This is a genomic window from Frateuria sp. (assembly GCF_035944355.1).
Lineage (GTDB): Bacteria > Pseudomonadota > Gammaproteobacteria > Xanthomonadales > Rhodanobacteraceae > Frateuria_A.
In genome coordinates this window covers 1-57,671 of sequence record NZ_DASZBH010000014.1, presented here as the reverse complement: position 1 = coordinate 57,671, position 57,671 = coordinate 1, and the positions used below count along the sequence as shown (strand labels likewise).

Below are 57,671 nucleotides of genomic sequence, written 5' to 3'. Positions count from 1 at the left end.
TCCTACTTCCTGAACGGCGCGCGCTGCCGCCGCCGCGACATCACCGACATCTTCCTCGGCACCGGCCTGGGTCCGCGCAGCTACTCGATCATCGAGCAGGGCATGATCAGCCAGATCATCGAGGCGCACCCGGAAGAACTGCGCACGCACCTGGAGGAGGCCGCCGGCATCTCCAAGTACAAGGAGCGCCGCAAGGAGACCGAGAGCCGCATCAAGTCCACGCGCGAGAACCTCGACCGCGTCAAGGACGTGCGCGACGAGGTGGACAAGCAGCTCGAGCACTTGAACCGCCAGGCCCGCGCCGCCGAACGCTGGAAGGCGCTGAAGGAAGAACAGACCCGCAAGGAGGCCGAACTGCGCGCGCTGGAATACCGCGCGTTGAAGGGCCAGCACGAGGGCGAGGGCGAGGGCCTGTCCGCCGCCGAGATCGAGATCGAGAAGCAGCTTGCCGGCCAGCGTCAGATCGAGGCGCAGCTCGAATCCGTGCGCGAGCGCCACACCGGCGCCGCCGAGCACCTCAACGAAGTGCAGGCCGAGGTCTACAAGGTCGGCGCCGAGATCGCGCGCGTCGAGCAGCAGGTGCGCTTCAACAAGGAAACCGCCGAGCGCCTGCAGCGCGCCCAGGGCGAGGCCGAGCGCGAGTACGGCGAGCTGTCCGCGCACATCGCCAACGACCGCGAGCAGGTCGAAACGCTGCGCCTGGCGCTGGCCGAGGGCGAGCCCAAACTCGAAGCCCTGCAGCAGATGCAGGACGACACCGCCGAAGCCGCGCGCAGCACCGAATCCAAACTGGCCGACTGGCAGCAGCGCTGGGACGCCTATACGCGCACCGCCGGCGAGTCCAGCCGCGCCGCGGAAGTCGAACGCACCAAACTCAATTACCTGGACCGCCAGGCGATCGACCTGTCCCGCCGCCGCGAGGCGCTGGAAGCCGAGCAGAAGGCCACCGACGTGGCCGCGCTCGACGCCGCCGCCGAACAGTTGCACGTCGAGCACGACACCCAGCGCGAGCGCGTCGAGTCGCTCGGCGGCCTGCTCGACCAGCACAAGCTCGCCCACGAGAAGGTGCTGGACGAAGAGCGGCAGCTGCAGTCCTCGCTCAACGAGGCGCGCCAGCAGTTGCAGAGCGCGCGCGGCCGCCTGTCTTCGCTGGAAGCCTTGCAGCATGCCGCGCTGGGCCAGGAAGAAAGCGCCGCCAGCGGCTGGCTGGCCGGCCTGGGCCTGGACAAGGCTCGCCGCCTCGGCGAATCGCTGCAGGTCGACGCCGGCTGGGAGTCGGCGGTGGAAACCGTGCTGGCCGGCCTGCTCGACGGCGTGCTGGTCGACGACCCGCTCGCCCTCGCCGGCGACTTCGGCGCGCTTGGCGACGCCGACCTCGCGCTTCTGGCCGTGGCCGAAGGCGGGCAGGGCGCCGAGGGTACGCTGGCCGCCAAGGTGCGCGGCCCGGTCGCGGCGCAGCGCCTGCTCACGCAGGTGCGCACCGCCGAAACGCTGGAGGAGGCGCGCAACCGCGTCGGCTCGCTGGCCGACGGCCAGTCCATCATCACCCGCGACGGCGAATGGCTGGCGCCGCAATGGGCGCGCATCCGCCGCGCCCAGGGCAACCAGGTCGGCGTGCTGGCGCGCGAGCGCGAGATCCGCCTGCTGGCCGGGCAGATCGAGACGCTGGAAGCGCAACTGGAGGAATCCACCGTCCGCCTGGACGAACTGCGCACCGCCAAGTTCGAGACCGAGCGCGCCCGCGACGATGCCCAGCGCGAGCTCTACAACGCCCATCGCCGCCAGTCGGAACTGGCCGGCCAGTTGCAGAGCCATCGCGGCAAGGTGGAAACCGCCCGCGCCCGTGCCGAGAAGGTGGCCGGCGAGCTGTCCACGCTGGTCGAGCAGCTGGACGAGCTGCAGACGCAGACCCGCGAGGCGCGCGCGCGCCTGGACGAGTCGGTCAACCACATGGGCGACCTGGAAGACCAGCGCCGCGAGCTGGAAAACGAGCGCCGCGCGCTGCTCGAGGCGCGCGAGGAAGCCCGCATGAACGCCCGCGAGGCCGCCGACCAGGCGCACGCGCTGGCGCTGTCGATGGAGTCCAAGCGCTCCTCGCTGGCCTCACTGGAACAGGCGCTGGCGCGTCTGGATACGCAGCTGCGCCAGGTCGACGCCCGCCGCAGCGAGATCGCCGAGCAGCTCGCCGCCGGCTCCGATCCGATCGCCGAACTGGAAGCCGAACGCCAGACCTATCTCGACCAGCGCCTGCTGGTGGACCGGCAACTGGTCGAGGCGCGCCGCGCGCTGGAAGACTGCGACATCGAATTCCGCAAGCTCGAGCAGCAGCGCCACCTTGCCGAACAGGGCCTGGCCAAGCTGCGCGATAGCGTCTCGGAGAAGCGTCTCGCCGCGCAGGCCCTGCAGATGCGCGCCGACCAGCTCGCCGAAGCGATCGCCGCCTCCGGCCTGGAGCTCGAGCCGCTGCTCGCCGAACTGCCCGCGGAAGCCGACGCCAGCCAGTGGCGCACGCAGCTCTCCGACCTGGCGCAGAAGATCGTGCGGCTGGAGCCGGTCAACCTGGCCGCGATCCAGGAACACGCCGAACAGAGCGAGCGCAAGACCTACCTGGACAACCAGCTCGCGGACCTCAACAGCGCGATGGAAACACTGGAGGGCGCGATCAAGAAGATCGACCGCGAGACGCGCCAGCGCTTCAAGGAGACCTTCGACAAGGTCAACGCCGGCGTGCAGGAGCTGTTCCCGCGCCTGTTCGGTGGCGGCCACGCCTACCTGGAGCTGACCGGCGACGACCTGCTCAACACCGGCGTGTCGATCATGGCGCGCCCGCCGGGCAAGCGGCCGTCCAACATCTCGCTGCTCTCCGGCGGCGAGAAGGCGCTCACCGCGGTGTCGCTGGTGTTCGCCATCTTCAATCTGAATCCGGCGCCGTTCTGCCTGCTCGACGAGGTGGACGCGCCGCTGGACGAGGCCAACGTCGGCCGCTTCTCCAACATGGTCAGGGAGATGAGCGAGAAAGTGCAGTTCATCTTCGTCAGCCACAACAAGGCGACCATGGAAGCGGCCAGCCAGCTCTGCGGCGTGACCATGCGCGAGCCCGGCGTGTCGCGCCTGGTGCAGGTGGACCTGGCCGAAGCGGCTAAACTGGCCGGAGCTGCGTGAGGATCCATCGATGAACGTGCTCGCCTTTGCCTGGAACCCTGCCGTCGGCGTGCCGCTGGCGATCGTCGGGGCCATCGTGCTCGCCCTGATCTGGCTGTTCGGCCAGCCGAAGAAGGAGCAGGGCAAGCGACGCATGCCGGCCGGCCAGGGCACTGGCGAACGCCGCGAGCCCACGCTGGGCGGGGACGACGCGGACGAGCTGCTGCTGGACGACCATCCTTCGCCGCGCATGCATGGCGAGGATCCGCTGCCGCAGCAGGGCGAACTCGAAATCGGCCTGCGCGAGGAGCTGGAGAAGCTCGGCGCCACCCTTGCCGGCGATCGCACGGCGCCGGCGCCGCGGTCCAAGCCGATGGGGCAGACCGCCGCGATCATCGACGCGTTGCGCGCCCCGGCCGACGCGGTCCCTGCGCCCGCACCCGTCGCGCCGGCACCCGCCGCGCCACCCGCGGCTGCGGCGCCGAAGGCGCCACCGCGCTCCGACCTCGGCCGACGCCCGGCGCAGATGCCGGTCGAACGCATCGTCACCCTGTTCGTGATGGCCCGCGACGGTGGGCAGTTCAACGGTGCCGACCTGATCGTCGCCGCCGAAAAGGCCGGGCTCGAGTACGGCGATATGGGCATCTACCACCGCCTGCTCGACGGCAAGCGCGAACACGGCCCGATCTTCAGCGTGGCCAACATGCTCAAGCCCGGCAACTTCGACCTCACGCGCCTCGATGCCCTGCGCACGCCGGGGCTGAGCTTCTTCATGACCCTGCCGGGCCCGCTGCCCGCGCTGGATGCCTGGGACGCCATGCTGCCCACCGCCCAGCGCCTGGCCGAGCTGCTCGATGGCCAGGTGCTGGACGAGGAGCGCAACGCGCTCGGCCGCCAGCGCATCGCCCACATCCGCGACGAACTGCGAGGCTGGGACCGCGACCACGAGGGCAAGGAAATCGTCTTCGGCCGCTGACCTGCGCGGACGCTGACGAGGTTCCATCCCACCGTCCCCTGCCGGAAGCGCGCCATGTACACCCCCGCAGCGTTCCAGGAAACCCGTCTCCCGGTCCTGCACGCGGCCATCGATGCGATCGCCTTCGCCAGCCTGGTCAGCAGCGCCGCCAGCGGCCTGCAGGTCAGCCACGTCCCCTTGCTGCTGGCGCCGCAAGAGGGCCCGTACGGCACGCTCTATGGCCACATCGCCCGCGCCAACGCCCATGCCGCCTGCAGCGGTACGGCATCGCTGGCGATCTTCCTGGGCCCGCACGCCTACATTTCCGCCGGCTGGTATCCCGGCAGGAAGACGCACGGCAGGGAAGTCCCCACCTGGAACTACATAGCCGTCCACGCCCACGGCATCCTGGAAACCTTCGACGACCCCGCCGCGCTGCGCCAGCACCTGCGTGAGCTGAGCGGCCGTCACGAGCGGGCCATGCCTGAACCCTGGCGCCTGGACGAAGCCCCGGCCGACTACATCGACCAGAACCTCAAGGCCATCATCGGCCTGCGCCTGCCAATCGAACGCCTGGAAGGCAAGTGGAAACTGAGCCAGAACCGCAGCGAGGCCGACCGCGAGGGCGTGCTGGCCGCTTTACAGAGCCTGGGAGACGACGCCAGCCTCGACATGGCGAACGCCATCCGCGAGGCCAACGTCCGGCACGAGAAAGGAGTGGGTTAACCGCGCCCACGGCTCGTTGCCATGCGGGAATCCAGCCCTTGGCTTGCGCGTTGCCGGCGGGCAACGGCTAGTTCGCCCGGAGTGAAGCCTGCAATGCCGTGGCCAGGGCGGCGTCTCCGCTGACCAGATCCTTCCATCGAAGCTCGACGCCGCGCCTGCGGCCTTTTTCCGTCAGCTTCAGGCCGTCCGGGTCGAGCACCAGCGTGTAGGCGACCTCCCCAATGGTCAATTCGCGCTTCAGTGGCTTGTCGAGCGGTGTCATGGCCCGTTCCTCGCGGTTGGGAAAGCGGCGGATGCAGGATAGGGATCGAACCAAAGTGCCGCCAGTGCGCGGCCACGCTCGATCCGCCCGGTTCCGGTGCTGGCCGGTGCTCGTGCGCATCGAAGCATCAGCCAGATGCTCGCCGCTATTTGGTCGGCGTCACGATCCAGGTGGCGTAGGCAGGCAAGGTCGCGCCATCCAGCGTCGGCGAGTGCGGGATCGCGGCCAGCGTTCGTGCCGCCCGCCGCGCGATGCTTCACCTTCTGCGGCTTGCCGCTGAAGGTGACCAGCACGGTGACCGGGTCGGCGCCGCCGCTCAGTCCGTACGTTGACCGTGACGTGGTTGGGGTTGACCGGCAGCCAGCTCCACGGGTGGCGGGCATGACCGATCAACTGCAAACTTGCGCAGCCGATGGGTTTGCACGCGTGCCGTCACACGAGGACCAGCCAATGACCAAGACGAGAACACTTTGCCGGGCAGCCTGGATGGGCAGTGCCCTGGTCCTGGGCCTTGTATCGACGGCGATGGCGGCGCCCGACCAGGCGACTGTCTGGAACGGCAAGCAGGCGCCGTTGGCGACCCCGTGGACGGCCGAGGTATCGCCGGCCAATGCATGGCCGGAGTATCCGCGCCCGCAATTGGCCCGTCCGTCGCTGGAGCATCCGCGCTGGATGAACCTCAACGGCCTGTGGCAGTACGCGGCGACGGACGGGCAGGGCGCGCCGCCGTTCGGGCGCACGCTGGAGGGCCGGGTGCTGGTGCCCTATCCGGTCGAGTCGGGGTTGTCCGGCGTGCAGCGGCATTCGGACTTCATGGTCTACCGCCGGCTGGTGGATGTCCCGGCCGCGTTCACCGCGCATGGCCAGCACGTGCGACTGAACTTCGGCGCGGTGAGCTACCAGGCGACGGTCTACGTCAACGGCACGGAGGTGGTGAGCCACGCCGGCGGCTATACCGCCTTCGGCGCCGACATCACGCGTGCGCTCCGTCCACACGGCGAGCAGGAGATCGTCGTCGTCGTGCATGCCCCGGTGGATGGCGCCAATGTGATGGTCGGCAAGCAGCGCCTCAAACCCGAGGGCATCTTCTATACCGCGGCCTCCGGGATCTGGCAGTCGGTTTGGCTGGAGCCGGTGCCGGCCACGAGCCTGGCGCAACTGACCTTTACCCCGGAGCGCAGCCTGGACGCCTTCACGGTCACCGCCGCGCTGCACGGCAACGGCGATGGCGCGACGGTGCGGGTCACCGCCTACGCCGACGGCAAGCCGGTAGGCGAGGCGAGCGGTCCGGCGAGCCGACCGATGCGCCTGGCCGTCGCCGATCCGCACCGGTGGAGCCCGCAGGATCCCTTCCTCTACCGTTTCAAGGCCGTGCTCACCCGCGGCGACCAGCATGACGAGGTGACCAGTTATGCCGGCCTGCGCAGCGTCTCGGTCGAGAAGGTGGGCGGGCGCAACCGCATCGTGCTCAACGGCAAGCCGGTCTTCCTGCTCGCCACGCTGGACCAGGGCTACTGGCCCGACGGCATCTACACCGCACCCACCGACGCGGCGCTCAAGTTCGACATACAGAAAACCAAGGACCTCGGCTTCAACACCATCCGCAAGCACATCAAGGTGGAACCCGCGCGCTGGTACTACTGGGCCGACCGCCTCGGCCTGATGGTGTGGCAGGACATGCCGGCGCTGCCCACCGGAAGCAACGGCAAGCTGAGCGCCTCCGACAAGGCCAACTTCCGCGCCGACGTCTCGGCCATCGTCGAGCAGCTCAAGGGCGAGACTTCGATCATCGGCTGGATTCCCTTCAACGAAGGCTGGGGACAGTGGAGCATTCCCGCCGCCGCCGAACTGGCGGCGCAGATCAAGCGGCTGGATCCGTCACGGCTGGTCGATGCCCGCAGCGGCGCCAATTGCTGCGACATGAAGGGCGACCCGCACGCCGGCGACGTCTATGACGTGCACGACTACCAGGGCCCGGGCCTGCCCAGCCCGGACGCCAGGCGCGCCGCCATCGACGGCGAACACGGTGGGCTGACCTTGGGTATCCCGGGCCACGTCTGGCCCAACACGCCGATCAACCCCTACGGCTCCGTCAAGGACCGCGCGGCGCTGACCGCCGGCTACGTCGCCAACACGGGCGTGCTGCGGGACAAGGGCGTGCCCAAGGGCATGTCGGGCAGCGTGTATACCCAGATCACCGATGTCGAAGGCGAGCACAATGGCTTGCTCACCTACGATCGAAAGATCGTGAAGGTCGACGAGGCCAAGGTGTGCGCCATCAACGAAGCGACGATAAGCGCAGGCGGGCGTCCTTGATTGCGGCACCCTCCATCACCATCGCCAGAAGACGCAGCGCCCGGGACGACGACGGCCCGCGTTCGGCCAGCATGAGCGCGCAGGCTGACATGAGAAGGAATTTGCTCCGAAGGCTGTATGGATGCATGGGGCTAACCGCCATAGCCTTTCACTCCACGACGGCCTACGCGCAGCCGTCTGCCCCTGAAACCGCGATGCAAGCTTGCGGCAGGGCATGCAGACAACAGAAGCTGGATTCGCTTTTCAGGGCCTTGGATGAAGCGGAAGCGTCGCACCCAAAACCAAGCGATACAGCAGACTGCGCTGCATACGACGGACACGACTATCGTGATGTTTTTTTGGACGTCTGTGCGAAGGTCAAATACGTTCGATCGCTTCCTCCCGAGGGAACCTCGCGCTTCATCTGCCCTCGGAGCGATCAAGCGCTTGTTGGGTATTCGGCAAGCCGAATTGCCTCAGCTTGGGGTACGCCAGACCTCGTACGAAGCAAATCAACGACAGGTGGTCCATCCAACGACGGGCAGTGGATCTACTTTATGGGAAGAAGCAAACCGGGCTGGGTAGGCGGCGGGTTTGCCGAGATGACTCTCTACGTGGTTGATGGCACCGTACGAAAGGTCGACTGCGGCTTGGCGAAGTAGGTATCGGTTTTCATCCCCAAGGGGACAGCCTGGCTGAGGCCACCACAAGCTTTCCGGAAGATTGTCGATTCCCACTGGCCTGCTTCGTCGTCAGTGCATTCCCCACCAAAGGACGCTTATGAAATACCTCGGCCTGGCCTACTTCACCCCCGAAAAATTCGCCGCGATGGCGCCGGACGACGTCAAGAAACTGGTAAGCCAATGCCCGGCGTTGGACGAGAAGATGCGCGCTACCGGCAAGGTTCTGGTGTCCGCGTCGCTTGGCGACCTGGAGAACTGGAGGACGCTGCGCCCGCGCAACGGCAAGACGCACGTCAGCGATGGGCCCTACACCGAATCGAAGGAAGTCGTCGGCGGCCTGTTCATCATCGAGGCGGACAGCCAGGAAGAGGCCCTGCGCATCGCTTCCATGCACCCGGCCGCCACGCTGGGCGAGGAAGGCGAATGGGCGGTCGAGCTCATCCCTTTGGACTTCTATCTGGCTCGATGAAGGCATGGGCGGCTCCGCGGGCATGCCCAGGCCGACCGGCGCCGCCATCCGCCATCTGCAGTCGCGGCTTCCGAGCAATGCTTGTTCGTAGACAGCCTCGCGGACTGCTCGGCAGAAACGTTCACTGCACCCGAATCTCGTCGGTGAACAGGTAAGCAGGCTTTCCGGCCCCTTCGTGGCCCGCGGGCAGCGCACCGTAATTCTGTGCGGTGACGCGCAGGTAGCGGGTGGTCACCGGCGCGGCGGTATCGAAGCGCACGGTACGCACGATCGCACGCAGGTCCTGCGGATCCACCGCAATCGGCGTGGATTGCAGCGTACGCCAGGCTTTGCCATCGTCCGAGGCCATGAACGTGACGTGGCGCGGAAGCAGCGCCCACGAGCCGCTCTGCTGCAGGAAGCGCACCTGGATGGTGTGCAAGGACATCGGTCGCTGCAGGTCGATGGTGGCGGTCATGTCGTTCCCTCGCCAACCGACCCACAGGCCGTCGTTGTAGTCGTCGTCGCCGATGATGCCATCGACCAGTTGCGTGGCCGTGCCGGCATAGTGCGGGTCGGGCGCGGTGGCGTAGCTCACTGGCTTGCCCAGCGCCTTGTTGTCGACGCTCTGGAACACCTGGCTCGGCAAGTAGGGCACGCCCCCGCGGTAAGGTGCGATCCTGATCGTTGCCGGCGTGTAGAGGTCCAGCACGTCGCCGGTGGCGGGCGATTGCGCCGCGGGATCTTTGCCGTCGAGCGTGTAGTGCAGCTCGATGTCGTCGAATCCACGCGCGGCGCGTACGCGCCAGCGGTGTTGCTGCGGGTTGAACTGGAGCTTGTAGTCGACCAGGTTGCGGTCTTCCGGGCCGTAGGCGATACCGTGCTCGCCCAGCCAGGGGTATTGCGCGCGCACGCGCCGCTGGAAATCGGCGTAGTCACGGGCGTCCGGATTCCACAGGCGTTCGGCCAACGCGAGCGTGCGCGGATAGAGCATCGCTTCGAGGTTGCGCGGCGTGACGCGTTCGCTCCACAGCGGGGCCTCCGCGCCGAGCACCTGATCCTGGTGTCCCGCGAAGGCCGGCGCCGCGAACGGATCGATGCGGTAGACGTCCTGGAGCGTGAGGTCCTCGATCGGCGTGTCCAGGTAGAACGGCCCAGCCACGATCAGCCGGTTCCCGTTGGCTATGGCCTTCGCCGCCTCGGCCTGCCCGCGCCACATTTCCACCACCGCGTTGCGGTCGGCTCCCCCTTCCAGGATCTCGTCCCAGCCGACGAGGGTCTTGCCGCGCGCGGCCAGGTCACGCTGGATGCGCTGCACGAACCAGCTCTGCAGTCCTTCGGCGTCGGCCAGGTGCTCCTCGCGCATGCGCCGTTGCGAGGAAGCGCTGCCGTTCCATTGCTGCCTGGGAACCTCGTCGCCGCCGACGTGGATGTACGGCGCGGGGAACAGCTGGGCCACTTCGTCGAGCACGTCGTGCAGGAAGGCGAACGTGGCCTCGTCGCCCGCGCAGTAGATGTCGCTGAAGACGCCCCAGGTCGCCGGTACCGCGATCGGCTGCTTCGGGCAGGACAACCAGGGGTAGGCCGCGATCGCCGCCGAGGCGTGGCCCGGCATTTCGATCTCCGGCACGATCATCACATTGCGCCGGCGCGCGTACTCGACGACGTCGCGAACGTCCTGCTGGGTGTAGAAGCCACCGCTGCGGCTGCCGTCCAACTCGGTGCGCCAGGCGCCTACGCTGGTGAGCCTGGGGTATTTGCGGATCTCGATGCGCCAGCCCTGGTCGTCGGTCAGGTGCCAGTGGAGCACGTTGAGCTTGTAGCGCGAGAGCAGGTCGATCTGCTGCTTGACCAGCGGCACCGGTATGAAGTGCCGCGCGGCGTCCAGCATGACGCCGCGCCATGCGTAGCGGGGAGCGTCGTCGATGCGCATGGCGGGAATCGAGACCTTGGCGCGATGGCCGCTCGGCAGCAGCTGCACCAGTGTCTGCGCGCCCCAGAAGAGACCGCGGTCGCCGGAGGCGGCGATCACGACTCGCCGTGGAGTGACGGTCAGCCGGTAAGCTTCCTCGCCCTGTATGGAAGGGTCGGTACGCAGTTCGATGTGCGGCCGGTTTGCCGCAGCGCCCGGCCGCAGCGCGATCCCGCTCTGCTCGCGCACGCCATCGCGCAGGAAGGCGGCGATCTCCTGCGCGCGTCCATCGGCGGGCGCCACGATGCGCACGTTCCGGCTGAGCGCAAAGCTGCCGTGGCCCGCCTCGATCCGTGCCGGCCGTGGGATGAGCGCCTCCTGTGCAAGCGCGCCGGCAGCCGACAATGCGAGCGCGACGACCGTCAGGGCGAGGAGGTATCTGGGCATGGCCGGTGTTCCTGGCAGTCGTGGCGTGCTCGCAAGTGCAAGCGATGCTGATGTCCAGCCCGGAGTAATTCAAGGCGGCGGTCGCTGGCGCATAAAGCGAGGTGTTGGGACACGCCATCTCCTTGCAGCGCTCGAACCAAGGGCAAGGTGCAGCAGCGGCGATGAACCCGTCGGCTCGAGAGCAATGCGCGCCCGATCGAGTAAGGAACAATCGCGTGGCACCCGTAGCTGATTCGCTGCAATCGGTGATGGGCCTTGCATGCATTGAAAGCTTGCGATCGCTTTCGCGCTGTCCTGCCGGACTGCTCCGGTTACCCGCTGGCGGGCCGCTCATCGCCGGACGGAGGACGGCGCGCCGCGCCCTGATCCGGCGCCCAAAGTCCCGGCATGACGCGTCGCACAACAAGCGGGCGCGAAAGGCCGCCGCTATAACCATTAAAAATTAAGCTATTCAAATAGATGAGGCAAAGAAAGCCGCGCTTTCCGGCTTGTCGCTTTGCAAGTTGACACCGGTGACAATGGCCCGCAATCTGATCCCCGTTCCGGTGCGGGGAGGCACAGTGAACGGAGCGACCCAACGTCTGGACCGACCCGCGAGCGCGCCGGCGACGCCCTTTCTGGCGGCGGACGTGGGCGGGACGTATGCCCGTGTCGGATTGATGCGGACCTCGTCCGGCGCAGGGCGCCAAGTCGATGTGCTCGCCTATCGCAAGCTTGCGTGCGCGCAGTACCCCGGGCTGCCCGAGTTGCTGCAGTCGTTCCTCGACGATCACCCGCAGACCGACGTGCGCCATTGCGTGCTCGCCTGCGCCGGGCACGTGGACCACGGTCAGGTGTTGAACGACAACTCCGTCTGGCCCATCCACCTCGACCGGCTGCGTCAGGCGATGGCGCTGGAGGACGTGGCTGTCCTCAATGACCTCGAGGCGCTGGGATACGCCTTCGACCACCGGCCCGACAACGACGACCGTCTCCTGTGCGGGCCGGACGCCGGGGCCGATGGTCCCATTCTGGTGATCGGGCCGGGCACCGGCCTCGGCGCGGCCGTGCGCTTGCCCGCTTTTGCCGGTGGCCACGTGCTGGCGACCGAAGCGGGCCAGATGGATTACGCGCCCAACTCGCTGCGCGAACGCCAGGTCCTTGCCCAATTGGCGCCGCAGGGCGGCTACGTGGCCTATGAGCGCCTGGTCTCAGGTCCCGGCCTGCTGGCCCTGTATGCGGCCGTGTGCGCATTGCAGGGCGAACCACTCAGGCTTGCGGCGCCCGATGCGGTCACCGCGGCTGCCGCGGCGTGCAGTGACGCGCAGGCCGTCGAGGCCGTGGAGATCTTTTGCGCCTCGCTGGGAAGTTTCGCGGGCAGCCTGGCGATGACCTTCATGGCCACGGGCGGGGTGTACCTGGCCGGCGGCTTCCTGCATTCGATGTTCGCGTTGCTCGAGCGCAGCGCCTTCGCAGAGCGGTTCCTGCATGGACGCAGCGTGCGGGCTTTGCTGTCGCGGGTTCCCGTGTGGGTCACCGAGCACGGCAGCAAGGGCGTGCTGGGAGCCGCCAAGTGGTACGTCCAGCGTCGCGGGCCGCCGGCGAGCCAAGCCGGACCCGTCCTGGAAGGGCGGTCCACCCGATGAATGTGTAGCGGCTTTCTTACGGCAGCACGCCCGACAGCAGCGCGGCGCCTCGCAACAAGCGTCGACCGGTCGGCAGGCATCAATCGAGAGGTAAGGCTCATGTCCACCCTACATCGCAGACACCCGTTGTCGCTGGCCGTATCCATGTCGCTGCTTGCGGTCGTCGCGACATCGGCCGTGGCATCGCCACGCTCAGGTGCCCAGGCAGGCGGCACGACGCCGCAAGCCAATGCCGCCCAGGACGCGCCGGCGCCTGATGCGCAGGCCGCCACCTCCACGACCAAACCCGGGACTCGCAAGGACGACAAGAAGGCGGCGACCACGCTCTCGACCGTCAACGTGGTCGGCGTGCGCGCGTCGCAGATGCGCGCGATCGAGCTCAAGCGCGACGCCCCGAACATTCAGGACAGCATCACCGCCGAAAGTATCGGCCAATTGCCGGACGTGACCATTACCGACGCGCTGCAACGCGTCACCGGCGTGCAGGTCAACCGCGACGCCGGCGTGGGCACCACGGTCGACGTGCGCGGCCTGCCCGAAGTGGGCACCATGTTGAACGGCGAAGCGTTCATCACCGCGGATCAGATCGACTCGCAACAGCCCGACTTCACCATGCTGCCCGCCACGCTGTTCCATGGCGTGGACGTCATCAAGTCGCCCACCGCCAGCACCACCGACGGCGGCATCAGCGGTGCGCTGGACCTTCACACCTATCGCCCCTGGGACCTGCCGAGCGGCTTCACCTACAGCTACTCGGCCAACGGCGAGCGCGGACGTACCAGCAGCAAATGGGGGCCGGAGGCGAACGGCCTGATCTCGTACAACGGCAACGGACACTGGGGCCTGCTGGTTTCGGCCGACTACTCCGACACCACCCGCTTCAATTCCACCGAAGGACTGGATCAGTACGGCGTCGTCCTCAACGGCGAAAACGCGGCCAGCGCGGGCGGCTACAACGGCTTTCTCACGCCGTGGAACGGTGCGCCGATCCCTCCGCAGATCGTGCAGAACCCCGACGGCAGCGTCGACGTCAACGGCGACGGCAAGTCCAATGGCGTGTTCATGGGAAGCCAGAACATCGGCCTGTACGACGTGACCACCCAGCGCAAGCGCAAATCGGGCAATGCCTCGTTCCAGATGGACCTGGGTAGCGGCCTGACCTTCACCAGCGACTACTTCTACGCGCACCAGAGCCAGTTCGATCGCAACGTCGGCATCCAGTTCAACTCCACCAACTGGCAGGGCGCCACTTACGTGCCGTTGCAGTCGCGCGACACCGGCAGCCCCGTCGCCGGTTCCTACGGCACGCCCGAGCCGGGCTGGGACGGCATGCACCTGTACACCACCCAGGTCTACGAAAAGTGGCCGGGCGACGTGGAGTCCTACTCGCAGATCATCCGCAAGGAGTCGACCGCGAAGAACTTCAACGCCCAGCTGGATTTCGACAACGGCGGCCCGTTCACCGCAAGCGTGCGCGGCATCCACGACACGGCGCGGCAGTCCAACGTCGAGACCGACGTCAACATCTCCAATTCCGACGGCGGCCTGTGGGGCAACGTGCTGAAGGACGGCGTCCCCGCCGATGCCGTGCCGCCCGGCACCTTCATCTTTCCCGACCAGTTGGGGGGAAACCGCGTCTTCAATGCCAACGGCATGCCGCAGAACACCGTCCCGGTGATCGCCAATTTCGGTGGGCGCTACCTGACGGTCAGCCTGCCTTCGTCGCTGTCCACCCAGTTCGCCGACCCCAACGGCTGGACGATGAAGACGCTCGAATCCTCCGGCGACTACGACCGCAAGGTCGAGCTCAACGCGCTGCGCCTGGACGGGCACTACGACTTCGGCGACGGCATCCGGCTGGACTTCGGCGCGCGCAACAGCGTCCGCCACGCCGACAACGTCGGCTACACGCTGGTCACCCCGGTCTATGCCGGCATGGGCGCCAGCGATCCAAACGGTTGCCTGGTGCGTTACGTCGGCGCCGACGTGGTCCTCAACAGCGGTTCGTGCACTGCGGGCAACGCACTGGGCTATTTCCGCGCCGGGCCGATCTCGGCGCTGCAGATTCCGAACACGCCCGGGCCGTTGGCCAACCACTGGAAGCAATACGCCAACCTGCTCGGGTCGGGGATCACCTTCTGGGCGATCGATCCGCATGCGATGGACAACCCCGAGGCCTACTGGAAATCGCTTTATCCCCAGACCCAGCGGCAGGGCGAGCCGGGGACCACCTGGGCGGTGGGGATCAAGGAAACCTCCGCCTACCTGCAGGCCGATTTCGACGGCATGCTCGGGAGCATGCCGTACAGCGCCAACGTGGGCATGCGGGTGATCCGCACCAATCTGGGCGTGACCCAGCGCCTGAGTGGCCTCCCGGGAGCCTACGGCACCGAGCCCGCCGACGCCGGCGCCCAGATCACGCAGCGCAGCTACAAGGACTACCTGCCGGCGGCCAATTTCGCGCTCGATCTGACCGACGACCTGAAGTTCCGGCTCGGCTTCTCCAAGAACATGATGCCGCTGAACCTGAGCACCTGGGGCGGCGGGCTGCAGTTGAACTATTCGCTGGTCGAGACGCCGCAGGGGCCGCTGTTCCGCGTGGCCGCCGGCAGTTCGGGCGGCAATCCCAATCTCGATCCGTGGCGGTCGAAGAACTACAACGCCTCGCTCGAGTACTACATCAACCCCACCAGCATGGTCAGCCTGGCCTTGTTCCGCATCAACGTGCAGAGCTTCATCAAGAGCGGCAGCGTCATCGACTGCACCCTGCCGGACGAGGATGGGGTCGTGCGCAATCACTGCGTCACCATCACCGAGCCGGTCCAAGGCACCGGCAACAGCATCCACGGCGCGGAGTTCGACTACCGTCAGGGCTTCACGTTCCTGCCGGGCATCCTGTCCAAGACCGGCATGGAGCTCAACGCCACCTACGCGCCTAGCGATTCGGGCGCCACCGACCTGGCCGGCCACCGGATTCCGTTCCAGGATAATTCGACCAAGTCCGGCAACCTGATCCTGTGGTTCCAGAACGATCGCTTCCAGGCACGCGTCGCGTACAACTACCGCTCGCGCCGCGCCGTATCGGAAGACGTAGGCGGTATCTCCGGCATGGAGATGTACGAGGCGCCGCAGAAGTACCTCGACGCATCCGTCTCGTACAAGATCGGCAAGGCGGCCGAGCTGTTCGTGGATGGCACCAACCTCACCAACGAGTACCAGCGGTACTACCTGGTGTGGCCCGACCAACCGGCGCACTCGAATTTTTCCGAGCGCATGTTCATGGTTGGCATCCGCGGCCAGTGGTGACCGAAGTGGGCCTTCCGCGCCGTGCTTTCCTGGGACGGGACGGGCGGCGCTTCACCCAGGCCGAGCCTTTTCCGAGAGCGCATGAAGGGGCTCATGCGTGACGTGGGCGCGCGCTGCGCCCGCGTCCGTGCACGATGCCCAAGCTCTCCCATCACCCACGCGACCGCATCCCGACCACGGCAAGGCTGACATGCAGGCCAACGACAACCGCTCCACCCGCGACGGCAACTTCCACCGTTCCATCGGCCTGTTTTCGGGAACGGCGATCAACATGACCCAGATGTGCGGGATCGGTCCGTTCATCACCATCCCCATCATGGTCGCCACCATGGGCGGGCCGCAGGCGGTGATCGGCTGGATCGCCGGCGCCATCCTCGCGGTGGCGGACGGGATGGTCTGGGCCGAACTGGGCGCGGCCATGCCCGGCTCCGGCGGAACCTATGTCTATCTGCGCGAAGCGTTCCAGTATCGAACCGGCAAGCTGATGCCCTTCCTGTTCATCTGGACGGTGCTGTTGACGATCCCCTTGCTGATGTCCACCGGCATCATCGGCATGGTCGAGTACCTCGGGTACTTCTTTCCGCACCTGGGCTGGTGGCCGCAACATCTGATCAGCCTGGCCGCGACAGGCCTGGTCACCTTGCTGCTGTACCGGCGGATCGAATCGATCAGGGTCATCACGATCGCGCTCTGGGTGATCATGCTGCTCTCCGTCGTCGGCGTGTCGGCTGCCGGCTTCTGGGACTTCCACCCGGCCTTCGCCTTCGCCTATCCGGCCGGCGCCATCGGGCCGCATTTCTTCGTGGGGCTGGGCGCGGGGCTCATCCTCGGCATCTACGATTACCTGGGCTATTTCACCACCGCCTACATGGGCGACGAGCTGCGCGATCCGGGCCGGACGATGCCGGGCTCCATCATCATTTCGATCATCGCGATGATGGTGGTCTATCTCATCCTCAACATCAGCGTGCTCGGCGTGGCGCCGTGGCAGGAGATCGCGCAATCCAAATCGGTCGCGTCGCTGGTGGTGGAGCGCAGCTGGGGCCACCTGGCCGCCTCGGTCGTGACCATCCTCATCATCGTGACAGCGTTCGCTTCGGTCTTCGCCGGCCTGCTCGGAGGCTCGCGCGTGCCTTATCAGGCGGCGCACGAAAAAGTGTTCCTGTCGGTTTTCGGCAAGCTGCATGCGAAGCACGGCTTTCCGCACGTGGCCCTGCTCACGATGGGCGTCGTGACGGCGATCGGCACGTTCTTCGACCTGACCGAAGTCATCAACATGCTGTTGGCCGCGACGATCGTCGTGCAGTTCATCGCGCAGATCGCCGCGCTGGTGGCGTTGCGCAAGCGCCAGCCGGAACTCCGTCGGCCCTACAGGCAATGGCTGTATCCGGTGCCTTGCGTGATCGCCCTGGTGGGGTGGATCTATGTCTACCTGTCGGCGTCCCGCTCGGCCCTGATTCTGTCCGGCGCGTGGATCCTCGCCGGACTGGTGGTGTTTGCGATCTGGGCGAGGATCAACCGATCGTGGCCGTTCGCGTCCGCGGAAGTACACGAAGCCTATCTTGGGGGCGAATGACGCCATGCGAAACCCGACCACAACCCTGTTCCTGGCGACGGTCGCGTTGGCGGCGGCGGCCGCCGCGCCGCTCGCACGCGCCGCGACCGCCTATGCGCCCACGCCGGTGGACAGCCGCCCAGGCTCGACGACGACCGTGGCCCGATGGCTGATCCAGTCCACCGACAAGGCGCAACAGGGAGGTGCCGAGATTTCCACGCCCGCCTTTTCCACCGACGGCTGGTACCCGACGAGCGGTCGCGCCACGGTGATGGCGGGTTTGCTGGAGAACGGCCTCTACAAGGACGTCTTCTACAGCGACAACCTGCGGGCGGTGCAGGCACCCGATGCCAGCGGCACGCTGTTCGTGAATCCCTGGTGGTACCGCACCGAGTTCACCCTTGCCTCGACCGCGCAGGGACGGCACACGCTGCTGCGCAGCAACGGCATGATCGCGAGCGCCGACGTGTGGGTGAACGGCCATCTGGTCGCCGACCAGGCGCACCTCGCCGGCGCCTATCCCGTGCACGAGTTCGACGTCACGCGCTGGGTCCATGCCGGCCGCAACGTCCTGGCATTGCAGGTGCATCCGGCCGATCCCAGGCGGAGCCTGTCGATCGGCTGGGTCGACTGGAACCCTACGCCGCCGGACAACAACATGGGACCGTGGCGCGGCGTGGACATCCTGCAGACCGGACCGGTGCAGCTGCGCTTCGCGCACGTCACGTCCGACCTGTCGCTGCCCGACCTCGGGCGTGCCGCGCTGACCGTCAAGGTGGACGCGCGCAATCTCGATACGGCGGCGCACGAGGCGACCATCGCGGGCGAGGTCGCCGGCGTGCCGCTGCGGCGGACGATCCGTCTTGCCCCGGGTCAGACCCAGACCGTGTCGTTCACGCCGCAGACCGATTCCGGGCTCGACCTGAGCCATCCGAAGGTCTGGTGGCCGGCCGGCATGGGCGCGCACCCGCTGTACGCCTTGCAGTTGTCCGCCCGTGTCGACGGCGCGACTTCCGACCGCGCGAGCGCGAGCTTCGGCATCCGCAGCGTCAGCTCCCGCCTGACCAGGCAGGGCTACCGCCAGTTCGTCGTCAACGGCAAGCCCGTCCTCATCCGCGGTGCGGGCTGGGCGCCGGACATGTTCCTGCGCGACGACCCTGCGCGCATGGAGGCCGAGTTCAGCTACGTCCGCAACCTGGGTCTCAATACCATCCGCAGCGAAGGCAAGCTGGAGAGCGAGCGCTTCTACGCATTGGCCGATCGCGACGGCGTCATGGTGCTGGCCGGCTGGGAGTGCTGCGACAAATGGGAGTCGGCGGCCAAGACCGGCGGCGCGCCGTGGGACGCGGCGGACATGCAGGTGGCCCAGGCCTCGATGGCCAGCGAGGCGCGCCTGCTGCGCAACCATCCCTCCGTGATCGGTTTCCTGATCGGCAGCGACAATGCCCCTGCGGCCGCGCTCGCGAAGACATACGTCGACACGCTGCAGGCGGAAGACTGGACGATGCCGGTCATCGCGGCGGCCGCGGCCCAGGCCACGGCGGAAACCGGCCCTTCCGGCATGAAGATGACCGGCCCCTACGCGTGGGTGCCGCCGGCGTACTGGTACGCCGGCCAGCAGGGCGGCGCCTTCGGCTTCAATTCCGAAACCAGCGCCGGCGCGGACATTCCGCGGCTCGAAGACCTGACCCGCATGCTGTCCCCGCAGGAACTCGAAGCGCTGTGGAAGTATCCGCAGGCGCGCCAGTATCACGCCTCGGCCGACTGGTCGACCTTCGCGAGCATCGCGCCGTTCGACAAGGCGCTGGCCAGCCGCTACGGCCCGCCCGCTGGCCTGGAGGACTATGTCGCCAAGGCTCAGCTGGACAACTACGACAACACGCGCGCCCAGTTCGAGGCGTACAACGCGCACAGGGACGCGGCCAACCCGTCGACCGGCGTGATCTACTGGATGCTCAACAACGCCTGGCCGTCGCTGCACTGGCACCTGTACGACTACTTCCTGAATCCGGCCGGCAGCTACTTCGGCGCCAAGAAGGCCAACGAGCCGGTGCACATCCAGTACGCGTACGACACGCGCGCGATCGTGCTGGTCAACCAGACGCTCAACGACGAGCATGGACTGCAGGCGCGCATCCGTGTGCGCCATCTGGATGGCAGCGTGCGCTACGAGCGGCGCGTCGACGGTGTCGACCTGGCCGGCAACGGCACGCGCCAGTTGCTGACGCTGCCGACACTGAGCGGCCTGTCCCGCGTCTATTTCGTGGAACTCGATCTCGCATCGGCTGCGGGCGAGCCGATCAGCCGCAACGTGTACTGGCTCTCGACCCGGCCTGACCAGCTCGACTGGGCGCATTCGAACTGGTACCTCACGCCGCTGACCCAATACGCGGACCTGACCCCGTTGCAGTCGCTGCCCGCCGCCACGAGCGACGTGCGGGCGACGCTGCGACACGAGGGAGCGCAGGACACGGTGACGGTCACCCTGGCGGTTCCGGTATCATCCAAGGGCGTCGGCCTGTTCCAGCACGTGTCGATCAAGCCGTCCGCAGGAGGCCACCCCGTGACACCCATCCTGTGGAGCGACAACGACGTCACCCTGTGGCCCGGCGAATCGCTCACCCTGACGGCGAAATACGCGGGGCAGGGGATCGCCGCCCCGGTGGTCGAAGTGAGCGGATGGAATGCTCCGGCCCGCAGCTTCCCCATCGCCGTGCAGGGCGGGGCGGGCGCATCGCAGGACAAGAACCCCTGACCGGAACGGACGTCCATGACGCGCGTGACAATCAGTGACGTCGCCCGCACCGTAGGGACGTCGAAGAAGACCATTTCGCGGGTGCTCAACAACGATCCGAACGTGAGCCAATCGATGCGTGAGCGCGTCGTGGCCGCCGTCGCCGCGCTCAACTACCGGCCGCTCACCTCGGCGCGCAGCCTGGCGGCCAACCGTTCCTTCATGATCGGCCTGCTGTACGACAACCGTTCGCCCAGCTACATCATGGAGGTGCAAGCCGGTGTGCTGGAAGCCTGCGAGGCGCAGCACTACAGCATGATGGTGCAGCCGCTGGTATCGGCCGCGCCGGATTTCGTCGACCGGGTGGAGGACATCCTGTCGCGCCATCGACCCGACGGCCTGATCCTTACGCCGCCGCTCACCGATCACGCGCCGTTGCTCGACTGCCTGCGCAAGAACGATCTGCCGTACGCATCGATCGCTCCCCGTCATCCCGAAGGATGCATCGGCGTGATGCTGCGCGAGCGCGAAGCGGCGGCGGCGATGGTGGATCACCTGGTGTCGCTGGGTCATCGCCGCATCGCGCACATCCTGGGCGATCCCGAACACGGCGCCGGCATCTGGCGCCTGGCCGGCTATCGCGACGGCCTCCGGCGCGCAGGCCTGCAGGAAGACCCCGCGTACATGGTCCAGGGCCGTTTTTCCTTCGAGTCCGGCGTGGCGGCGATGCGGCAGTTGCTGGCATTGCCCCATCGGCCGACCGCCATCTTCGCGGCCGACGACGACATGGCCGTCGGCGCGATCTGGGCAGCCGCGGAAGCCGGCGTGTCCATCCCGCACGACATTTCCATCTGCGGGTTCGACGACACCACCATTGCGACGCAAGTCTGGCCGCCGCTCACCACCATCCACCAGCCCGTGCGTGAGATGGGCGGCCGCGCCACGCGGGAGCTGCTGCTTCGCGTGCTTAACAAAGGCGAGGCGAGGATGGTCGAGGTCGACTACCAGATGCGCATCCGCGCCTCGACGGCGCCCGTCGCGTAGCCCGTCCGGCGTACCATCGGCAGACGGCCCGACGGGCCCTCTCGCCATCCACATCATCGTTCCAAGGGGAATGCCCGCATGCCCGCCGCCCACGACGTCGCAAAGCCGGCCCGCAAATTCCACTTCATCTCCGGGCTGCCGCGTTCCGGCAGCACGCTGCTGGCCGCGATCCTCAACCAGAACCCGCGCTTTCGCGCAGGCATGACCAGCCCGCTGGCCGACATCATGGGCGTGGTGATCGCGGAAGCCAGCAGCAAGAACGATTTTTCCTTCGACGTCTCCGACGAGCAGCGCGTCTCGATGCTGCGCGGGCTGGTGGAGAACTTCTACGCCGGGCAGGCGGACGCCGGGGTCGTGTTCGACACGAGCCGGCTGTGGTGCAGCCGGATGCCATTGCTCGAGACGCTGTTTCCGGACGCCAGGGTCATCGCCTGCGTGCGCCAGCTTCCGTGGGTGCTCGACAGCATGGAGCGATTGGTGCGTAAGCATCCGGTCGGCGTCAGCAAGGTGTTCCGCTTCGATACCAACACGACCGTTTACTCGCGCGTGGAAGCGCTGACCGATCCGCGCGGCATGGTGGGGTTCGCCTTCCAGGCGACCAAGGACGCGTTCTATGGCCAGTACGCTCCCGGCCACCTGCTGTTGCTGACCTACGAGAGCCTGGTGCGCAACCCTTCCGCCGCCATGCGCGCGGTGTACCAGTTCATCGGCGAACCCTGGTTCGAACATGACTTCGACCGCATCGCCTTCCACGCGGACGAGTTCGACGCACGGGTCGGCATGCCCGGGCTGCATACCGTGCGCCCGAAGGTCGAGCCGATCGAGCGCACCTCGATCCTGCCTCGCGAAATCTTCGCCCGCTTCGTCAACGAGGCGTTCTGGATGGATCCGAGAAACAACGTGAGCCAGGTGCCCATCGTTTAGTACTGCAGGCGGGACCGTCTACTTCCACGCATCCGGACAGGGCAGCTCGCCGGCGGCGATCAGCGCCGAGACCGACTCCTGTATGGCCGCCAGGCTCGTGTATCGAGGCTGGTAACCGAGGCGGCGGCGCGCCTTTTCCATGGACATGCACGAGCTTCGCGCGATGTGTTCCCAGGCTTCGTGTGCCTTTGACGGGGTGAGCGCGGTCCTCCACTGGTCGAACGGCTGATAGCGAATGTCCGGTTCCATGCCGAACCAGCGGAACATCGACTCGGCGTAGCCGCGCAGGTTCAGCGCTTTCTCCGAGACGACGTTGAAGGTCTCGCCCACGCAGGCCGACCTGTCGGCCATGGCCCGTAGAACGAATTGCGCGACGTCGTCGGCGTGTACGTGGTGCAGCGTTTCCAGCCCGAAGTTCGGCAGCGTGATCCGGTCGCCGCGGGCCATGGCGGAAAACACGTTCTTGTCGATGTTGCCGTACGGGCCGATCGGTACCCAGCCCGGCCCCACGATGTGGCCAGGCCGGAACACCGTGGCGGGAAAGCCCGTGCGGCGCGACTCGCTCAGCAACCACGCCTCGATGGCGGCCTTTTGGGTGCCGTAGTCGCAGATGGGGTTCGGTGGGGCGGTTTCGTCGGTCGGCACGGTCGCGTTGTGGCCGTAGACCCAGATCGTTCCGCAATGCAGGAAGTGCTCGACGGTTCCGCGCAGAGCCTCGACCAGGCTGCGCGTGCTCGGCAGATCGAAGGAAATGAGGTCGATCACGACGTCGGGCCGGAGGTCGGCCACGGCCGGGCCGAACGCTCCCGAACTTTCCGCGGCCGTCCGGTCGATGGTGACCTGCTTCACCGACTTCCAGGAGGAGTGCGGCCGGTATCTCCCGGCCAGTCCGCGGCTGATGTTGAACACCTCGTGTGCTTGCTCCACCAGCGCCGGAATGAGGTAGGCGCCGATGTGCCCACTTCCGCCGATCACGACCACTCGAGACACAGGTTTCTCCGGCAAGGGGAAAAGGTTGTGCGCTGCTCCATCGAATGACCCGCGCAAACGCGAGGCCGAGGCTTCGCCGCGTATCCGGCCCCGCCAGTGCTCGCCTCATTCGATTCTGGCAACACGCGCGGACAGTGTTGCACGAGCAAGCCCCGGGCCGGCGTCGTGCGCGATCGGACGGCGCGCTCTCGAGCTTCGCGTGGCACGCTGCCCGAGCGGTCACTCCGCCGCCGTTGCCACGACGACGCTCGCCAGTGTCTTTGGCCGCAAGGTCCGTACGATCAGAATGGCCAGCAGCGGGACGGCGACCGCATAGACGTACTGGGTCCGAGCCACGCCGATGCCGAACGGGAACCAGATGCCCGGTACGCCGAGCGTGTCGAGCAATTCGCCGCCGAACAGCGAGGCCATGATCGAGGCCAGCGTGACCAGCGCCAGGACGCGCATCGGGCCGTTGCGGATCATGCGCGCGCCGATCAGGACGAACAACGCGATCGATCCGAGCCGACAGACGCTCCTCCAGGTCGCCGCATGGGCCAGGGCGCCGGCGATCCCGGCGATGCCCAGCGCGACAGCCAGCACGTCGATGCTCCGCCACGCGGGCAGGCACCAGCGGTTCCAGGCCAGCACCCAGGCCGCCTGCGTCGGTATCCACATCACCGAGGCCAGCCAGGTATAGGTGGCCAGGTCCTGCAGATCGGTCCACGCGACGATCGCATTGTCTAGGCGCCTGGCTGCGGTGAGCACCAGCGCGATGCAGGCAAACGCCAGAAAGCCCTTGCGGCGGCTGCGGGCCCCGTACCCGAGCGCCAGGCCGACCAGCGCCAGCATCGCGGCCGGCTCGACCGCATCGGCGATGTATCCGGCGATGGTCCGCTGCCATTGCACGCTATGCAGCGCATCGCTCGTCGGGCGCGGCGCCAGCATGGGCGCGGTGTGCATGCCGCCGCCGTCGGGGCTGACGCCGGAACTGGGGAGCATGTACGTGCGCACGGCGAGCACGCCGCGGGTGCCTGCCGCATCGGCGGGAAGGGCGAATCGCAACGGCCGCGTGCCGACCAGGCGCGGGTCCGGGCCGAGCCTGCCCGAGCCGCCCAGCAGCTGGCCGTTCCAATACAATTCGTAGCCGTCCTCGACCAAGGTCGGGCCGAGGATGTCCCAGGTCGCTCGTCCGGCCGGCACCGTCACCGCGCGCCGATACCAGGCGTAGCCGTGATAGCCGGGATGGCCGTGCGCCATCCATCCGCCGACGTAGTCGGGCAGGCCTACATCGCCATCGTGGCTGCCCGGCGGAGCCGTCAGGTCGACCGTTTCCCAACCGCTATCGTCCGCATCGGCGCTCGCCCAGCGAGGATCGTCGCCCGTGTGGAATCGCCAGGAGCCATCGAGCAGGGTGGCCGCGGCGCGCAACGGCTGCGGGTCGGGACGGCCACCGCTCGCCAGGTCCGCGATCACGAGGGCCAGGGTCACCAGCGTGGCGACGACGATGCCGGCGATCAGCTTGCGCTGTGTGGCATCGGTCGATGGCGTGGTCGGGAACATCAACTCGGGCGTCATACCATTCCTGGTGTCAGACTTTTCGATGTCGGCAAGCAGGCTACCATCTAAATTAATTTAAACAGTAGCCGCCGGACCGTGATCCCGGAGATTCGAGCCTTACCCATGCGACCTGTGTTCGTACTTCCACGGCCGATCGAGGCCGTCCGTCTGGACGGCGGGCGGCTGTGCCTGGATTTCGTCAACACCATCCACGACCGCTACGCGGCGGATACCGAGGATTACGTGCGGGATCCGCAGCGCTTCCTGGCGTGGTGCGAGCGTGCCGGAGCGCTGCTTCCCGACGAGGGCGTCCGGGTGCCGCGAGCCCTGCAAAAGCGTGCCGCGCTGATGCGCGAAGTGGCGAACCTGCGCGATCACCTGCATGCGCTGCTTGCCGCGCGGGTGGACGATCTGCCCTCACCGCACGAGGCGGTGCGCGGCCTCGACGGCTGGTTGCATCTGGCCTGGGCCGGGCGATCGCTCGGCGCGGACGGACGCCTGCATTGGCGTGCCGATGCGCGCGACGCGCGGTTGCCGCTGAAGCGTATCGCGCTCGACGCACTGGACCTATTCAGTGGCCCGTCCGCGTCGCGGCTGCGCCGCTGCGCCAACGCCACGTCCTGCGGATGGCTGTTCCTCGATACCAGCAAGAATCAACGCCGCCGCTGGTGCGCCATGGAAACCTGCGGCACCGCGGACAAGATGCAACGCTATCGCCGGGGTTGAGGAACGGCTGCCTATCGACTCAGGTCGACTGGCTGGGCAGCCGCAGAACGCTCAATCCTCATCTAGCCTTGAACCAAGCTCATGCTGCTTGCTGCAGCGCTTCCTCGTTCCTGGCCAAGCGGAAGAACGCCACGCTTTGCGCCAGTTCCTGGGCCCGGCTCCTGACCGCCTCCGCTGCGGCGGCGGCTTCTTCTACAAGCGCCGAGTTGCTTTGCGTCACCTGGTCGATCTTGTGGATCGCGTGATTGACCTGGTCGATGTCGGCGGACTGGTCCGCGCTCACCAGGGCGATCGCGTCAACGACGCGGGACACCTCTTCCACGCTGTCGGCCAGCTGCCGAAGCGAGGAACCGGCGCCGCCGATGCGGTCGGCGCCGGTCCTGACCGTCAAGCTCGATTGTTCCACCAGGCTGCGAATGTCCCGGGCAGCGTTCTTCGATTGGGCAGCCAGCGCGCGTACCTCGGTCGCCACGACGTTGAATCCCTTGCCGGTCTCGCCGGCGCGGGCAGCCTCGACCGTCGCGTTGAGTGCAAGAATGTGACTCTGCGTGGCTAGCCGATCGAGCACTTCCGTTATCTCGCTGATGTGGCGCGACACCTCGCCGATCTGTTCCATGGCCTTGACGGCATGGTCCATCGCAGCACGGGTTTCGCCTGCCGCTTCGAGCGAAACCTGCGCACGCTGCTGCGCGCCCCGCGCGCCTTCGGCGTTGGTCAGGACGTTGCGCGTGAACTCCTCCATCGAGGAAACGGTTTCCTCCAGGGCGGCTGCCTGTTCGCTGGTGCGCGCGGAAAGGTCCGCGTTTCCGGCGGCTATCTGCGCCGTCGAGGAACGGATTTCGTCCGCACCGTTGCGGATCCGCGCAACGACGTCGTGCAACTGACGGTTCATGCGGGCCAGGGCGGCCAGCAATTGCGCGGTTTCGTCCTCTCCCTCCACTTCAATCGTCGAAGAGAGATCGCCCGCCGCGACGGCTTCGGCCAATGACAGCGCGCGGCCGATCGGCCGAGTGATGCTGCGCGTGAGAAGGACGGTGACGAAGGCGCCGGTCAACGTCGCGAACACCGTTATCGCAAGAAGCATCCAGCACGCCAGCCGGTAGTCGGCAAGGCTGCCGTCATTGATGCGCTTGGCGGCTTGTGCCTGGTCACGCTGTACCTGGGCGACGATGCCGTCGATGGCGGCGGTCGGGGCCCGATCGATGCCCTTGACCAGACTGTCGACGACGTGTGCAGACTGGGGATCCTTGGCGTCGAATCGCTGGAGCGCCTCTACGTACTTCTGCTGCAGCCCACTGTGCGTGGCGAGCGCCTCGTCGACACCGGCCACGTTCGACCCCAGCGCATGCAACCTGGCCCGCAGCCCTTGCAGATCCTGGTGCACCCGTGCGCTCTCTTCGAGAAAAGCGCCGCGGTATTTCGCGTAGGCAGCCGGGTCGGCCCCGCGTAGCAACAGGTCTTTCCATTCCTGGACCTGCTTCTTGAACTCCACTTGCGCCACCCGCGCGGTATCGGCGGCTTGCGCGTAAGCGGTGGCGGTTTCGGTGGCCTCTCCCTGGACGCGATACATCTTCGACAGGCCTGCCCAACCGCCGACGCCGACGATGGCGGTGGCTACGAGCAGGAGCGTTCCGAGGGCTGCAAGGCGGACACCGATACGAAAGCGATTCAGGCGAAACAGCATGACGGTGGCGACGGCGCTAGAGGGGAGGATTAGCTTTTTATCGGCCTGTAACAGGGCGGCTTGAGCTCATCCGGCGCGGCGGTCGAGACCATCGCCGATGGCTTGGTGGCTTGCCTACGGGTGCGACCCACTCCGGCTGCGAGGTTCGCGCCTGCCGGGAGGGTGTGGCGGCAATGCGGCGTCTTCCTCTCGCCGAACTTCCTCATCACGGAGCAGATCGTGGACGTAACGGCAGATCTGCCGCTCCTCCTCCGAGGGCATCACGCGCACGTCGCAGGCGGCGCCGTCCAGGCCGATCCGCGGCCCGCCGCCCTGGTTGCGGGCAGGGTCCAGCCGGATGCCCGCCCATGCCAGCCCGGCGCAGATCTCGGCACGCGCCTGCGCATCGTGCTCGCCGATGCCTCCGGTGAAAACGAGCGCGTCGATCCCTTGAAGCACGGCGGCCATCGCCGCGATCTGCTTGCGCACCGAGAGCGCGAACATGGCGATCGCGAGCCGCGCGGACGGCTCGGCGCGCTCGACCTTGCGTAGCTGGCGCAGGTCGCCGCTGATGCCGGACACACCGAGCAGGCCGGAGCGGTGATCGACCAGGCGCTCCAGGGCAACTGCATCCATGCCCTTTTCGCGGGCGAGCCAGGCCAGTACCCCGGGATCGAGATCGCCACTGCGGGTGGCCATCATCACGCCACCGCTCGGCGTCATGCCCATGCTGGTATCGACGGACCGGCCCTCGCGCACGGCCGTGATACTGGCGCCGCTGCCCAGGTGGGCGATCACCAGCCGGGCAGGCGCCTGCGGCCATTGCGCCAGAATCGACGCGCAGGACAGACCATGGAAACCGTAGCGTTGTACCCCTGCCGCCTGTAGCGGACGGTCCAGCGGCAGGGTGCGCGCCTCCTCCGGCAGGTGAGCGTGGAAGGCGGTGTCCAGGCAGGCTACCTGCGGCAAGGCAGGGAACCGCGCCTGCGCCGCGCGCACCACGGTCAGCGCCGCCGGGACGTGCAAGGGTGCGAACGCGCTGGCGGCCTCCAGTTGCGCCATCACCGTGGCATCGATGCGCGCATGCGCGCGCAGCTGCGCACCGCCGTGCACGATCCGGTGGCCGATGGCGTCCGCAGGAGGCACGTCCATGCCGGCGAGCAGGCGGGCGACGCGCGAAAAGGCCTGGACGCCGTCGGCGATCGGTACGGTCTCTTCGTGCAGCACGTCGCCACCGTGGCCGTCGCGCACGCGCAGCAGCCCGGCGGAGCTGCCGATCGCCTGCGCCTCGCCGGTGGCGCACGGTGTCACCTTGCCGCCGCGGACGCCGAACAGGCCGAACTTCAGCGACGAGGAACCGCTGTTGATCGCCAGCACATGCAAGCCCGACCTACCCACCGTCGTTACCCTCCTGCCGTCCAGCGCCACTGCGCCACTTCCGGCATGTCCTCGCCATGCTCGCTGATGTACAGGCGATGGCGTTCCATCGCCGTCCAGTAGCGGTCGGTGGCATTGGACCTCAGCTTCTGCAGGCGCGGCACGCGGAGAATGGCGTCCAGCGCAAGCTGGAAGCGGTCGAGATTGTTCATGACCGTCATGTCGAACGGCGTGGTCGTGGTGCCTTCTTCCTTGTAGCCGCGCACGTGGAAGTGGTCGTGGTTGTGGCGCCGGTAGGTCAGGCGGTGGATCAGTCCGGGGTAACCGTGAAACGCGAATATCACCGGCTTGCTGCCGGTAAACAGTTCGTCGAAATCCGGATCGCTCAGCGCGTGCGGATGCTCGCCGGGCGGCTGCAGCACCATCAGGTCGACCACGTTGACGACGCGGACGCGAAGATCCGGGGCGTACTCGCGCAGCAGCGTCACCGCGGCGAGCGTTTCCAGCGTCGGCACGTCGCCGGCGCAGGCCATCACCACATCGGGCTCGCGGCCCCGGTCGGTGCTCGCCCATTCCCAGACTCCCGCACCGGCACCGCAATGCCGGGCGGCCGCATCGATGTCCAGCCACTGCCAGGCCGGCTGCTTGCCGGCGACGATGACATTGACGTAGTTGCGGCTGCGCAGGCAGTGGTCGGCCACCGACAGCAGGCAGTTGGCGTCCGGCGGCAGGTAGATGCGCACCACGTCGGCTTTCTTGTTGGCGACGTGGTCGAGGAAGCCGGGGTCCTGATGCGAGAAGCCATTGTGGTCCTGCCGCCACACGTGGGAGCTCAGCAGGTAGTTGAGCGAAGCGATCGGCGCGCGCCACGGGATGGTCCTTGCCGTCTTCAGCCACTTCGCGTGCTGGTTGAACATCGAGTCGATGATGTGGATGAAGGCCTCGTAGCACGAGAACAGTCCGTGCCGGCCGGTCAACAGATAGCCCTCGAGCCAGCCCTGGCAGAGGTGCTCGCTCAGCACCTCCATCACACGGCCCTGCGGCGCCAGGTGTTCATCGACCGGCTCGATGGCGGCCATCCATGCCTTGGAGGTCACCTCGAACACGTCCTGCAGCCGGTTCGAGGCCGTCTCGTCAGGGCCGAACAGGCGGAAATTTCCTGCCCCGGCATTGAGTCTCATGACCTCGCGCAGGTAACGGCCGAGCACGCGGGTGGACTCGACCTCCGCACTACCGGGTGCGGCCAGCTCGACCGCATGGTCGCGGAAGCGGGGCAGGGTGAGCGGCTGCAGCAGCATGCCTCCGTTGGCATGCGGGTTGGCGCTCATGCGCCGGTGTCCGGTGGGTGCGAGTTCGGCCAGCTCGGGACGCAGCCGGCCGTCCGCGTCGAACAGCTCGTGCGGGCGGTAACTCATCAGCCAGTCTTCGAGCAGCCTGACGTGAGCGGGGTTGTCGAAATCCTTGAGCGGTACCTGGTGGGCGCGCCAGGTGCCCTCCACGGGCAGGCCGTCGACCACTTTCGGGCCGGTCCAGCCTTTGGGCGTGCGGAACACGATCATGGGCCAGCGCGGCCGCGCGGGCGGCTGGCCATCCGCCGCGCGGCGGGCGGTGCGCTGGATGTCGTGGATGCGCGCCAGCGCGGCGTCCAGCGTGGCGGCAAGCTGCCGATGCACCCGCGCGGGATCGTCTCCTTGGACGAACAGGGGCTCGTACCCGTAGCCGCGGAACAGGTCGCCCAGTTCCTCCACGGTGATCCTGGCGAGCACCGTGGGGTTGGCGATCTTGTAGCCGTTGAGGTGCAGGATCGGGAGCACCGCTCCGTCCCGCGCGGGGTCCAGGAACTTGTTGGAGTGCCAACTGGTGGCGAGCGCGCCGGTCTCCGCCTCGCCGTCGCCCACGATGCAGGCGACGACCAGGTCGGGGTTGTCGAACGCCGCGCCATAGGCATGGGCCAGCGAATAGCCCAGCTCGCCCCCCTCGTGGATCGAGCCGGGCGTCTCCGGCGCAACGTGGCTGGGTACGCCGTAAGGCCAGGAGAACTGGCGGAACAATCGGCGCATGCCGTTTCCGTCGCGCTCGATGGCGGGGTACACCTCGGTGTAGGTGCCCTCCAGATAGGCTTGCGCGACCAGGCCCGGGCCGCCGTGCCCTGGGCCGATCACATAGATCATGTCCAGGTCGTGTGCCTTGATCAGCCGGTTCAGGTGCACATAGATGAAGTTGAGGCCGGTGGTCGTGCCCCAGTGACCCAGCAGACGCGGCTTGATGTGGCTGCGTTCGAGCGGGACCTTCAGCAGCGGGTTGTCCTGCAGGTAGATCTGGCCGACGGTCAGGTAGTTCGCCGCGCGCCAGTACGCGTCCATGCGCCTGAGCAGATCGCCGGATAGCGGCGTGGACGTGGCAGGTTCGGGGACTTGCGCTGGGACGTCGGTAAACATGGGTCTGGCTCCGCTTGGAAGAGGCTCTCCGGGTGGGCAGGAGCGTGCTGTCAGTGCGCGAGCAGCAAGGGCAGATGCGTGTGCGAGAGCACGTGGTGCGTCGTGCCGCCGAGTACCAGTTCGCTGATCCGCGAGCGACCCCAGGCGCCCATGACCAGCAGTTGCGCCTGCATGGCATCGGCTTCCCGCAGCAGATGCGCGCCGGTGCCCTCTCCGGGGTGGAATGGGCGGTGTTGTCGTACCGTCACGCCCTGGCGCGCCAGCCACTCGTCCAGGGCGAGCGTGGGCGGACCGAAACCCGGCAGGGCCTCGCGCCACCCGTCCAGCAGATCGACTTCCGCTGCCTTGCGCAGCAGCGGCATGGCGGCACGGATGGCTTCGGTGGATTCTCCTGACCCGTTCCATGCCACCAGCACCCGTTCGGGGGCGCTTCGCACCTCGTACGTCTCCGGCACCAGCAGCACCGGAGCGCCGCCGGCGAAGAGGGTGCGGGTGATGTTGTCCCAGCCGATCGGCAGGTCCTGCCGGCCGGGTGCGTTGCAGACGAGCAGGTCGGCCATGCGCGAGCGCGCCGCCAGCACGGGAACGTACGGGCCGCGAAAGACTTCCCAACGGCCCTCCACCTTCCACCGCCGGCAAAGCTCGCTCCACCAGGGTCCGCAGTCGCGCGCCGTCTGCTCCTCGGCCTCCAGGACCGCCAATGCATCGGGGATAGCCGTTACCGAGGGAATCTGCGGGATGATGTGGATGCCCACCACGAAGGCCTGCTGCTGTTGCGCAACCGCGAGCCCGAGCTGGACGGTGGCGGTGTCCTCCCGTATTTGTCCGACATTGATGATCATCTCGTACATGGCGCTTCTCCCGGCGAGGCGTCCATCCTCGGTCGGTCACCGGCGGCGCCCTTTGATCAGGATCAACACAGGCCGCGGATCTGCGGCATGACGAGCGACGCGTATCGGCCGTCGGTCGGTTGGTATCGCGCTCGGCCGGTGCTTGGGCAGCCGCGGGATTGACCAGGGTCAAGTTGCCTGGCGGCCAGCCGTCTAGGCTGACCGCGTCCGATCGACCAGCGCGGAGAACGCCATGAACAGGCTCCAGGACAAAGTCGCCATCGTGACCGGCGGTGCCGTGGGCATAGGCGCCGCGTGCTCGCGGCGCATGGCGGCTGAGGGCGCCAAGGTGGCGATCCTCGATCGAATGGCCGATTCAGGCCGTGAACTGGCGGGAGAATTGGTCGGGCTCGGCTACCAGGCACGCTACTTACATGCCGACGTCGCCTCGGAAATCGAGGTGACCCATGCCATCGACGAAGTCGCCAGCCTTTTCGGCCGTCTGGACGTCCTCGTCAACAACGCCGGCATTGCCGGCCCGGACAAGCCTACCCACGAGCTGACCGAGGAAGAGTGGGACAGCGTGCAAGCGGTCAACGTCAAGGGCGTGTTCTTCTGCACGAAGCACGCGATCCCCCACATGCGCCGGGCGGGCGGCGGCAGCATCGTCAACCTCTCCTCGATCTACGGCCTGGTCGGCGCTGCCGACGTGCCGCCTTATCACGCCTCCAAGGGTGCCGTGCGGCTGATGAGCAAGACCGATGCGCTGCTGTATGCGCGCGATGGGATCCGGGTCAACTCGGTGCATCCGGGCTTCATCTGGACGCCCATGGTGCATGGCTTCCTTTCCGGCCACGGCGGCGACCTCGACGAACAGCGGCGGCAGGTCGGCGCGCTACATCCGCTGGGACACATGGGCGAGCCCGACGACATCGCCTGGGGCGTGATCTACCTCGCCAGCGACGAGGCCAAGTTCGTCACGGGCAGCGAACTGGTCATCGATGGCGGCTATACCTGCCGCTGAAGGAGGCACGCATGTACAAGCACATCCTGTTACCGACGGACGGTTCCGAGGTGTCCGACCGCGCGGTCGACGCAGGGATCGAACTGGCCAAGGCGCTCTCGGCGCGCGTGTATGGGCTGCACGTAATACTGCCGTTCCACTCTTTGACATACATGACCCAGATCATCCCCCAGAGCGAGACCGGTTACACCGAGGAATCGGTGCGCTGGGCGGAACGCTATCTGGGAGAAGTGCGCGACAGGTGCCAGCAGGCGGGGATTTCCTGCGACAGCGACTATCTGATCGACAAGCATCCTTGCGATGTCATCCTGCGGATGGCGAGGGAAAAGGGCTGCGACCTGATCGTCATGGGTTCGCACGGCTGGCGCGGTCTAACCAGACTGCTCCTGGGCAGCGAGACGCAAAAGGTACTTGTCCGCAGCGAGCTACCGGTTTTGGTCTGCCATTGAACCAGGTCGCGTCGCCGTCGGAGCCTCACGGCCGGGCTGGACAGCGGCGAAGCGCGTCGCCGGCTCGCCAGCGAGGGCTTGAACGCGCTGCCCGGCAGCCAGCACCAGCCGCTGGTGCGCATCATGCTCAAGGTGCTGCTGGAGCCGATGTTCCCGCTCCTGCTGACCGCCGGCGATGTTGCTGCTGCCTGCACACATCGTCCTGCTGGTGCTCGTCCACCGCCAGCGCCATGCCACGGCGGCGCCAGGGAAGGGCAACCGCTGGTGGCGGGCCATGGTGGCCGGCCGGACCGCGATCCTGGCGGTGGTGCTGGGCATATCGCCCGTGCGGGGGTTGCTCGCCCTGGCAACCCCCGATCCGGCCACCGTGGTCGCCACCGCCCTGGTGATGCTGGCGCTGCTCTGCTGGCTTGCCCTGCTACCCGCCATGGTCCTCGGCTTGCGCCGCGCGTGGTCGCTGCGGCGTTCCGCCCGCCTGGACCACAACCACGCGCGGAGTTGATGAGGATCAATCCAGAGCGGCGCATGCCATGTCCCAATGCGGTCACAGGGGTACCACAACCCAACGCGCCGAGGTTCCTCCATGGCCACCCTATCGACCGACGCTTCACCGCTGCGCGCCCCGACCCTGCTCGAGGGGACGCATTGGATCGACCACCTGCGCGATGGTACGGTGGTGCTGATCCGGCCGCTGCGCCCCGACGATCGGGCACGCGAGGAGGAATTCCTGCGGGCGATGCCGCCGGACAGCAAGCGCCTGCGGTTCCTGTGCAGCTTTCGCGAGGCGAGCCCCGAACTGGTCGACCAGTTGATGGATGTCGACTACGACCAGCGGATGGCGTACGTGGCGCTGGCGCACGAGGATGGTCACCTGCACGAGGTCGGCGTGAGCCGTTACAGCGCATCGAACGACGGCGCGCAGTGCGAATGCGCGGTTACCGTGGCGGAGCATTGGCGGCACCGCGGATTGGCCGTGGTGCTGATGCGCCACCTCGTCGACATGGCCCGCAAGCACGGTTTCCGGCAGATGTATTCGGTCGATGCAGCGGACAACCAGCCCATGCAGGAGTTGGCTGCCTATCTGGGGTTCAAGCGTTCGCTCGACCCGAACGATCCCACGCAAGCCATCCATACGCTGGCCCTGTGAGGAGCGCCATGAACGTGGTTTCCCATTCCCCCACCCAGGAGCCGGGCGTCGTCGCCAGGGAGTCGGCCCTCGCCGCCAACCGGCCTTCCGACATCGTCGCCGTCGCCACCAGCACGTCACCCTGGAACCCGGCCGTACAGGTGGCCGTGACGCTGGCTGCGCGTTGGCAGAGCCTGTTGACTGGCTGCTTCGTCGATGAATCGCTGCGGATGCTGCGTGGCCCCGAGAGCGAGCCCTCCGTGCTCGGGCTGTTGCTGGATACGCCTGTGCAGGATTTCAGGGAAGGCGACGAATTCCGCTCCTTCGCACGGTCCAAGGGCGTGCCGCACGCCTCCTGGGTAGTGGCGCATACCGGCCTTGCGCGCGTGCTTCGCGAGCTGGGTGCCTGGCACAGCCTGGCCGTCTTGGAGCGCGACGTCGTCGATGGCGAAAGCCTGTCCGAACTGCTCGGCGAAGTGCTGCTGTCCTGCCGGTTGCCCAGCCTGATCCTGCCGCCTGGCTGGAATAGAGACGCCCAGTTCTCCCGCGTGCTGGTGGCCTGGGACGGCAGCGCCGAAGCCACGCGGGCCATCCACGCCGCCCTGCCTTTCCTGCAGGACGCCAGGCGGGTCATCCTGCTCGATGGCGGAAGGCCGCACAGCCCGGAGGGCGAGTGCTATCTGCCTCACTTCGAGCCCTTCGTATACATGTCGCGGCACGGCGTGGAAGCGGACCCGATGTGCGTAGGCATTCCCGCACGCACCGCGGGGGCCTCCTTGCTGAAGAAGGCCGAGCAGGTCGGCGCGGACCTCATCGTCATGGGCGCGTACGGGCACTCGCGCCTTCGCGAACGTGCGATCGGCGGGGCGACGCGACACATGCTCCAGCACGCGCAGATTCCCGCCTTCCTGCAGCACTGATGTCGGCCGGGGACCGCCGATGCAGCGGGTGGGCTCGCTAGTCCAGCATGACGCGCTCGCCGCAGGAGAGGCTCATGCCAAGCATCCGCGGGAGAAGCGCACGTACCTTGGCACGGACGGCGTGCTCCAGGTGTTGACCGGAGTCAATCGCGCGCTGCACGAACAGAAGATTTGACCTGCCTCAAATGGCCGTCCGTCGCGCGATGGCCTGATGGCAATCCCACCACGGAAACCGAGGTGTGCCATGAGCGACCTGAGCCTGCGAGACGACGTGCTGGAGGAGCTGGACTTCGAACCCAGCATCGACGCGTCGAACATTGCCGTCATGGCCAGGGACGGTGTGGTGACCTTGACCGGGCATGTTCCCAGCTACGCCCAGAAAATCGCCGCCGAACGCGCAACCTGGCGAGTCAACGGAGTACGAGCGATCGCCCAGAAAATCGAGGTCGAGTTGCCGGGCGACAAGAAGCTGAGCGATGACGACATTGCCAGGCGCGTCCTCAACATCATGACCTGGGACGAACTGACGCCCTCGGATCGGATCCACGTCAAGGTATCCGGCGGCTGGGTCACCCTGAGCGGCGAAGTGCCCTGGAACTACCAGCGCGAGGCCGCCGAGGCGGATGTGCGCAAGCTGACCGGCGTGACCGGCGTGTCCAACGAGATCCTGGTCGAGCCGCACGTGGAGGCAGGCGACGTGCGCAAGAACATCGTCGATGCGCTCAAGCGGCATGCGGAAGTGGAGGCGGCCCGGATCAAGGTCGACATCCACGCCAATGGAGCCGTGGCCATCGACGGCCGCGTCGACGACTGGGAAGAGCGCCAGGCGGTCGAGCGGGCCGCCTGGTCGGCACCTGGCGTACGCACGGTGGAGAACCGGGTGCGCATCGCCTAGAGCCAGCCATTGGGGGGGCGCGCGCCGGCGCCCCCTTGCTCGTTCAGAACTTCAGGAATACGGGCAGGCGGCTGCGGGCGGCCAAAGTGCTCGCGGTGGGTCCCAGGCAGCGTTCTCCCAAGCGGCGGCCGCCGCTTGCGCCCATGACGATCAAGTCGGCCCTCGTGTCGCCGGCGTAGGCGAGTACCTGTTCGCTGACGGCCTCGTCGGATCCCGCCACCGTCTCCATGGCGCTGACCAAGATGTCATGGGCGCGCAGGTGCGCAAGGGCATCGGGAGAGTTGCCGCCGCCATATGCCGCGCCTTGTTGCAGCAGGGACACCGCGTTGGCGGTGCGCAGCAAGGGCAAGGCGGCGTGCAGCGCGCGAGTGGACGCGGTCGAGCCGTTCCAGGCAACCATCGCATGCACCAGGCAGCCAGGGGCGACGCTGGCTTCCGCACCACGATGCACGCGGCACCGGAAAGCAGAACCTCGCCGCACGCGCCAGTTGACCTGCATCACCTTGGCCACTGACGGATCGCCTAGTGTCGCCACGACGCAGCCGCTGTCCCGTGCGATGCGTGCCTGGAGGCATTGCCATGTACGACATCCTGGTCAACACCATCGACTTCGAAAACTGGCCGCGCGCGACCCAGTACGGCACGCAGTTGGCGGGCCTGCTGCAGGCCTCGGTCACGGGGGCCTACGTCTATCCGTCGCCGCTGTACGCCACGCCGAGCTTCAGTACGCCGGAATTGATCGAAGCCATGCTGGAAACGTGCCGGACGCTGGAAGCGGGCGCACTGGCGGCCGAGCGGCCGTTCGTCAGCTGGGCCAGCGGCATGGGCATCGAGCACGCTGCCTGGGTGGTGGGGCAGGGCAATCTGGCCGAGGCACTGGTGCAGATCGCGTGCTGGCACGACCTGCTCGTGCTCGAACGCAATCCGGAGCGCACATGGGCATCGCCTTCCGACCTGGCGGAGTTGATCCTGGCCGTGGGCCTCCCGTGCATCGTGGTACCGCCCCGGCCGGTACAGGCGGTGTCGTTGTCGCACGTGGCCGTTGCGTGGAACGGATCGTCCGAGGCGATCCGTGCGGTGCACGCAGCCTTGCCGGTGCTGCAGCGGGCGCACGAGGTGCTGTTGCTGCGCGGCGCGCCCAAGGAAACCTTCCAGGAGGTCACCTGGAAGCCGCCCTTCGACATCGACGCCTATCTCAAGCGGCATGGTATCCGCGCCCGCTCGCAGGATCTGCTCGCCAACGAGCATGGGGCCGGCGAGGCGTTGCTGGAGCAAGCCGACCGCTTCCATGCCGACCTGCTGGTGATGGGCGCCTACGGCCGCAGCCGCTTCAGCGAGTGGGCGTTGGGCGGGGCCACCCGGCATGTGCTCTGGAACGCGCGGCTGCCCGTGCTGTTCCGCCACTGACCCCTATCCATGCGTGCCATGGTGCTCGAGGCGGTAGGCCGGCCACTCGTGCTCCGGCAGCAGGTCGACCCCGAGCCCGGGCCGGGCGAAGTGCGGTTGCGCGTCGAGGCCTGCGGTGTGTGCCGTACCGACCTGCACGTGGTGGACGGGGAGCTGCCCGCCGTGGCGCCTCCGATGATTCCCGGACACGAGGTGGTCGGCCGCGTCGATCTGCTCGGGAAGGGCACCCACCGGATCGGCCTGGGCCAGCGCGTAGGCGTGCCCTGGCTGGGTTCGACCTGCGGCGCGTGCGAGTACTGCCTGGCCGGCCGCGAGAACCTATGCGACGCGCCAGGCTTTACAGGCTACACCCGCCCCGGGGGCTTCGCGAGCCATCTGGTGGCACGTGCCGACTACTGCATCCCGTTGGGCGATGACGCCGACCCCATCGCGACGGCCCCGCTCCTGTGCGCGGGCCTGATCGGCTGGCGTGCGCTGTCCCGTACGGGACGGGCGCGAACGATCGGTATCTATGGCTTCGGCGCCGCCGCGCACCTGCTGACCCAGGTGGCTCGCCACCAGGGCCGGCAGGTATTGGCGTTCACCCGGGCGGACGACCTGACGGCACAAGCTTTCGCCCGCTCGCAGGGCGCGGCGTGGGCAGGCAACGCCGATGCCGCCCCCGGAACCGCTCGACGCGGCGATCATTTTCGCGCCCGCCGGCGAACTGGTGCCGCTGGCGCTCAAGGCTGTGCGCAAGGGCGGTCGGGTGGTGTGCGGCGGCATCCATATGTCGGATATCCCGGCGTTTCCCTACCGGTTGCTGTGGGAAGAACGGGAGCTGGTTTCGGTTGCCAACCTCACTCGCGCCGATGCCCACGCCTTCTTCGCCGAAGCCGCCAGCGCAGGCGTACATGCCGCGACGCGACCCTACCCGCTGGAGGCGGCGAACGAGGCGCTCGATGATTTGCGCAACGGCAGGCTCAGCGGCGCGGCCGTGTTGGCTGTGCATCTCGGCGATGGCTGAGCGTATCCGGCCGGCGGGTCGACCCGCCGTGCCTGGGGATCCTGTCCCAGCGGCAGAGCTCTGTGCCGGGCAAGCCCTGCTTCGGCCGCTGAGCCTGGACGCCATCGCGTGGCAATGCGCCTGCCCTAAGCCCGAGGCAAGCTCTCGGAGGCGTACCGAAAGGAACCCGAAAGAGCGACACCCTAGGTTCGACGCCCTTGCCAGGAGGTGACGGTCATGCGTTGTTCTGCTGTTCCCGCTCGCGCTGCCAGTGGGGCTTCCTTCGCAAGCGATGGGCCGCTGGCCTCGATCACCGCGTCCATCGGGACGACGTCCGCAAGCGCGGCGACCCGACGGCTCTGAGGCATGGAAGCATCCTCACCGTCGGTGCTGGCGCGCTCGTCCCGGGGCGGTCGCGATGAGTTCGGCCACGCCTGCCGCGCCGACGCAGGCGCCCCTTGTCCTTTCGCTGCACGCTCACCATGACGTTCACACGCCCATCGAGCAGTCGAGCCGTCGTCCCCAGGGGCGTCGCCTACCGTGAGCGTAGGACGTTTCTGATTCTCCTTGCGCTTTACGGCGTCATTGTTTTCCCGATCCTGCGCGCCGACGAGTACTACAACGACGACATCAAGCGGGCTTTGTTCGGACGGGCGAGTTGGGACTCGAACGGTCGCCCGCTGACCACGTTTCTGATGCGCGCCATGCAGGCGTACGACCATGCCATGGTCGACATCTCCCCGTTGACGCAAATCGGGGCGGTGGCCGTTCTTGCCTGGGCCGGCGCCTTGATCGCCAGGCGCTTTGCGATACGTTCGCCCTGGACGGCTGCGCTGGCGACCCTGCCGCTCGGCGCGCAGCCGTTCTACCTGGGCAACCTTTCCTTCAAGTTCGACGCGCTCAGCATGAGCCTGGCGATACTGCTCGCGCTGGTCCCGGTGGTGCTGGACCAACACACCGTTCGGCGCTGGTGGCTGGGCGTACTCGCCTTGTTCGCGAGCCTCAACTTCTACCAGCCGGCCATCGACGTGTACCTGGTCTTCGCGTTCATGGAAATCGTGCACGCGCAGATCGAGGACGCACCGCCACGCGCCCTCGCGCGGATGGCGCTGTCGCGGTTCCTGCAGATACTGGTGACGATGGCGGCCTACGAGGTGACGGTAGGCATCCACATCAGCGGCTGGGTCAGGAAGGCGGCCACCCCGATCCACGCCGGCCAATGGCGGCAGCTCTATCTGAATTATCTGGATTTCTACCGTTTCGTCGGGACCAGCCTCGACGCACACTGGTGGGTCGCCTACGCCCCGATCCTGCTGCTGTTGGGGCTGACCCCGGTCGTGGTCGGCCTGCGCTATGCAGCCAGACAACGCGCCCAGAACAGCAGCTTGGCGGTAGCGATGTGGACCGCGATCGCGCTACTGGTGCCGGCGATCGCCTCGGTGCTTGCGCTTGGGCCCATGCTGGTGCTGGCTGCGCCTGAAATCACCCCGCGTGTCCTGATGGGGATCGGCGCGCTGCTGGTGATGTCGCTGGTGATCATGCGTGCGTCCTTCGAGAAGTGGGGCCGTTCGCCCCGGTGGTTCGGGGTGGCCGCATGCACACTCGCGCTAGGCATGGCGTCGCTGGCGAGCGCATACGGCAACGCACTGAACGAGCAGAGGCTCTACGAGGCACGCATCGGCGCCCGCCTGGCGGACGACCTGGCCCAATTGAAGGCGAGCCGTGGCATCGATTCGCTTCTCATTGAGGGCTCCGACGGCTATGCGCCGGTAACCGCCCACGTCATCGGGCAGATCCCGCTGGTGCGGTCGCTGATCACGCCGTACATCGCAGGATGGGCGGCCTTCCAGACGGACAGTTTTCTCGACCTCTACGTGCAAGGCATCACCGACCTCAGTGCGCAAGCGGATCCGGCGTCGCTCCAGGCCCATCAACGCTTGCTCGCTCGCCTGGGGCACACCGGCCCGGTGGTGACCACCAGTACGTACAGGCTCTATGTCATCGATCGCACGGCCGTGCTGCGGTTCGACTGACGCGGGAACACGCCGGATCAAGCCGGCGGTCAATCTGGCCCTGATCCGGAACCGGTGCAGTGCCGGCGGTTGCACGGTTGTTACGGACCGTTACGCAGCGTTGCGCGACGGTCGCGGTGCAGTGGCAATGGCTGGCTAGTCTGGGAACGTAAACCGACTTCCCGGAGACCGCCATGCATGCGATCGTCGCCCAGACCCCGGTTCGTTCTGCCTACGCCGCGAGACAGCAACTGATCGCTTCGGCAGGCCCGCTCGACGTGGACCAATTATCCAGGCACGTCCAGATCGCGCGCCGCAAGCTCGCGCCGGGCCAGCATGCCTATCGCGCAGGACAGCCGTTCCATGCCATCTATCTGGTGCATGCGGGCTTCCTGAAGACCTGCGATCTGTCGGAGGACGGACGCGAGCGGGTCACCAGCTTCCACATGCGGGGCGAGCTGGTGGGGGTCGAATCCATCGGGCTGGCCCATTACGCATGCGACGTGGTGGCGCTGGACGACAGCGAGATCTGGGAGCTGCCTTATCCGCCGGTACTGCACGCGTGCCTGCAGATGCCGGAACTGCAAAGCCGGCTGACCGCGGCGCTGGCCGCACAGATCCGCAACGACCGCGCCTGGATGCTGGCGTTGGGCACGCTTACGGCGGAGCAGCGCGTGGCGGCGTTCCTGCTGGACATGGCCGAACGGCACCTGCGGCTGGGCTTCAGCCCACGCCGTTTCCTGCTGCGCATGGGCCGCGCCGACATCGCCAGTTTCCTGGGCCTCAAGCACGAGACCGTGACCCGCGCGCTATCCAGGCTCGACCGGCTCCTGTGCATCGAGGTGCAGCGCCGGGACATCCGCCTGCTCGATACGGATGGCCTGCGTCGCATGGCCGGGCAGGGAGAAGCCATCCATTGACGCGGAGTCAGGCCTGGCGGCCATCCAGGGCTTGTGCCAACGCCTCGCCGAGCTGCTCGACCCGATAGGGCTTGCGTAGCAGCCCGACACCGCTCGGCAGGGCTTGGTCGGCACCCTCGGTGGCGTGCTCGTAGCCCGAGGTCAGCAGCGCGGGCAGCCCTGGGCGCAGGCGCCGCGCCTCGCGCACCAGCTCGAATCCGGTCGTGTCATTGGCCAGGGCCACGTCCGAGAACACCAGGCGGATCCCGTTGTCGCTGCGCAGCAGCGCCAGCGCCTGTGTGGCGTCTGCGGCCTCCAGCGTGTCGTAGCCGAGCGAGTGCAGAAAACGGACGGCGACCTTGCGTACGCCGGGCTCGTCCTCGACCACCAGCACCCGCGCGTGTCCCGGGCTCACGCTGCCGGCGATGCGTGACTCGCCGGCCTCTTCTTCCGGCGGCGCCGTCGGCAGCAGGATCTCCACTCGCGTTCCGCGGCGGGGCTGGCTGCCGATGGCGAGGCGCCCGCCCGATTGCCTGACGAAACCGTAGACCATGCTCAGCCCCAAACCGCTGCCTTTGCCGGCGTCCTTGGTGGTGAAAAAAGGCTCCAGCGCATGGTCGAGCACGTCCTGCGACATGCCGGTGCCGGTGTCTTCGACCAGGAACGCCACGTATTGCCCCGGCGGCAAACCGTCCGCCTCGCCCGCTGCCAGATGGCGCTCGCGGGCACTGATACGAAGCGAGCCGCCCTCGGGCATCGCATCGCGCGCATTGAGCGACAGGTTGACCAGCGCCGTCTCCAGTTCGCCGGGGTCGGCGTAGACCGTGGGAACGTCGGCAGGGCAATCCAGGCTCAGGTGGATTCGGGCGCCGAACGTGCGCATCAACATGTCGCCCACGTCGTCGAAGACCTGTTGCGGCCGCACACCGCAGGGACTGAGCGTGCGGCGGCGCGAGAAGCCCAGCAACTTGCGGGTCAGGTTGATGCAGCGGTCGACCGCACGCGATGCGCTGTCGACCAGTTCGCGGGCATCGGGGGCGTCGCCATACTCGGCTTCGAGCATCTGCAGGTTGCCGGAGACGATCGTCAGCAGATTGTTGAAGTCGTGAGCGATGCCACCGGTGAGCTGGCCCAACGCATCGAGCCGCTGGGCATGCGCAAGCTGCTCCTCGCGGCGACCGCGCTGGACGGCCGCGGCGAGCAGGTTGGCCGCCAGTTGCAGGAAGTGCAGCTGGTCGCTGTCCAGGCCGCCGGGCTCGCGGGTCAACGCAAGCAGCGCGCCGGTCACCTCGTGCTGATCCAGCAGCGCCAGGATGGCTGCGTCGCCAAAGCCATGCGTGGCCAGCACCGCACGCATGGCGGGCAGTTCGTCCTCGGGATCCCGCGTCAGCATCCACGCATCCGTGTGGCGCCTTTGCATCAGGTGCGCGGTCAGATGGTCGGCGGCCAGGGCGTCCGCCAGGGCGTCGACCAGCGCGGGTTCGACGCCGCTGGCCGAACGAATGGGCAAGGCCTTGCCTCCGGGCAGGCCGACCGCCACCGCTACCCCATCGACTTCCAGCGCCTCTGCAATCAACCCGGACACCGCGACGCGCAGCGAGGCATCGCGACCGGACTCGAGGACCAGCCGGCCCAGCTCGGCCAGATAGCCGTCGCGGCGAGCGCGTTCCAGGGCCTGGCGGGCGCGTTGCGTTTCGGAGATGTCCCGTATCGATGCGGCATAAAGGCCGCCGCCAGCCGGTCCCAGCGCGATTTCCACCGGAAAGGCACTGCCATTGCGCCGAACGCCCGTCAGTTCATAGCCTGCGCCCATCGGGCGAACGCGGGGATGAGCCGTGTAGCGCAGGCGATGGATGGCGTGAGCCGCCCGGGCGCTCTCGGGCAGCAAGCTCTCCACCGGCCGCCCGACCAGTTCACCCGGCGGGTAGCCGAACAAGCCGTGCGCCTGCGGGTTCGCCAGCACGATGTCGCCAGCCTGATCGACCACCACCATCGCGTCCGGCGCCATCTCGAAGAGCGTGCGGAACAGGTCTTGATTGCCGACCACCTCGCGGAAAGGCATGGCGCTACTCCCGGCGTACGGTGTCACTGAAGATGTAGCCGGCTCCGCGCACGGATTTGATGAGCGTGGGCGTCGCCGGGTCCGTCTCGATCTTCCGCCGCAGGCGCCCGATTTGAACGTCGACGGCGCGGTCGTAAGGGCCCGAGTCCCTGCCGTAGAGGTGGTTCATCAACTCGTCGCGCGAAAGCACGCGGTTGGCGTGGGTCACCAGGATCCGCAGCAGCCCGTACTCGCCACTGGTCAGCGGCACCGGGTCGCCCGAAGGCGCGGTCAGGGTCCGGCTGTCGAGCTCGAATCGGTAACCCGCGAACCGGTAAACCGCGGGCCGCGATGCCGCCTGCCGGGGACGTTCCCCGGAGCGGCGCAGGACGCTGCGGATGCGCGCGAGCAGCTCGCGCAGCTCGAACGGCTTGGTCACATAGTCGTCGGCGCCCACTTCCAGTCCCACGATGCGGTCGACCGAATCGCCCCGTCCGGTGACGATGATCACCGGGCCATGCCAGTGTTCGTGCAGATGTCGGGTCAGTTCCAGGCCGTCTTCGCCAGGCAGGCCCAGATCCAGCAGCACCAGGTCGATGGTGTCGGTCGCAAGCAGCGAGAGCATGTCGCTGCCGTTGCCGACCATGCTGATCCGGAAGCCCTGCGCGGAGAGATAGCGCTTGAGCAGCGCCGCGACCTCGGTGTCGTCGTCGACCACCAGCAGGTGCGCCTGCCGGAGCGGCACCCCTTGCTTGTCAGTGTCCTGTGCTGACACGGAAGCCCCCATCGGATGAGGGAGCGGCGTTCGGGTTCCCGCCGGGAACGATAGGCCGCCTCGGTTCGTTCGGCCAAAACCACCTGCTTATATCAAGAAACGCCCAAAGTCCGCGCGAAGCGGACCAAGGATGCTGCCGTTTCGTGCCAGAGCCCGTTGCGGGATTCGAACTCGAAAAGGCGGGTAGGCCGGCGGCACGGGCCAATTGATCCTGGTCAATTGGCGGGGGGCGGAACGACCGATGCTTTGGGCGGCACCCGCCGACGAGGAGGCGCCATGCGTGCTATCGACATCGGTACCCGACGCGTGATCCAGGCCGACGCATCCACGACGGTGGCCGAGGCCGCCGGCATCATGCGCCGGCATCAAGCCGGTTGCCTGGTGGTGACTCGCGAAGAGCACGGCCAGGCGCGCCCCGTCGGCATCGTGACCGACCGCGACCTGGTGATGCGCGGCATCGCCGCGCACATCGATCCGGCGACGACCCCGCTTGAATGCATGATGTCCACGCCGCTGGCGCGCTGCCATCCGGAAGCGGCCATCGACGAGATCATCGAGACCCTGCAACAGCGTGGGGTGCGGCGGCTCCCGCTGGTCGACGCCGATGGAACGCTGGTCGGCATCGTCAGCACGGACGACGTGCTGGTGGCCCTCGCCACGCTGGCTGACCGGATCAACCAGACGCTCAACGTCCAGCCGATGCTGGACCGCGCCTATCTCTAGGAAGACCGTGACCGCGAGCGAGGGACGGTTCCGGACGATTGATCGAGGTCAACACCCCTCCGCTTGCTTGGTGAGATGTTCGTCGCCGGCGCTGAGCCATGGGAGTTCCGTCATGCGATCCAGCCGCACCTGCCCGCTTTGGATCCGCCACTGCTTGGAGAACCTGTGGCTGGCCCTGCTGCTATTGCCCTGGCACGCAAGCGCCGTTCCCTCCTACGCGAGGCAAACGGGGCAGCCATGCACGGCCTGCCACGTAGGCGGATTCGGTCCGCAGCTGACTGCCTTCGGCCGCCAGTTCAAGTTGCTCGGCTACACGCTGCAGGCCGCGAACGGGGCGGACGTGCCGCTGTCCGCCATGCTGGTGGAATCCTTCACCCACACCAGCAAGGCCCAGGCGGAGGTGCCGGCCAAGGGGTTCTCGCGCAACGACAACCTCGAGCTGCAGCAGGTGTCCGCGTTCCTCGCCGGACGCCTGACCGAACATCTGGGCGTGTTCGCGCAGGCCACCTATTCGGAGAACGGCGGCCTGCTCGGCTGGGACAACATCGACCTGCGCTATGCACGTACCTTCACCGGCCCGCACCACGGCGGCATCTGGGGCATTTCGCTCAACAACAACCCGACGGTGACCGACGTCTTCAACACCGCGCCCGCCTGGCAATACCCCTACATGGCCGCGGATCTCGCGCCGGGCGCGCCTGCCCAGCCCGTCCTCTTCGGCGCGCTCGGTAGGCAGGTGGTCGGCTTGAACGGCTATGTGCAGATCGACGGTGCCCTGTATGCGGAAGCGGGTGTCTACCGCTCGCTGTCACCCTCCTTCCTGCGCAGGGTCAACGCCGACTATGGCGGGCGCCTCGGTGGCATCACGCCCTATGGGCGGCTGGCCTATACCTGGAACCTGCCGGCGGGGAGCTTCACGCTGGGCGGTTTCGCGCTCGACGTCAAACGCGGTCTGACCACCACCAATGCCGCCGGAGAGACGGTCGCCCTGGCGGGTCCGCAGGACCGCTTCCACGACCTGGGCATCGACGCAAGCTACCAGCGCATCGGGGGCGATCACATGCTGACCGCGAACGTGCTGTACGTGCGCGAGCGCCAGCGGTTGGACGCCACCTTTGCGGCCGACGGCGCCGAGCACCTCCACGGCACGCTTTCGACGTGGCAGGCCAACGCCAGCTACTGGTATCGCCAGACCTGGGGTGCCACCTTGGCCTGGTTCGCCGCCGACGGCAGCCGCGACGGGCTGTTGTACGCGCCCTCGGGACGACCGGACACGCGTGGTGCGAGCCTGGAACTGGACTGGAATCCGTTCGGCCGCGCCGACTCCTGGCTGCAGCCTTGGGTGAATCTGCGGTTGGGGGCGCAGTACACGCAATACATGCGGTTTGCCGGTCGCGTGCACAACATCGACGGCGCCGGACGCAGTGCGCGCGACAACGACAGCTTGTTCGTCTTCGTGTGGCTGGCGATCTGAGTCTTGGACAGGCCACTGGAGGAGGGCGCGAGCAACGAGCGCGCATAGAGACATGCGCAGGCGACGCCGTCTGCCGTTGACCGCGATGGAACCGATCCGTCGTGGACACGGCTTGGCCACCGAGTGCCTTTGGGGGCAGGGTGGTTTCGCCCGATGCGACGATGCACGTGCGGGCTTCGTACGCACGCACGGTTACCCGCTGGGCGGCCGGCCGTCCGTTCCGTGGACGCCACTGGCCGGGCTGTTCGGCTTCGTGCCGCTACCTCCGGAGTTCTTCGCGTTCCAGGCGCTGGCGACCGCGAGTTATTCGCTGCTCGCGCGGTTGCTCAAGTGGCGCTTCATGCGCGCCGGGCAGCGCGCGAAGCCTGGCGGGCATAGCTGCGCGTAGATTCCAGCGGAACGCTGCGCAAGATTGCGCGGCAGAGTCCCTTCACGACGTCGCGCTGCACATCTCCCGGGCGGTTGATGTGCATCAAACCCGCGCGCCTCCATCGACCTAGGTTGCCGTTGCGCGCCTCGTGCACGCAATCACAAGGGCTGCGGCGACGACTTGCCGGCAGCCAAGCAATCTGTGGAGGAACGCGATGATCAACCGCAGACAATTCCTGCAGGCCTCGGCTTCCCTCGCCCTGGTACCCATGCTTCCCCGAAGCGTGCTCAAGGCCACGACCACGTTGCGCACGCGACCGTCATGGTCGAGTTTCCGCAAGAGCACCTTGTACCCAGCCTTCCTCCGGGCGGTCAGTACGATGCGTGCCAACACGAACACGGCCAGTCCGGCGAGTTGGGGCTACTGGGTCGGCGTGCACGGTCACTACTGCCCGCACGGCAAACCCTATTTCCTCGCCTGGCACCGGGGCTTCCTGGTGCGTTTCGAGGCACAGCTGCGCAAGGCCGCGGCAAACAGCGCGCTGGTGCTGCCTTACTGGGACTACTACAACGAGCCGATCCTGCCGACCGAGTTCCAGAATCCCGCCTCGCCGCTCTATCTGGCCGGCCGAACGGGCAAGGATGTGTCCCGCGCGCTGAGCCTCACCGCGTTCGGCGGCAGCCTGACCAACTTCCCCCGCGGAACGACCAATGCCTTCGAGCCGGCGGTGGAGAGCGCCCCCCACAACCCCGTGCACAACCTGATCGGCGGCGCCATGGACAACGTTTCCATCTCCCCGCGCGACCCGATCTTCTGGCTGCACCATGGCAATATCGATCGTCTGTGGGACGCGTGGGTGCGCGCGGGCGCCGGTCGCCACATGCCGTCGACCACCTCCAGCTACTGGTCCGGCTCGTTCATCTACGGAGCGGCCGTTGCCGGGATGCCGCGGGTCGATACTCGTTCGCCCGGCATCCTGGGTTACCGCTACGACGCATCGGTTCTGCCATCGAGCCAGCTGGGCCTGCAGGCATATGCCGCGCAGCTTGCATCCCTATCGGACGCCGTGGTCGCGCCCCTGCCGGCGCAGGGGGCGTCATTGGGCGGCACCGGCGGCCTGGTGCTCGGGTCTCGATCGGCGCGCGTGCGCATCGCGCTCAGCAGGGAAGGGCGCGACCGTGTGCGCAGCCTGGTCATCGGCGTTTCGCAGACGACCGGCAATGCGCTCCGCGTGGTACTGGACGGCATCACCCTCACCCCGGCGGGCGAACGGGGCGGCTACTTCTACAAGATCCTGCTGAACCTGCCAGGCCGGGGCCTGGCACAACCGGAGCAGGACTATCTGGTCGGCATGCTCGGGCCCTTCGAGGTCAGCGCGGCCCGGCACGCGCAAGCTATGGCCCATGGCGGCAACGTGATGGCCATGCACGGACCGGCAAGGATCACCTTGCCCGCACAGCAGGCGCTGAGCCGGATCTGGCCTGCGCCGCTGGACGAGCTCACGCTCAGCTTCGTTCGGGAGGAGACTGAAGGCGCTCCACAGGCCGATGCCATCCGGGTCGACCGCCTGTGGGTGGAGGCCGATTGAACCGGTGGACCTTGCAGCGCAGAGGGACCTGCGCTGCAAGGGACCGTTGCGCTTGGTGTTGCATCGACGCAGCCGCACGCGACTGCGACCCTGCGCAGGGCGGTGCTCAGTGCACGAGCCGCTTGTCACCGTACTGACAATTCGTTGCAACAGCCGGCGATAAAGCAGTCGAGACAATCAGCCTCACTGACGCCACCCCCAGGCGGCATCCCAGCGCGAGCGGTCACATGCATCTGCGGAGGTTATCCCTGCGTTCCACTTCCCTGCGGGCGCGATTGCTGGTCCGGCTGATCGGCTCGGTCATGCTCGTGCTTCTGCTCGGCGGCATCGCAGCCGCTCAGCTTGCCCGCGCCGACCGGCGATTGCAGCAGGTGGTGGGCGAGACGCTAACGCCCGTGGCAGCGGTAGGGCGCATCCAGAGCGACTACGACGATTTGATGCAGGCGCTGCTTCATGCCGTGCTTACGCAATTGCCCTCCGCCGCCGATGATGCGACCACGGCGGTGAATAGGGATCGCAGTAGCGCGGCGCGTGCCTGGAAGACCCTTGCCGACAGTGACTTTGGCCGCGCTCAGTCACAGACGCTGGCGCTGGCGGAACGTCATCGCGCCGATACAGACGCGCTCATCGACGAAGTCATGGGTCTCCTCAAGAGTGGGGACTTCACGATGGCCCAGTTGAAAGTCTCGGGCGACCTGCAGCCAGCGTTGATTCCCCTGAAGACCGATTACGCGAACCTCTTCGACAAGGCCCTGGACAAGGGCTCGAGCGAAGCCGCGAGCCAGCATCGGGATAACCAGCGTGCACTTGCCATGCTCGCGGGCCTGCTGAGCCTCATGCTCCTGCTGACCGTGGGTGCGGATTGGATGGTCTTGCGCTCCATTGGCCGCGGGCTGACCAAGGCCATGGAGGTCGCCTCGACCATCGCGCGCGGGCGGCTGGGAAATGACATCGGGGGAAGCGAGGCGAAGGAGATCGATCGACTGCTGGGCGCGCTGGCGGGTATGGACGCCCAGCTTGGTACGGTCGTCGCCAAGGTCCGCGAACGCGCAGCCACCGTCGAGCAGGCGGCCCTGGCTATCGCCGGAGGCAACGAAGCGCTCAGTGATCGCACCCAGGCCCAATGCGGCTATCTGGACAGAACCACGGTCTCCCTTCAGCGCATGAAAGCGGGTCTGCATGCGGACATGGCACATGCGGTGGAAGCCGAGCGAGCTGCCCTCGACGCTCGTGAGCTTTCCGAGCGTGGCCGCGAGGCGGTCGCTTCGGCGGTCGGATCCATGCAGGCGATCGAACTGGCGGGCCGCCGCATGGGCGAAATCCTCGACCTGATCGACCGGGTCGCCTTCCAGACACGGTTGCTGGCCCTCAACGCAGCAGTCGAAGCTGCCCACGCCGGTGAGCGCGGTCGTGGATTCAAGGTGGTGGCTGATGAAGTGCGGCAGCTCGCCGGCCGCTGCAGTGAGGGCGCGCGCAGTATCCGTTCGTTGATTGAAGAGAGCGAGCGGGCGGTCGCCGAGGGAACGCTCCAGGTTCGGGGGAGCGGTGAGGTACTCGGCGATATCGCCTCGTCGGTCGATCGACTGGCCGGTATGGTTGCGGCGATGGCGAAGACAAGTCGTGGGAACGCACACGACGTAGGCGTCTTGGTCGAAACGGCCGAGCACATGCGTGCGACGACCCAGGAAAACGCGGTACTCGGCGAGCAGGCGGCCGTGGCGAGCCAGAGCCTGACCGGGAGCGCGCATACGCTGCTGGAGGTAGTCGGCTTTTTCTCCCTGACCGGCGAGCGCGTCGACACCCGACAACAAGACCGACTGCGCCAGGACGACATCGCGGCCGTCGCCACGCCGTTGCTCGCGTGAGTCGCGATCATTCGTGATGTCATCCGACCAAAACGTTCTGGCCCGACCCAGCGAACTGCTCGATCAAGCCCTGCAGCCGGCAGGTTTGCGCCCGGTGTTCCAGCCCATCGTCCACCTGGGGTCGCTGGAAATCGTGGCGCATGAAGGTCTGAGCCGACCGACGGTCGGCCCGGGCGTGACTATGCCGCACCTGCTGGACGAGGCACGCAAGCTCGGGCGCCTGGCGGAACTTGAACTGCACGCCGTACGAACCATCTGTTCCACGTTTGCAGCGCGGGGCGAGTCAGGGCGTCTATTGGTCAACTTGAGCGCGCAAGCCATCCTGCAGGGTGGGTTGCGCCCGGAACAGGTGCGCGCGGCGCTGTCTGCCCCGGGCCTGGATTTGGCACGGATCACGCTGGAGCTGACCGAGCGCGACATCGTGGACAACCCCGATGAACTCGCCGCTTCGATCGCCCACCTGCGCGCGCGAGGCGTCCGCGTCGCAATGGACGATTTTGGCAACGGCCATTCGAACTTTCAGATGTGGAATGAGGTTCGTCCGGATGTGGTCAAGATCGACCGCTACCTGGTGAGTGGCCTGGCGACGAGTGCCGAACGGCTGGCGATCGTGCAGGCCTTGTGCCGGGTGGCCGAGACACTCGGCGCCGAACTGATCGGAGAGGGCGTGGAGGAGCCGGCTGATCTTCGCATGCTCTGCCAGCTCGGTATCCCATACGCGCAAGGCTATTTGCTGGGCCGTCCGGCGGCAGAGCCCGCAACCCGGGTCTCCGAAGCGGCCCACGTCGCGCTACGGGGTCAGCGTGTTCAGGTGCCACCACGACACAAGGGACCGCTCATGCAACACGCGGTCAAAGCCGAACATCTGATGATTCCCGCGCCAGCCCTGACTCCGGCGAACACCGTGGCCGAGGTCGAGCGCCTGTTCGCGCAACACCCGCACCTGCACGCGTTGGCGGTGACGATCGACCGGCAGCCGGTCGGCCTGATCAATCGGCGCGAGTTCACCGAGCGTATGGCCAAGCCCTTTACCCGGGAACTGTTCGGCAGGCGTTCGTGCGCGCTTTTCATGAACGAGCAACCGCTGTTGTGCGAGGCGCAGCGGAGCCTCGACAGCATGGCCGAGATCCTGCGCGGGGAGGATCAGCGTTACCTGGCCGACGGCTTCGTGGTGACCCGTGAAGGCCGCTACCTTGGCCTGGGGACGGGCGAGTCCCTGGTACGCCGGGTCACCGAACTGCGCATCGATGCAGCTCCACACGCCAATCCACTGACCTTGCTGCCGGGAAATATCCCGGTCACGGAGCATTTGGGCCGCCTGCTGGGGAGCGCGGTACCGTTTGTCGCGGCTTACGTGGACCTGAGCGACTTCAAGCCTTTCAATGACCTCTACGGGTACTTCCGTGGGGACGGGATGATTCAATTGCTCGCCGACATCCTGACCGAGCATGTGGATGCGCATGCCGACTTCGTGGGCCACATCGGCGGCGACGATTTCCTCCTGCTCATGCAAAGTGCGACCTGGCACGAACGCTGCCACCGCATGATCGAGGCGTTCACCCAGCGCTCGCGTGCCCTGTTCGACCCGCAACATCTGAGTCGCGGCCAGTTGCAGGCCAAGGATCGCCACGGCATGTGGCAGACCTTCCCTTTGACTTCCGTGACCATCGGAGCGGTGGCACTGGCGCCGCCTTTTCCCACACGTGTAGAGCTCATAGCCCGCCTCGCGGCCCGGGCCAAGCGGCGCGCGCGACGCCAAGGGGTGCCCATGCACGTGATCCACACCGGCGGTTGGTTGCCGCTGGAGCGGGTGGATGGCTTGCCGGCGTGAGGTTTCGTTCGATCGAGCGAACGGGATCGAGCGTCTCACTGGCGAAAGTTCGATCGCCGGTGCAGGCGGGCTAGGGCGAGCTCGGCTCGTTTTGGACAGAGTTGTATTCGCCGAATTTGGGGCGGGTGAGACAGTGGAAGATATCCCCATCTCGCATGGCCATTACAAAAGGTGTGGATCGTTCCTCGGCCTTTCACCGCGCCGTCGACATCCGACTTCCCCTAGCCGGCCATGAGGGCAGGGTGGGCGCGGCCCGGTCGCTCCGAAGAGCGCCTGCTGGTGTACCGAAGGCGACGCAACTATGGTGGACGTCCTTCCGGACTGAGGAAATCGCGATGTCGTCAAGAACGGCTTCGGAACTCGCGGAAAAAATGCGGGCCACGGTGCGCAGGGAGTGTGCGGCAATTCTTCTTGCGCTCGCCTCGCGACATCGTATTCACCTGTCCATCCACCGCGCCAGGAAGGCGATCCGGCGCCTTCGCGCGTTGCTGTTACTGGTGGACTGTCGCTTGGCGGAGGCTGCGGCGATTGATCGGGTGCTGGAGCGCCTGGGTGACAGCCTTTCGACGCTCCGCGATGCGCACGTCATAGTCGTCACCGCTGAAACCCTCGCCGCCAGGGACACGTCGAAACAATGGGGGCCTGCGATCGATCGTCTCGTGCAACGGCGCGATGCGCTGTTTCAACGGACGCTCGCGCGAGATATCGACTTCCACCGTAGGCGCGCCGGGGTCGAGCGTGTCGCACGGCAACTGGATGACATGGCTTGGGATCGGGTCAAGCCGACAGATATCCAGCAGAGGCTTGCGCACAGTTCTCAACGTGTGGCCAAGGCGGAAGCACGCGCGAAGGCCGATCCGACACCGCAAAACCTGCACCGTTGGCGCCGGCGCGTGCGTAAGCTGCGAATGCAGATAGAAGCCCTTTCCGAGATAGAGCCCGAAATAGTCCAGAAGGCAGTGAAGGAGTCCGCGAGCAAGAAGCTCAAGGACCTGCACAGGCTCAGCGACCAACTGGGCGCACTTCGTGACGGACAGATGCTACGTAATGTGCTGCGGCGAATGAGCGATCTGCCGCATTACGGACAAATAGCACTGCAGCTTCGCGAGCACCTCGCGCAGCATGAGTCGAAGCTAGTCAAACGCGCGGGAGTAGCCCTTGACCGGTAGCCGGTTGTGCAGGCCACGAATTATCGCCTCCGGTATGACGGCGTTCGTGGCTGTGTTCGTTGCTGTCTCAGCCGCCAGGCTTTGGCGGTACGCGCGGCGGGGGCTACCCACCGAAAGTTCTTCATCACGCACCGGTGGCCTCACCAAGTCTATACGCCACGCTTTAGGCGGTTGGTGGCTCGCTTCCGGGCGTGGTCACCTTCACTTTGGCGGACCATTCCTCGCCATGCGGGCTTTCATACGTGCGCCCATGAAGTTTGAGGAGATCAACTTGAAAAGCAGCGCCTAACCGTCTACGGAATCGGAGGCGTACCACCCGATTCGATGCCAGAGAGTGAACGGTCACGTTTTGAAGGAGGAATGCCATGGCGTCTGATTCACATCACCCGCTGCTGTATGTCGCGCTGACCAAGTTGCGCCCCACTCAGGTCACCGTAGGCAAGGCGGAGGTAGCTGCCAAACGCGCTGCATGGAAAAAAATCGGCCGGAAGAAGCGGGCAGAGCTCCTTCAGACGCACTGTTTCCCAGGTGTGCTCGGGCCCAAGCAGCGGGTGTATATCGTCGATCATCATCATCTCGGCTTGGCCCTGATGGAGGAGGCGGTAAAAAGCGTGCCGGTGGTGGTGCAGCGAGACTTTTCGTGGCTGGAGCAGGATGTGTTCTGGCGCACCATGGAGTTCAACCGATGGGCACACCCTTACGACCAGCACGGTCACCGGGTGGACTACACCGTCATCCCGGGCAGCCTCGGCGAGATGGTCGACGATCCGTTCCGCACCCTTGCGACGCGAGTGCGTGTGGCCGGCGGATATGCCAAGGACGCGATGCCGTACTCCGAATTCCTGTGGGCGGACTTCTATCGTCGTCAACTCAAGCTGCCCGCAGGTAAGATCAGTGCGAAAGTGATGCAGGAGGCGCTGCTGCTGGCGCACAGCCACGCCACGGCCTACCTGCCTGGCTGGACCGGCACGATCGAGTGAGGAGTGGCCGCAATGGCGAAGCCGGCTCCCTACTTGGCGGCGGACCTGTTGGCCGGCTTATCGATCGCCGGTCTGCTGGTACCTGAGGCCGTAGCCTATTCGGGTATTGCCGGATTGTCCCCGCAGGCGGGTATGGCGGCCTTGTTCGTCGGTTTGCTTTGCTACGGGGTGCTCGGCCGCAGTCGCTACGCCATCGTCTCGGCCACTTCGTGAGGGTTGGCAGGGATACGACCAAAAAGCGGCAATTTCGCTTGTAAGCGGTTGAATACAGGTAGATTAGCTTTTGACGGCGGCGACGGGCGACCATAAGGAGGTGCGCGGAATTACCACCCCTGCCCAGTTAATGTCAGGCTGTTTGACTCGTAGTGTTCTGGGCACGCCGCAACTTGAGCCAATGACAGGGAAGCTGCAATAAGAGGCCGAAAAAGCGTTCAACATGTTGTTGCAGCAAAGAAATTCGGCGGCCTCCAGTGCGCCGAAATCGCGTAGCCCTACTCGTGTGCCCAGTATCCGGTAAGGGAGGAGACACTTTCCGGCCCGGGAGCCCAACCCAAAAGCGGCAATCGCGCCCGTAAGCAGCCGTCGGCCACTCAACAATGTGGAGATAGTGGTGCCCCCGGCAGGATTCGAACCTGCGTAAGCGGCTTATCTGGCCGCTGCCTCAACCGGGTATAAGCCGGTCGCCTTAACCACTCGGCCACGGGGGCGAACGAACGCACGATCCGCGCTTATTACGCGGTGCGATATTCGTTCGCGGTGGACTGAAAGAGTGATCATGGGCGCCATGCTAGCAGTTGCTGAGATCTGCCGGGGAGCGGTTACCTGGCCACGGCACGACATCGATGGTTGGAAGCCTCAACGAGGCTCAGCAACCTGGCGATCGTATCGTCGCCGTAGTCCGTGAGGACCGTGACCCAAAGCGTCGGTAGTGGCTGGGTAAGGTGGGCTGCCGCGTCTCGGTGATACACGCGCCCGATGCGTTTGTCGGATCGCAACTAAGAGCGGTCGCCTACGGTGGCAGAAACGGCGGGACAGCTATCCAGCGGAGCTGGTACAAGCTCCTGCACCGGTACGTGGAGATCATGGTCGATCTCACGCAGTTCATCCTGCATGCTCGCTCTCCCGATCAGTCGTAATCGGTAGCGAGGAGGCTACTGGGGCGTCTGTCGTATAGAGCACGTCATCACCATGTGGTGGCACGCTCCCGAGATAGCTCCCAAGCCACTCGAGAGATGCCTCCCAAGCGTCGCGAGCTGCCTGGGGGTCGGGATCGAAGGGCGTGTTGATGATCACCGAACAGGTAAAGCCAATCATGTGATCGGCCTCCAAAAAGGTCGCCCCCTCCAGCTCCCAATTGAACTGAACCCGTTCCTGAAATTGGCCTTCGTGCAGGGACCGGCAAAAGTGGAAGAACACCGGAAAGTAACTGGCTGCATCGGCAACAACGGAGCGCGAGTTGAATGCAAATTCGACGTAGCCTGAGTAGCGTACGCCGTGTTCACCTTCATCCTTTCCGCTCACGCAACCCACCGTGAAGAGACCCGATGCTGGTGCGTTGATCGCCCGGACGAGCCGATCGAGCGCACGGTCCCGTTTCAGTTCCGGAATCCAGTCGAGGACCTCGGGCTTCCCCTTCGCAAAGCGAAACCCATGGTTGGCATCGCCATCAGCTCGGGGATGCCCGGCTCCGCCATAGGGAATGCCCTTGCCACGCTGACGAATGCTCAGGAAATTGGCATATGGCTTGTTGTCGATCACGGCAGTCCTCCTAGTCGTTAGCTTGCCGGGATGCTTGGTAAAAGCGAACCCCTTGCTCGTAACCCAGAGGCAGCGGTTCCTCCGGGGTATGGCACATGAAGAGCAGTGGCAAGGTCAAGGACGACACCACCGGCTGCGCGGCGACCATGCTGCCACGCGTGATGCGTTCGGCGTCCTTTGAAGGAACCACGAGGGCCACGAGCAGGGAAACGTCTGCCAAGTCCTTTCCCCGGTGCAGTTCCATCAGGTAGCCGGCATGCACCGTAGGCTCCTTGCCCAAGTAGCTCGCAAGCACCTTGACCAAGGTATCCACCGATACGCTCGGGGCCGCAAGGCCCACGGTCTCGCCCGGCGCGGTTTGCTCGGCGACGAAGGCGCCGAGAGGCCGGTCGGTCAGGAGTGCCGCAACTTCCTCGGGATAGAGCACGTAGCCGTCATCGTTCGGATTGAGCATCAGGGTCGCCCCCTGTGTCAGCTCCAACAGCCTGCGCCCGGACATGCTGACGATGCCCACCCGCCCTCTGCCGGCAAATTGGGCCTTGGTCTGATCGCTGAAGAAAGGCAGTACTGTCTGGCCGTTATCCGGACGCACGAACTGAACGAATTGCATTCGTCCAGCCGGCGGAGGTGTGCGAGGCACGTGTGCGTAGACGGTTGCGGCGAGCAGTCCAGCGAGGTGCGGATTCCGCTGGTGGATGAGCACACTTCCGGCGCACTCTGAGCGTCCTGCTGGTGTTGCGCGGATGCCAACTACACCTGCACATCCTTGCTCGTCCTTCCCATTGCTGGGAATCCCGGGATCGCAGTAGCATCAGTCGCTAGGAACGGGGAGGCAGGATGCGTCACTGGCTGATCGCGATGGGCATCACGCTTGCGGCTGGGATATCGCTCCCAAGCCACGCTTCGGCGTCACCCAGCCTCGCCCTCCCCAAAGATCCCAATCTCCGGACGCTTACCGCGCTATTACAACAGCCGGAAGATCGTATTGACCTGGCCGAAGCCGAAGTCGATGTGGAGCGCATGATTGATGCCACCATCAACGGCGCGAGTATCCTCAGAGAACTGGACGCATGGGCCGATCGCGTGCGAGCACGCATCCTCCCCGGCGCGTCCAATATGGACAAATTGATCGCGCTGAACGGTACGTTGTATCAAGCCGGGCCATGGAACGACTACCGCCCTTTTGGTTACGACTTCAATGATCCGCTAGGCACGGATATCCAGAATAAGTTGTTGTCAACGTACCTTCGGACGCGCAAAGGCAACTGTGTTTCCATGCCTCTGCTCTACGTCATTCTCGGCAAGAAGCTCGGCCTAGATATAACACTGGCCACCGCGCCGCTGCACGTGTTTGTGAAGTTTCACAAGGACGACGGCACATGGTTGGATGTCGAAACCACCAGCGGTGGCACGCTGAGTGATGACCGTTACGTTGCCCAATACCACATTCAGCCTCGCGCCTTGCTCACGGGTATCTACCTGCGCCCATTGAGCCGCAAGGAATCCGTGGGTGTGATGATAGGCACTTTGGAAGAATTCTATGCGCACCGCCGTCCTCCTGAATATCAATTGGGGCTGACCGCATTAGCCTTAGCCAACAACGCCAGGGATGTCACATCCTGAATCGCCCAGGGTTTCCTAGACATCTCAGGGCCATGGAAAATGGCCTATTCGGAGGTGTCCATGAGCAGCAAGCGGTATACGGATGAGTTCAAGGTAGAGGCGGTCCGCCAGGTGACGGATCGCGGGTTCAAGGTGGC

Annotated in this window: 45 protein-coding genes, 1 tRNA gene and 2 pseudogenes (1 of these 48 running past the window's edge); 34 read left to right on the top strand and 14 right to left on the bottom strand. The window is 66.6% G+C overall.

Going from position 1 to position 57,671, the window contains the following annotated elements; all coding sequences use genetic code 11:
* The 3 genes in view from smc to VGU03_RS10585 are tightly spaced (at most 54 nt apart) and all read left to right on the top strand, a layout consistent with a single transcriptional unit that may run on beyond the window.
* Positions 1-3,162, top strand: partial view of a chromosome segregation protein SMC gene (smc, locus tag VGU03_RS10595; RefSeq protein ID WP_327480353.1) — the 3' portion only. The gene continues 339 nt to the left of window position 1, outside the view; the window shows 3,162 of its 3,501 coding nt (coding positions 340-3,501); its start codon lies beyond the left edge, outside the window; its stop codon occupies positions 3,160-3,162.
* A 10-nt stretch (positions 3,163-3,172) separates the two neighbouring features.
* Entirely contained in the window at positions 3,173-4,117 is a 945-nt protein-coding gene (zipA, locus tag VGU03_RS10590; RefSeq protein ID WP_327480352.1) for a cell division protein ZipA, read from the top strand.
* Between the two features lie 54 nt (positions 4,118-4,171).
* Positions 4,172-4,822 (top strand): FMN-binding negative transcriptional regulator, encoded by a 651-nt coding sequence (locus VGU03_RS10585; RefSeq protein WP_327480351.1) that lies wholly within the window; start codon positions 4,172-4,174, stop codon positions 4,820-4,822.
* 67 nt (positions 4,823-4,889) lie between these two features.
* Here VGU03_RS10585 and VGU03_RS10580 read toward each other — a convergent pair whose 3' ends face one another.
* Positions 4,890-5,084, bottom strand: a complete 195-nt coding sequence (locus VGU03_RS10580) for a hypothetical protein (protein WP_327480350.1) — start codon at positions 5,082-5,084, stop codon at positions 4,890-4,892.
* Between the two features lie 486 nt (positions 5,085-5,570).
* Here VGU03_RS10580 and VGU03_RS10575 point away from each other — a divergent pair, with 486 nt between their 5' ends.
* On the top strand, positions 5,571-7,400 hold the full coding sequence (locus VGU03_RS10575) for a glycoside hydrolase family 2 protein (RefSeq protein ID WP_327480349.1): 1,830 nt from the start codon (positions 5,571-5,573) through the stop codon (positions 7,398-7,400).
* 759 nt (positions 7,401-8,159) lie between these two features.
* A complete protein-coding gene (locus VGU03_RS10570) occupies positions 8,160-8,531 on the top strand; it encodes a YciI family protein (protein ID WP_327480348.1) in 372 nt (123 codons plus the stop codon).
* 121 nt (positions 8,532-8,652) lie between these two features.
* Here VGU03_RS10570 and VGU03_RS10565 read toward each other — a convergent pair whose 3' ends face one another.
* Entirely contained in the window at positions 8,653-10,869 is a 2,217-nt protein-coding gene (locus VGU03_RS10565; protein WP_327480347.1) for a family 20 glycosylhydrolase, read from the bottom strand.
* Positions 10,870-11,387: 518 nt separating this feature from the next.
* Here VGU03_RS10565 and VGU03_RS10560 point away from each other — a divergent pair.
* The 6 genes from VGU03_RS10560 to VGU03_RS10535 all read left to right on the top strand — a co-directional run bounded on the left by VGU03_RS10560 (position 11,388) and on the right by VGU03_RS10535 (position 22,057).
* Complete coding sequence (locus tag VGU03_RS10560; RefSeq protein ID WP_327480346.1) at positions 11,388-12,494, top strand: glucokinase; 1,107 nt, start codon at positions 11,388-11,390, stop codon at positions 12,492-12,494.
* 99 nt (positions 12,495-12,593) lie between these two features.
* Positions 12,594-15,800, top strand: coding sequence for a TonB-dependent receptor (locus tag VGU03_RS10555; protein WP_327480345.1), 3,207 nt, complete (start codon positions 12,594-12,596; stop codon positions 15,798-15,800).
* Positions 15,801-15,990: 190 nt separating this feature from the next.
* Positions 15,991-17,376 (top strand): APC family permease, encoded by a 1,386-nt coding sequence (locus VGU03_RS10550; RefSeq protein WP_327480344.1) that lies wholly within the window; start codon positions 15,991-15,993, stop codon positions 17,374-17,376.
* A 4-nt stretch (positions 17,377-17,380) separates the two neighbouring features.
* The gene (locus tag VGU03_RS10545; protein ID WP_327480343.1) at positions 17,381-20,110 is read left to right on the top strand and encodes a glycoside hydrolase family 2 protein; all 2,730 of its coding nucleotides are present in this window, start codon (positions 17,381-17,383) and stop codon (positions 20,108-20,110) included.
* A gap of 15 nt (positions 20,111-20,125) precedes the next feature.
* A complete protein-coding gene (locus VGU03_RS10540; protein WP_327480342.1) occupies positions 20,126-21,133 on the top strand; it encodes a LacI family DNA-binding transcriptional regulator in 1,008 nt (335 codons plus the stop codon).
* A 78-nt stretch (positions 21,134-21,211) separates the two neighbouring features.
* A complete protein-coding gene (locus VGU03_RS10535; RefSeq protein WP_327480341.1) occupies positions 21,212-22,057 on the top strand; it encodes a sulfotransferase in 846 nt (281 codons plus the stop codon).
* 18 nt (positions 22,058-22,075) lie between these two features.
* Here the strand turns inward: VGU03_RS10535 and VGU03_RS10530 are convergent, their stop codons facing one another.
* The gene (locus VGU03_RS10530) at positions 22,076-23,038 is read right to left on the bottom strand and encodes an NAD(P)-dependent oxidoreductase (protein ID WP_327480340.1); all 963 of its coding nucleotides are present in this window, start codon (positions 23,036-23,038) and stop codon (positions 22,076-22,078) included.
* 228 nt (positions 23,039-23,266) lie between these two features.
* Positions 23,267-24,604 (bottom strand): glycoside hydrolase family 2, encoded by a 1,338-nt coding sequence (locus VGU03_RS10525; protein WP_327480339.1) that lies wholly within the window; start codon positions 24,602-24,604, stop codon positions 23,267-23,269.
* Positions 24,605-24,682: 78 nt separating this feature from the next.
* On the opposite strand from VGU03_RS10525, the gene VGU03_RS10520 reads away from it, so the two are divergent.
* The gene (locus VGU03_RS10520; protein WP_327480338.1) at positions 24,683-25,312 is read left to right on the top strand and encodes a CGNR zinc finger domain-containing protein; all 630 of its coding nucleotides are present in this window, start codon (positions 24,683-24,685) and stop codon (positions 25,310-25,312) included.
* Between the two features lie 79 nt (positions 25,313-25,391).
* Here VGU03_RS10520 and VGU03_RS10515 read toward each other — a convergent pair whose 3' ends face one another.
* From VGU03_RS10515 to VGU03_RS10500, 4 genes are all read right to left on the bottom strand, one after another.
* Positions 25,392-26,996 carry a methyl-accepting chemotaxis protein gene (locus tag VGU03_RS10515; RefSeq protein WP_327480337.1) on the bottom strand — a complete coding sequence of 535 codons (1,605 nt, stop codon included), beginning with the start codon at positions 26,994-26,996 and terminating at the stop codon, positions 25,392-25,394.
* Positions 26,997-27,110: 114 nt separating this feature from the next.
* On the bottom strand, positions 27,111-28,373 hold the full coding sequence (locus VGU03_RS10510; RefSeq protein ID WP_327480336.1) for an acetate/propionate family kinase: 1,263 nt from the start codon (positions 28,371-28,373) through the stop codon (positions 27,111-27,113).
* Between the two features lie 5 nt (positions 28,374-28,378).
* Positions 28,379-30,790, bottom strand: coding sequence for a phosphoketolase family protein (locus VGU03_RS10505; RefSeq protein ID WP_327480335.1), 2,412 nt, complete (start codon positions 30,788-30,790; stop codon positions 28,379-28,381).
* Positions 30,791-30,840: 50 nt separating this feature from the next.
* A complete protein-coding gene (locus tag VGU03_RS10500; RefSeq protein ID WP_327480334.1) occupies positions 30,841-31,641 on the bottom strand; it encodes a universal stress protein in 801 nt (266 codons plus the stop codon).
* Between the two features lie 232 nt (positions 31,642-31,873).
* On the opposite strand from VGU03_RS10500, the gene VGU03_RS10495 reads away from it, so the two are divergent.
* The 7 genes and pseudogenes from VGU03_RS10495 to VGU03_RS10470 all read left to right on the top strand — a co-directional run bounded on the left by VGU03_RS10495 (position 31,874) and on the right by VGU03_RS10470 (position 36,034).
* Positions 31,874-32,644: a glucose 1-dehydrogenase gene (locus VGU03_RS10495; RefSeq protein WP_327480333.1), complete on the top strand. Its 771-nt coding sequence runs from the start codon at positions 31,874-31,876 to the stop codon at positions 32,642-32,644.
* Between the two features lie 11 nt (positions 32,645-32,655).
* On the top strand, positions 32,656-33,093 hold the full coding sequence (locus tag VGU03_RS10490) for a universal stress protein (protein WP_327480332.1): 438 nt from the start codon (positions 32,656-32,658) through the stop codon (positions 33,091-33,093).
* A gap of 33 nt (positions 33,094-33,126) precedes the next feature.
* Positions 33,127-33,255, top strand: a pseudogene (locus VGU03_RS15665) (cation-transporting P-type ATPase); the annotation flags it as partial.
* Positions 33,256-33,268: 13 nt separating this feature from the next.
* Complete coding sequence (locus VGU03_RS10485) at positions 33,269-33,595, top strand: hypothetical protein (protein ID WP_327480331.1); 327 nt, start codon at positions 33,269-33,271, stop codon at positions 33,593-33,595.
* Between the two features lie 81 nt (positions 33,596-33,676).
* Complete coding sequence (locus VGU03_RS10480) at positions 33,677-34,240, top strand: GNAT family N-acetyltransferase (RefSeq protein ID WP_327480330.1); 564 nt, start codon at positions 33,677-33,679, stop codon at positions 34,238-34,240.
* An 8-nt stretch (positions 34,241-34,248) separates the two neighbouring features.
* On the top strand, positions 34,249-35,139 hold the full coding sequence (locus VGU03_RS10475; RefSeq protein WP_327480329.1) for a universal stress protein: 891 nt from the start codon (positions 34,249-34,251) through the stop codon (positions 35,137-35,139).
* A gap of 244 nt (positions 35,140-35,383) precedes the next feature.
* Complete coding sequence (locus VGU03_RS10470) at positions 35,384-36,034, top strand: BON domain-containing protein (RefSeq protein ID WP_327480328.1); 651 nt, start codon at positions 35,384-35,386, stop codon at positions 36,032-36,034.
* Positions 36,035-36,077: 43 nt separating this feature from the next.
* Here the strand turns inward: VGU03_RS10470 and VGU03_RS10465 are convergent, their stop codons facing one another.
* Positions 36,078-36,545, bottom strand: coding sequence for a universal stress protein (locus tag VGU03_RS10465; protein WP_327480327.1), 468 nt, complete (start codon positions 36,543-36,545; stop codon positions 36,078-36,080).
* Positions 36,546-36,613: 68 nt separating this feature from the next.
* Here VGU03_RS10465 and VGU03_RS10460 point away from each other — a divergent pair, with 68 nt between their 5' ends.
* From VGU03_RS10460 to VGU03_RS10440, 5 genes and pseudogenes are all read left to right on the top strand, one after another.
* On the top strand, positions 36,614-37,441 hold the full coding sequence (locus tag VGU03_RS10460; protein ID WP_327480326.1) for a universal stress protein: 828 nt from the start codon (positions 36,614-36,616) through the stop codon (positions 37,439-37,441).
* Positions 37,442-37,450: 9 nt separating this feature from the next.
* Positions 37,451-37,792: pseudogene (locus VGU03_RS10455) on the top strand (alcohol dehydrogenase catalytic domain-containing protein); the annotation flags it as partial.
* A 301-nt stretch (positions 37,793-38,093) separates the two neighbouring features.
* Positions 38,094-38,447: a hypothetical protein gene (locus VGU03_RS10450; RefSeq protein ID WP_327481002.1), complete on the top strand. Its 354-nt coding sequence runs from the start codon at positions 38,094-38,096 to the stop codon at positions 38,445-38,447.
* Between the two features lie 461 nt (positions 38,448-38,908).
* Positions 38,909-40,459 carry a glucosyltransferase domain-containing protein gene (locus VGU03_RS10445; protein ID WP_327480325.1) on the top strand — a complete coding sequence of 517 codons (1,551 nt, stop codon included), beginning with the start codon at positions 38,909-38,911 and terminating at the stop codon, positions 40,457-40,459.
* 257 nt (positions 40,460-40,716) lie between these two features.
* Positions 40,717-41,358, top strand: a complete 642-nt coding sequence (locus VGU03_RS10440) for a Crp/Fnr family transcriptional regulator (RefSeq protein ID WP_327480324.1) — start codon at positions 40,717-40,719, stop codon at positions 41,356-41,358.
* A gap of 7 nt (positions 41,359-41,365) precedes the next feature.
* On the opposite strand, the gene VGU03_RS10435 is transcribed toward VGU03_RS10440, so the two are convergent.
* Positions 41,366-43,399: a PAS domain S-box protein gene (locus VGU03_RS10435; RefSeq protein ID WP_327480323.1), complete on the bottom strand. Its 2,034-nt coding sequence runs from the start codon at positions 43,397-43,399 to the stop codon at positions 41,366-41,368.
* A 4-nt stretch (positions 43,400-43,403) separates the two neighbouring features.
* Positions 43,404-44,153 carry a response regulator gene (locus VGU03_RS10430; protein ID WP_327480322.1) on the bottom strand — a complete coding sequence of 250 codons (750 nt, stop codon included), beginning with the start codon at positions 44,151-44,153 and terminating at the stop codon, positions 43,404-43,406.
* A gap of 276 nt (positions 44,154-44,429) precedes the next feature.
* Between VGU03_RS10430 and VGU03_RS10425 the strand changes: the two genes are divergently transcribed.
* From VGU03_RS10425 to VGU03_RS10385, 9 genes are all read left to right on the top strand, one after another.
* Positions 44,430-44,876, top strand: a complete 447-nt coding sequence (locus VGU03_RS10425; RefSeq protein WP_327480321.1) for a CBS domain-containing protein — start codon at positions 44,430-44,432, stop codon at positions 44,874-44,876.
* A gap of 112 nt (positions 44,877-44,988) precedes the next feature.
* Complete coding sequence (locus VGU03_RS10420; protein ID WP_327480320.1) at positions 44,989-46,350, top strand: cytochrome C; 1,362 nt, start codon at positions 44,989-44,991, stop codon at positions 46,348-46,350.
* Positions 46,351-46,402: 52 nt separating this feature from the next.
* On the top strand, positions 46,403-46,738 hold the full coding sequence (locus tag VGU03_RS10415; RefSeq protein WP_327480319.1) for a hypothetical protein: 336 nt from the start codon (positions 46,403-46,405) through the stop codon (positions 46,736-46,738).
* Between the two features lie 196 nt (positions 46,739-46,934).
* Complete coding sequence (locus VGU03_RS10410; protein ID WP_327480318.1) at positions 46,935-48,308, top strand: tyrosinase family protein; 1,374 nt, start codon at positions 46,935-46,937, stop codon at positions 48,306-48,308.
* A 227-nt stretch (positions 48,309-48,535) separates the two neighbouring features.
* Complete coding sequence (locus VGU03_RS10405; RefSeq protein ID WP_327480317.1) at positions 48,536-50,173, top strand: methyl-accepting chemotaxis protein; 1,638 nt, start codon at positions 48,536-48,538, stop codon at positions 50,171-50,173.
* A gap of 16 nt (positions 50,174-50,189) precedes the next feature.
* Complete coding sequence (locus tag VGU03_RS10400) at positions 50,190-52,004, top strand: EAL domain-containing protein (protein WP_327480974.1); 1,815 nt, start codon at positions 50,190-50,192, stop codon at positions 52,002-52,004.
* Positions 52,005-52,339: 335 nt separating this feature from the next.
* Positions 52,340-53,173: a CHAD domain-containing protein gene (locus VGU03_RS10395; RefSeq protein WP_327480316.1), complete on the top strand. Its 834-nt coding sequence runs from the start codon at positions 52,340-52,342 to the stop codon at positions 53,171-53,173.
* Between the two features lie 365 nt (positions 53,174-53,538).
* Complete coding sequence (locus tag VGU03_RS10390) at positions 53,539-54,153, top strand: ParB-like protein (protein ID WP_327480315.1); 615 nt, start codon at positions 53,539-53,541, stop codon at positions 54,151-54,153.
* A 12-nt stretch (positions 54,154-54,165) separates the two neighbouring features.
* Positions 54,166-54,366, top strand: a complete 201-nt coding sequence (locus VGU03_RS10385; protein ID WP_327480314.1) for a SulP family inorganic anion transporter — start codon at positions 54,166-54,168, stop codon at positions 54,364-54,366.
* 395 nt (positions 54,367-54,761) lie between these two features.
* Here VGU03_RS10385 and VGU03_RS10380 read toward each other — a convergent pair.
* The 3 genes from VGU03_RS10380 to VGU03_RS10370 all read right to left on the bottom strand — a co-directional run bounded on the left by VGU03_RS10380 (position 54,762) and on the right by VGU03_RS10370 (position 56,614).
* A tRNA-Ile gene (locus VGU03_RS10380) sits at positions 54,762-54,860 on the bottom strand.
* Positions 54,861-55,254: 394 nt separating this feature from the next.
* Complete coding sequence (locus tag VGU03_RS10375; protein ID WP_327480313.1) at positions 55,255-55,911, bottom strand: hypothetical protein; 657 nt, start codon at positions 55,909-55,911, stop codon at positions 55,255-55,257.
* Positions 55,912-55,921: 10 nt separating this feature from the next.
* A complete protein-coding gene (locus VGU03_RS10370) occupies positions 55,922-56,614 on the bottom strand; it encodes an enhanced serine sensitivity protein SseB C-terminal domain-containing protein (protein WP_327480312.1) in 693 nt (230 codons plus the stop codon).
* A gap of 134 nt (positions 56,615-56,748) precedes the next feature.
* Here VGU03_RS10370 and VGU03_RS10365 point away from each other — a divergent pair, with 134 nt between their 5' ends.
* Complete coding sequence (locus VGU03_RS10365) at positions 56,749-57,534, top strand: transglutaminase family protein (RefSeq protein ID WP_327480311.1); 786 nt, start codon at positions 56,749-56,751, stop codon at positions 57,532-57,534.
* Positions 57,535-57,671 lie beyond the last annotated feature (137 nt).

What these genes read in the sequence shown, in the direction of transcription:
- VGU03_RS10545 (WP_327480343.1), top strand. Translation starts at nt 17,381, where the DNA reads ATGCGAAACCCGACCACAACCCTGTTCCTGGCGACGGTCGCGTTGGCG.
- VGU03_RS10405 (WP_327480317.1), top strand. Translation starts at nt 48,536, where the DNA reads ATGCATCTGCGGAGGTTATCCCTGCGTTCCACTTCCCTGCGGGCGCGA.
- VGU03_RS10575 (WP_327480349.1), top strand. Translation starts at nt 5,571, where the DNA reads ATGGGCAGTGCCCTGGTCCTGGGCCTTGTATCGACGGCGATGGCGGCG.
- VGU03_RS10365 (WP_327480311.1), top strand. Translation starts at nt 56,749, where the DNA reads ATGCGTCACTGGCTGATCGCGATGGGCATCACGCTTGCGGCTGGGATA.
- VGU03_RS10410 (WP_327480318.1), top strand. Translation starts at nt 46,935, where the DNA reads ATGATCAACCGCAGACAATTCCTGCAGGCCTCGGCTTCCCTCGCCCTG.
- VGU03_RS10400 (WP_327480974.1), top strand. Translation starts at nt 50,190, where the DNA reads ATGTCATCCGACCAAAACGTTCTGGCCCGACCCAGCGAACTGCTCGAT.
- VGU03_RS10490 (WP_327480332.1), top strand. Translation starts at nt 32,656, where the DNA reads ATGTACAAGCACATCCTGTTACCGACGGACGGTTCCGAGGTGTCCGAC.
- VGU03_RS10570 (WP_327480348.1), top strand. Translation starts at nt 8,160, where the DNA reads ATGAAATACCTCGGCCTGGCCTACTTCACCCCCGAAAAATTCGCCGCG.
- VGU03_RS10485 (WP_327480331.1), top strand. Translation starts at nt 33,269, where the DNA reads ATGTTGCTGCTGCCTGCACACATCGTCCTGCTGGTGCTCGTCCACCGC.
- VGU03_RS10515 (WP_327480337.1), bottom strand. Translation starts at nt 26,996, where the DNA reads ATGCTGTTTCGCCTGAATCGCTTTCGTATCGGTGTCCGCCTTGCAGCC.
- VGU03_RS10550 (WP_327480344.1), top strand. Translation starts at nt 15,991, where the DNA reads ATGCAGGCCAACGACAACCGCTCCACCCGCGACGGCAACTTCCACCGT.
- VGU03_RS10470 (WP_327480328.1), top strand. Translation starts at nt 35,384, where the DNA reads ATGAGCGACCTGAGCCTGCGAGACGACGTGCTGGAGGAGCTGGACTTC.
- VGU03_RS10415 (WP_327480319.1), top strand. Translation starts at nt 46,403, where the DNA reads ATGCGCAGGCGACGCCGTCTGCCGTTGACCGCGATGGAACCGATCCGT.
- VGU03_RS10540 (WP_327480342.1), top strand. Translation starts at nt 20,126, where the DNA reads ATGACGCGCGTGACAATCAGTGACGTCGCCCGCACCGTAGGGACGTCG.
- VGU03_RS10385 (WP_327480314.1), top strand. Translation starts at nt 54,166, where the DNA reads ATGGCGAAGCCGGCTCCCTACTTGGCGGCGGACCTGTTGGCCGGCTTA.
- VGU03_RS10585 (WP_327480351.1), top strand. Translation starts at nt 4,172, where the DNA reads ATGTACACCCCCGCAGCGTTCCAGGAAACCCGTCTCCCGGTCCTGCAC.
- VGU03_RS10580 (WP_327480350.1), bottom strand. Translation starts at nt 5,084, where the DNA reads ATGACACCGCTCGACAAGCCACTGAAGCGCGAATTGACCATTGGGGAG.
- VGU03_RS10475 (WP_327480329.1), top strand. Translation starts at nt 34,249, where the DNA reads ATGAACGTGGTTTCCCATTCCCCCACCCAGGAGCCGGGCGTCGTCGCC.
- VGU03_RS10560 (WP_327480346.1), top strand. Translation starts at nt 11,388, where the DNA reads ATGGCCCGCAATCTGATCCCCGTTCCGGTGCGGGGAGGCACAGTGAAC.
- VGU03_RS10395 (WP_327480316.1), top strand. Translation starts at nt 52,340, where the DNA reads ATGTCGTCAAGAACGGCTTCGGAACTCGCGGAAAAAATGCGGGCCACG.
- VGU03_RS10445 (WP_327480325.1), top strand. Translation starts at nt 38,909, where the DNA reads ATGACGTTCACACGCCCATCGAGCAGTCGAGCCGTCGTCCCCAGGGGC.
- VGU03_RS10435 (WP_327480323.1), bottom strand. Translation starts at nt 43,399, where the DNA reads ATGCCTTTCCGCGAGGTGGTCGGCAATCAAGACCTGTTCCGCACGCTC.
- VGU03_RS10495 (WP_327480333.1), top strand. Translation starts at nt 31,874, where the DNA reads ATGAACAGGCTCCAGGACAAAGTCGCCATCGTGACCGGCGGTGCCGTG.
- VGU03_RS10425 (WP_327480321.1), top strand. Translation starts at nt 44,430, where the DNA reads ATGCGTGCTATCGACATCGGTACCCGACGCGTGATCCAGGCCGACGCA.
- VGU03_RS10460 (WP_327480326.1), top strand. Translation starts at nt 36,614, where the DNA reads ATGTACGACATCCTGGTCAACACCATCGACTTCGAAAACTGGCCGCGC.
- VGU03_RS10565 (WP_327480347.1), bottom strand. Translation starts at nt 10,869, where the DNA reads ATGCCCAGATACCTCCTCGCCCTGACGGTCGTCGCGCTCGCATTGTCG.
- VGU03_RS10390 (WP_327480315.1), top strand. Translation starts at nt 53,539, where the DNA reads ATGGCGTCTGATTCACATCACCCGCTGCTGTATGTCGCGCTGACCAAG.
- VGU03_RS10535 (WP_327480341.1), top strand. Translation starts at nt 21,212, where the DNA reads ATGCCCGCCGCCCACGACGTCGCAAAGCCGGCCCGCAAATTCCACTTC.
- VGU03_RS10500 (WP_327480334.1), bottom strand. Translation starts at nt 31,641, where the DNA reads ATGTACGAGATGATCATCAATGTCGGACAAATACGGGAGGACACCGCC.
- VGU03_RS10525 (WP_327480339.1), bottom strand. Translation starts at nt 24,604, where the DNA reads ATGACGCCCGAGTTGATGTTCCCGACCACGCCATCGACCGATGCCACA.
- VGU03_RS10480 (WP_327480330.1), top strand. Translation starts at nt 33,677, where the DNA reads ATGGCCACCCTATCGACCGACGCTTCACCGCTGCGCGCCCCGACCCTG.
- VGU03_RS10555 (WP_327480345.1), top strand. Translation starts at nt 12,594, where the DNA reads ATGTCCACCCTACATCGCAGACACCCGTTGTCGCTGGCCGTATCCATG.
- VGU03_RS10505 (WP_327480335.1), bottom strand. Translation starts at nt 30,790, where the DNA reads ATGTTTACCGACGTCCCAGCGCAAGTCCCCGAACCTGCCACGTCCACG.
- zipA (WP_327480352.1), top strand. Translation starts at nt 3,173, where the DNA reads ATGAACGTGCTCGCCTTTGCCTGGAACCCTGCCGTCGGCGTGCCGCTG.
- VGU03_RS10420 (WP_327480320.1), top strand. Translation starts at nt 44,989, where the DNA reads ATGCGATCCAGCCGCACCTGCCCGCTTTGGATCCGCCACTGCTTGGAG.
- VGU03_RS10450 (WP_327481002.1), top strand. Translation starts at nt 38,094, where the DNA reads ATGCCGCCCCCGGAACCGCTCGACGCGGCGATCATTTTCGCGCCCGCC.